Below are 57,671 nucleotides of genomic sequence, written 5' to 3'. Positions count from 1 at the left end.
GTGTGGCTACTGAAAATGAAAGAATAGATCTGGACTTTTATAATAATAATGAATATGGTGCTAATTTAAGTTTAACATTCCCTCAATTCCTCTTACCTCTTGGTGAAGATAGAAAAACCAGGATGGGAAAACTTAACCCAACCACCAAGGTTCTTACCGGTTATAATTTTGTATCAACTCCGGAATACCAAAGGGAGAATGTGAACTCATATATCTCATACCAGTGGTTTAAAAATCAGAAAAACTATTATAACCTCACGCCATTAGAAGTATACTTGATTGATTCAGAAATTAAAGATGCTTTATTCCTTGAAAGACTTAAAGAGTTGGAAGCACAAGGAAACAGTTTAATACGAAGCTTTGATCCTTCATTTGTAAGTGCAACATATTTCACTTTTACAAAAAACATTAATCAATATGGTCAAGGAAGTGATAATAATTCTGCCTATTTCCGGATATTATTAGAACATGGAGGATTAATCCCTGAATTTAATAGCCGCCTTACATTTTTTAAATATGACAAATTATCATTTGACTTTAGACGCTTAAGAGTTTTTGATGAACGCACTCAATTAGCTTACAAAATAAAAGCAGGAGTAGCAGTTCCTTATGGTTCAGGTAATGATATTCTGGCACCGTTACCCTATGAAAAATACTTTTTTACTGGGGGAAGTAACTCGATTAGGGCATGGAGATCTAAAAGATTAGGTCCTGGGGATTATCAACCCCTATTTTTTGTGAATGATTCTGATTCACTTGTATATGACGACAGATTTGAACAACCAGGCGAAATTTTATTAGAAGCTAGTATCGAATTCAGACAAAACTTAGCTGGTTTTATAGATATAGCCTTTTTTATTGATGCAGGTAACGTTTGGAGACTAAAGGATGTCAATTTAAATCCTGAAGGTGGAGCAAATACATCCAATGGAAAATTTGAATTTAGAAACTTCTATAAAGAAATAGCTGTTGGTAGCGGAGCAGGATTGAGATTGGATTTCAGCTATATAGTAGTAAGATTTGATGTTGGTGTCAAAATACATGACCCCGGTAGAGCTCAAGGAAAACGATTTATCTGGGATCCAGGGTTTAATGATTATCCATACAATACAAGAGCAGCTGACCCTTATGTATTAAATATTGGAGTTGGATACCCCTTTTAAATCGAAAAATCAGGAATGCTAAAACAAATCTGAGTTCCCTCTTTCTCTTTTGAGCATACATCTATTCTTCCTTCCTGAGCTTCAACAAAATCTTTGCACAAATTTAAGCCTAACCCTGTTCCAGCTTCTTGAAATGTACCCTCATTAGTAAAGGTGTTTTCTTTACTAAACAATTTATCAATCGTCTCCTGATTCATTCCTATTCCATTATCCTTGACACAAAGCCAAAGCACACCGCTTTTAACATTCGCCATCACATTGATTTCTCCACCTTCATTAGTAAACTTCACAGAATTGTTTAAAAGATTTCGTAAAACTGTCTTCAACATGTTTTTGTCATACCTGACAGTTATTCGTTCATCGATGTTATTGACAAAAGTTATGTTCTTAAATTTAAGATCCATATCAAGTAATTGAGCACAGCTATCTGTCATCAATCTTAGATTCACTGATTCAGGTTTGGGTATTATTCCATTCATTTGACTTTTCGCCCACTGTAACAAATTCTCAAGGAACGACTGAATTTTAACCACATCCCGGCTTAGATTTCCGGCAAGCATTTTTAATTCGTCAGCACTTAAGTTTCCACTAGCTAATAACCTCAACACTGATCCGAATGAATTTAACGGCCCCCTTAGATCATGGCTTATTATCGAGAATAATTTATCTTTTACAGAATTCAATTGTAACAACTCATCCCTGTGCTTGCTAATCTGCTCCTTCTGGAAATTAATATCAGATGTTCGTTGCCCTACCATTTGTTCAAGAACCCTGTTACGCCTTTTTAAAACATTTACTCTACCTCTCTGAATAAACAAAATCAATAGAATAATAACAGCAACTACAATTATAAAAAACCAGCCTTTTTTATAAAAATATTCATCTTTTTGAATTTCAAATTGAGCTACATTACTACTTTGAATACCATCAGCATTTAAAGCTCGCACCTTAAACTTGTACTCTCCTTCAGGAATATCATTATAAAAAGCAGAGCGATTGTTTTCTCCCAATATCCAGTCTTCATCATAACCCTCAAGCATGTATTCATACATAACTTTATCTGGCTGGCTCAAACTAATACCAGTAAATTTAACTTCAAGCCTATGCCTACCTGGATTAATTTTAATTGTATTAGCATAATCAATATTCTCCCCATCAAGAATAACTTCTTCAATATGAATTGCAGGAGGAGCAAGATTTTGCTGTATCTGAGCAGGATAAATTATGGAGATACCTCTGGAAGTAGACACCCATGCTCCACCATTATTATCTGCTAAACCAATTGAAAGCGAAGCTATTTCATTAGATAGCATACCATCACTTTTTGAAAATAACTTTGCAGAGGGTAATGAAGTAATATTTCCATGAATATAATTAATGAGCTCTTTTTCATTAATTTTTAATAATCCATTATTAGTGGTAAACCACAAGTCACCCTTTTTACCTTTAATTATCTGAAAAATAGTCTGCTTTAAAATCCCTCCATTTTCATTAATAAAAACAGGTTTATTATTCTGAATTTTAAATAGTCCAAGTATTGAACCAAATATTAATGTTCCGTCTGATAATTCAGTGGCACGAAATACTATATTTCCATCATTGAAATTATCATTTTGAATTTTAGATATGGTTTTGTTTTCAATTTTATACAAACCATTTCCATTGGTACTAACCCAGACAATACCTTTATTATCTCTGTATAAATTCAATATCCATGAATCAGCAAGGTCTGAATCAGATGAAAGTAAACTAACATCACCACTGTTAAAATCATATGTATATAGTCCTTCGACAGTTCCAACAAGAAGTGAGTTATTATCATACGGTATTAAATCTCTAATTTTATCTGATTTAAAGCCATTTTCACTATTTATTATTTTAGTTACTTTGCCATTTTCGATATGGATCAATCCACTATATGACGCAAGCCATATTGAATTATCATTTTCCAGATATAAATCTCTAACGTCAATCCCAATTGTATTTTCAATCAAAGAAATCTCACCTGAATTAAATACAGCAACGCCATTTTCCGTTGCTATATAAATATTTTTATTACCACTAATTATTGCGTGAATACTATTTGATGGTAAACCCTGATACTTCGTTATATTGATAAAATTCCCCTTTTTAAATCTTACTAATCCCTGATCGTTAGTTCCAAACCAAAAATTACCCTCAAAATCCTCAATAATTGATTCAATTACACCGGTATTTAAGCCAATATTTTCTGCCACTATGTAGCTTGATTCCCCATCATAAATAATTACACCAGAATCTGTCCCTAAAAAGATTTTACCTTCCTTATCCTGAAAAATATTTGTGATTTCAACATTTGGTGTCCCATTAAGAGTGTAATTTTCTAATTTGCTATTTTTCAACGCAAACAAGCCTTCTGTCCCTCCGAATAATATAGTTCCATCAGAAATACCATAAACAGTATTCCATTCAACTTCTGGCATGAACTTTCCTAATAAATTGAGAGATTGATCAAAATGGAAAATACCATTTGCTTGAGAAGTGATATAAATATTATTCCCAATTATATATATATCAGTAACAGTAATCTTTGCAATCTCTGGATGGTCTGCATTTTTATATGATTTTGAATCTTTATCAAATACTAATACTCCTTCCCTTGTACCTAGTAATAATTCTTTACCTTTATCAGCAATTGCAGTAATTACACCATTTGAAACATTTTCAGGAAGATAGGAGGTGAATTTTTCATTTTTATAATGAAGTAATCCCTGACCGTTTGTACCAATCCATAAACTACTATCCTGAATAGAATGATAAAGCGAAAGAAAGCCAGAAGATTTGATCTCAGATGTGTTTGAAAAATTAAAAGTTTCGATATCATAACCATCAAACTTACATAGCCCATTATAAGTAGCAAACCATAAAAACCCTTCATGATCCTGAATAATATCTCGAATTGAATTATTAGGCAGTCCATTATCAGAAGTCCATTGGTCATATTGATAATTGAGCAATGAAAAATAAGATGGTAATTCGCTCCCTTTATTTTCCTGAGAAAAAATAGGCTGGATTGAAAAAATCAGCAGAAAAAAAATCTGCCCCAACTGTCTAAAATTCATAATTATCATTCGAGGTTAATATCACAAATATATAACCTAATTCTTTTAATTAAAATTTTTATTACAAATGTACAATAAAAAAAGACTGTCCATTCGGACAGTCTTTAAGTTATTAGTAACGATACTTTTATATTATCTTAAAAATAACATTTCTCTATATTTCACTAATGGCCAATCTTCGTCATCAACCAATAATTCAAGTTTATCAACGTGATATCTGATTGATTCGAAAAATTTAACTTTAACATCATCGCAATAAGCTATAGCCTTCTCTTCAAGATCTTCAATCTTGTTGATTCTTCTTCTTTCATCAATCATTTCTTTAACACTCGCATTTATTGATGCTATGTGTTCTGAAATTTTCTTGATGTTAGCCACAACCTCAGAGTTATCAATTCCCAATCCTTTTAATCCGTTTGCGTTAGAGATTAATTTGTTTTGGTAATTCACAGCTGTAGGAATAATGTGATTTAATGCAAGGTCACCAATCATTCTTGACTCAATTTGAATCTTCATGATATAATTTTCAAGCATAATCTCATGGCGTGCATCTAATTCAATCTCGTTACATACATTGTGCTTAGAAAATAAAGCTTTTGATTCCTTAGTAACATATGCATGTAAAGCACGTGGAGTATCCTTAATATTTGGAAGACCTCTTTTTTCTGCTTCTTCAACCCACTCTTCTGAATAACCATCACCTTCAAATCTAACCTTCTTAGACTCTTTAATATAATCTCTAAGGATATTGATAATAGCTAATCGCTTTTCAGTTCCTTTAGCAACTTCAGCATCTACCGCATCAGCAAATTGAGTAAGTTGCTCTGCAACTGCAATGTTAAGAGCAGTCATTGGTTGAGCAGTATTCGCTTCTGAACCAACAGCTCTAAACTCGAATTTATTACCTGTGAAAGCAAAAGGAGATGTTCTGTTTCTATCAGTATTATCTAAAATGATCTCAGGAATTTTATCTATTCCTAATTTCATATACATATTATCACCTTTTTTCAGCTTAATATTTCCATTTTCTTCAAGTTCATTAAGAACTGCAGTTAATTCGCTACCAACGAAAACAGAAACAATTGCCGGAGGAGCCTCATTAGCACCTAATCTGTGGTCATTACCTGCAGAGGCAATACTAGCTCTAAGTAATTTAGAATACTCATCAACTGCTTTAATTGTACACACAAAGAAAGTAAGGAATTGAAGGTTTTCGCGAGCACTGCTGCTAGGCTGGAATAAGTTTACTCCTGTATTGGTAATTAATGACCAGTTATTGTGTTTTCCACTACCATTTAATCCTTTGAATGGCTTTTCATGGAAAAGTATTTTTAATTTATGCTTCTCAGAAACTTTCCCCATTACATCCATCAACAACTGATTATGATCTGTCGCAATGTTGATTTCTTCAAATACAGGAGCTACTTCAAACTGGCTTGGAGCAACTTCGTTGTGTCGAGTAGTAACAGGAATACCAAGTTTTAAACATTCAAATTCAAAATCCTTCATGAAGTTTCTAACTCTCGAAGGAATTGATCCAAAATAGTGATCATCAAGCTGTTGACCACGAGCAGGCGAATGTCCAAATACTGTTCTTCCACCCATTACAAGATCCGGACGAGCATGATAAAGCGCTTCATCAATTGCAAAATATTCTTGCTCAACACCTAGTACAGGTGTAACAGATGAAACATTTCTATCAAACAATCTACATACTTTAGTAGCTGCTTCATCAACTGCCTTCATCGCCTTCAATAAAGGAGCCTTATTATCTAATGCCTCTCCAGTATATGAAACGAATATTGTTGGAATACAAAGAGTTTCATCAATTATAAACATTGGTGAACTAGGATCCCAGGCAGTATATCCTCTTGCTTCAAAAGTAGATCTAATACCACCATTTGGGAATGAACTTGCATCTGGTTCTTGCTGTACAAGTTTTGATCCCTTAAATTTTTCTATCTGGTCTAATGGATCAAAAAAGCCATCATGCTTTTCAGCAGTTGATCCGGTTAATGGCTGAAACCAGTGAGTATAGTGAGTAGCGCCTTTGGCTAATGCCCAGGTTTTAACTGCTGCAGCAACTGCATCAGCAGACTCCTCATCAATTTTCTTTCCTTTAGAAATTGCTTCTTTAACTTTTTTGTAAGCATCTGGAGAAAGCGTAGCCTGCATTTGCTTTAGTCCAAAAGTATTCTCTCCAAAAAATGCTGAGGCTGGTCGGTCCGGTTTGTTAGGTGTAATAGTCTCTCTTGTATTTAGTTGTTCAAGAGCTTTTTGTCTTAATGTAGCCATAAAATTATTTAAATTATCCAGTTAGATTTCCAAAAATAAGCAAACTTTAAATATTTGATTCGAAAATAAACCTATTTTTAATTTAAAATCAAAAAAATATTGAAGATCAGGTCATTTTTTCACCCATTCTACTATTTTTTTCAAAAAAAGAGCCAAAATCTGAGTAAAAAACCAACCCAACAAGCTAAATCACCTATAAAATTTAGGATTTATGAAAAAACATTGACTTTTAATCACATAAGCATAATACCTTCTAAAGATATCCTATAACAAATAGTATCATTTTAGTAATTTTGCGCCATGGTTAAAAAAGTTGCATTCTATACATTGGGTTGTAAACTGAATTTTTCAGAAACCTCAACTATTTCAAGACAATTTGAAGAGAAAGGTTTCAAGAAAGTTTCGTTTACAGATACTCCTGATATTTTCATTATCAATACGTGTTCTGTAACTGATAATGCTGATAAAAAATGTAGAAAGATTGTTAGAGAAGCAAGAGGGATTTCTCCAGATGCATACATTGCTATAATTGGATGTTATGCACAGTTAAAACCAAAAGAAATTTCTGAGATTAAAGGTGTAGATGCTGTACTCGGAGCTGCTGAGAAATTCAGGTTAATTGAATTACTCGATGGATTCATCAAAGAAAAAGAAACCAGAGTATTAGCATCTGAGGTCTCGGAGGCTAATGAATTTGTACATTCGCATTCAATAAATGACAGAACCCGTACATTCTTAAAAATTCAGGATGGTTGTAACTACTTATGCTCATTTTGTACTATACCATTGGCAAGAGGTAAATCAAGAAGCGACACCATTGAGAATATACTTTCAAAAGCTAATGAAATTGCTTCTACAGACGTAAAAGAAGTTGTATTAACCGGTGTTAATACCGGTGATTATGGAATTGTTGATGGTAAAAGAAAGTATCGCTTTTTTGACCTAGTTAAAGAGTTGGACAACATTGAAGGTATTGATAGATTCAGAATATCATCTATTGAACCAAACCTTCTTAGCAATGAAATAATTAAGTTCGCTTCGGAAAGTAATCGTTTTGTCCCTCACTTCCATATTCCTTTACAATCTGGCTCTAATAAAATTCTTAAACTGATGCGTAGGCGTTATTTAAGAGAATTATATGCGGAAAGAGTGGCTAAAATTAAATCTTTAATGCCTGATGCATGCATCGGAGTTGACGTAATCGTTGGATTTCCTGGAGAAACAGATGAAGACTTTAAAGAAACATACGATTTCCTAAATAATCTTGATGTATCTTATTTACATGTTTTCACTTATTCAGAAAGAGCAAATACTGATGCAGCTGTGCACGAAGAGGTGGTGCCGATGAAAATCAGAAATAAGAGATCAAAAATGTTAAGAATACTTTCTGAGAAGAAAAAAAGACATTTTTACGAATCTCAACTTGGAAAAGAGTTTACTGTATTGTTTGAAGATGATATTTCTGAAGACGGAATGATGCATGGTTTCACAGAAAACTATGTTAGGGTTTCAGCAAAATATGATCCGATTTTAATAAACGAACTCAAAAAGGTAAGGCTAGATAAAATTGAAGAAGACGGAAGAGTTTCCGTTACAGAAATAGAAAATGAAGTGTTGGCCCATTAAGGTCAACACTTTTTATTTATATCAATGAATTAAGATCGTTTATTCCTACTGTAGAATTGACAGTAAAGCCTTCACCATATTTGACCCCTATACGATGTCCCATCTCTTTGGCTCTGGATTGAATGAACTCAATAAATCCAGGTTTTGAGATAAAAGTTTCCGGTTCACTATCATCCTCTTTCTCTGTACCGGTAAAAAACTGAGTTTTAAAAGCTTTTATTGATTCAATTTTAGTTTCCCAAAATTCACTTATATCGACGATAAAATCAGGCTCAATAAAATCATTTTGTATGAAATGATACACTTTTTTTGGTCTCCATGCCTCCTGAAGTTTACCATCTTCATCAAATGTCTCAATTTTTATCAATCCAGAAAGAAATGCAGAATCTTTAACTAATGTAGCAGCCTTACCATGATCAGGATGTCTGTCACGAATTGCATTAGTTAAAATAATTTCAGGTTGATACTTACGAATTGCCGCAATAACCTTCCTTTGATATTCTGCAGAGTTATTAAAAAACCCATCTGGCAGATCAAGACATTGACGCATGTCAAGATCTAAAATAGCAGAAGAGGCTGCTGCCTCTTCTGCTCTGGTTTTATCTGTTCCTCTTGTCCCTAACTCACCACGTGTAAGATCTAACACACCGATTGTTTGTCCAAGAGATTTTTGTCTTAATAAAGTTCCGGCACAAGACAACTCTACATCGTCAGGATGAGCTGCAATTGCCAGGATATCAATTTTCATAAAGATATATTATGATTTAGCTACTTCTTCTTCTTCCATTTCTTTAGCTGCCAAAAATCTTTCAGCATCAAGCGCAGCCATACAACCTGAACCTGCCGCTGTAACAGCCTGTCTGTAAATAGAATCCTGAGCATCACCACTTGCAAAAACACCTTCAACATTAGTTAAAGAAGATTTCCCAAGAGTTTTGATGTATCCAGTCTCATCCATATCTATCTGTCCTTTGAAGATCTCTGTATTTGGCTTATGACCAATAGCAACGAAGAATCCCTGAGCATCTATATCATACTCCTCTCCTGTTACATTATTCTTTACTCTAACTCCTGTTACCTGATCTTCACCCAGTACTTCAACAGTTTCGGTATTCCATAATACCTCTATATTTTCGGCATTTTCAACACGCTTCTGCATGATTGTACTAGCTCTCATTTCATCTCTTCTAACAAGCATATAAACCTTGTTAACAAGTTTTGATAAATAAGTTGCTTCTTCAGCAGCAGTATCACCAGCTCCAACAACAATAACATCCTGTCCTCTAAAGAAGAAACCATCACAAACTGCACAAGCTGAAACACCTTTACTATTTAACCTTTGCTCTGACTCTAAACCTAACCATTTAGCCGCAGCTCCAGTAGATATAATCACTGCCTTTGCAGTAATTTCATGCTTGTCATCTACGATAAGTTTATGAGGGTAACCTGAAAAATCAACCTTTGTAACCATTCCATAACGAATATCGGCTCCAAAACGCTCAGCTTGTTTTTGAAAATCAATCATCATCTGAGGTCCATTGATACCTTCAGGATAACCAGGATAGTTTTCAACATCATTAGTAATAGTCAACTGGCCACCAGGCTGACCCCCTTGGTACAACACAGGCTTCAACCCTGCTCTAGATGCATATAATGCCGCTGTATATCCTGCCGGCCCTGAACCAATAATTACTAGATCAATATTTTCTGTAGTCATTATAAATAAATAGTTATTTCACTGTTGTTAAAACAAACTTTTATATCCTTAACGAAAAAGTTGCGGTAAAGTTAAAAAAAAAAGGTCTCATATCGAGACCTTTTTTAACAATGTAAAGTTTTATATCATATTATCCTAAATAAGTCTTTAATGCGCGACTTCTACTTGTATGTCTAAGTCTTCTGATCGCTTTTTCTTTAATCTGTCTTACTCTTTCTCTGGTAAGATTAAACCTTTCACCTATCTCCTCTAATGTTAATGCATGCTCTCCATTCAAACCAAAGTACAACATGATAACATCTGCTTCTCGTGCTGTTAAAGTTGACAATGCTCTTAAGACTTCTCTTCTCAATGAATCACTCATCAATTCAAGATCAGGCTTATCTTCTCCGTCATTTTCAAGAACGTCTAACAGACTATTTTCTTCACCTTGACTAAATGGTGCATCCATTGATACATGACGCCCACTTATCTTCATTGTATCTACTACTTCACTAGCAGTTATTTCCAAAACTTCAGCCAATTCTTCTGGAGATGGCTCCCTTTCATATTTTTGTTCTAATTCAGAAAATGTTTTTGAAATCTTGTTTAAAGAACCAACTCTGTTTAACGGAAGGCGGACAATTCTTGATTGTTCTGCCAGAGCCTGTAATATTGATTGTCTAATCCACCATACAGCATATGAAATAAATTTGAATCCTCTTGTTTCGTCAAATCTTTGTGCTGCTTTGATCAAGCCCAGATTACCTTCGTTGATCAAATCACCCAGTGTTAATCCCTGATTCTGATATTGCTTTGCAACAGAAACAACAAACCTTAGGTTTGCCTTCGTCAATTTCTCTAATGCCAACTGATCACCCTGCTTAATTCGGACTGCCAATTCAACTTCCTCTTCGGGTGTTAACAGATCCACCTTACCTATCTCTTGTAAATATTTATCAAGAGACTGGCTTTCTCTGTTAGTGATTTGCTTACTAATTTTAAGTTGTCTCATTCGTTGTTTTTTATGATCCCACCTTAAATATAATCCTGAGAAGTTAATTCTACCAACAATTAATTAGCAATATTTCAAGTTATACAAAAATTAATTAGGAGAAGTCATCATTACCACAGAATAATATTCGGATAACATTAAACTAACGCCAACATCATTGTGACTACAGACAAACAATTATTTTTCTTGGATAAACACTAATTATATACCGATTAAGAGAAATATTTAAATGAACTCTAATTAAAGTGCAAATTTATCAATTCCTAAATCTAGTACACAACAGAGGTTGTCAAATTATGACCAATCGAAATATTTTTGAATAATTTGAAGATTTGTCAAAATCAATAAAAAACAAAAAAAAGAGGGTTAAAATTAACCCTCTTTTAATATTCTATTATAAATTTTCTTATTCTTCTTTATTTTGTGGCCTTTCCTTTCTAGGAGGTCTTGGCAATAAAGCTTTTCTAGACAATTTAAACTTACCTGTTTTCTTGTCAACATCAAGTAACTTAACCTGAAGTTCCTCACCTATTTCAAGAACACCGTCCATTGTCTCTACTCTTTCCCATTTAATTTCAGAAATATGTAAAAGACCTTCTTTTCCTGGCATGAATTCTATAAATGCACCAAATGGCATAATTGATTTAACCGTACCAGTATATGTTTCTCCAACTTCAGGAATAGCAACAATTGCTTTTACTCTATCAGCCGCAATTTTCATTTTATCCTGATCATTAGCGAAGATATTAACTAAACCATGATCATCTTTCTCTTCAACGATAATAGTTGCACCAGACTGCTTTTGAATTTCTTGAATGATTTTACCTCCAGGCCCTATTACAGCACCAATCTGATCCAAACCAATCTTAATTGTTTCAAATCTAGGAGCATGCGCTTTATAATCATCTCTAGGCTCAGAAATTGTTTTAAGCATTTCACCTAAAATATGTAATCTTCCTCGCTTAGACTGCTCTAAAGCTTCTTTTAAAACCTCATGAGATAAGCCATCAATTTTTATATCCATTTGACAAGCCGTAATCCCTTTTTCAGTTCCGGTAACTTTAAAGTCCATATCTCCAAGATGATCTTCATCTCCAAGGATATCACTTAAAACTCTGTATTTACCTGTTTTAGGATCACTAACCATTCCCATTGCAATACCTGAAACAGGACCAGAAATAGGAATACCAGCATCCATCATAGCCATCGCACCAGCACAAACTGTTGCCATTGATGATGATCCATTTGACTCTAATATATCTGATACTATTCTAATCGTGTAAGGATTTTTATCGTGCGATGGAATAACTTGCTTAAGAGCTCTTAATGCAAGGTTCCCGTGCCCTACCTCTCTTCTACCAGGCCCTCTGTTTGGTCTTACTTCACCAGTTGAAAAACCAGGAAAGTTGTAGTGAAGTAAAAATTTGTTTGTTCCACTAAACACAGCTCCGTCAATCATCTGCTCATCAAGCTTAGTACCTAATGTACATGTAGTCAATGATTGGGTTTCACCCCTTGTGAATACAGCAGAACCATGAGCAGATGGAAGGTAATCCACTTCAGACCAAATCGGACGAATTTCATCAAATTTTCTTCCATCAAGTCTTTTACCTTCATCCAGCATCAGATTTCTACAAGCTTCTTTTTGGATATCCTTGTAATACATTCCGATCATTACTTCATCGTACTCGCTATCTTCACCAAGGCTATCAAGAAACTCTTGCTTTATACTTTTAAAAAGATCAGATCTCACATCTTTATTGGCATGTTGCTGTTTTGCAACTTCATATACCTTAGGATAAAGCTCCTGATTCATTTTCTCTCTTAATGCTTCATCATGAACTTCATGACTATATGTTCTCTTCTCAGTTGAACCTACTTCCTTTTCAAGTTCCTTTTGGATATCACACTGAACTCTAATAGCGTCGTGAGCAACCTTTAATGCCTCAAGCATTTCGTCTTCCTGAACTTCCTTCATTTCGCCTTCAACCATCATGATGTTTTCATTGGTTGCAGCAACAATCAGGTTTATATCACTTTCTTCAATTTCAGAAATAGGAGCATTTATTTTCCACTCACCATTTCTTCGACTCACTCTTACCTCTGATATAGGGCCTCCAAAAGGAATATCAGAAACCGCAAGTGCTGAAGATGCTGCCAAAGCTGCTAATGCATCCGGAGATACTTCTTCATCACTTGATATCAACTGAATCATTACTTGAGTGTCAGCATGGTAATCATCTGGAAAAAGAGGACGTAATGCCCTGTCAACTAACCTACTGATTAACACTTCGTGATCAGAAAGTTTACCTTCTCTTTTAAGAAAACCTCCAGGTATCTTTCCTGCTGCAGCAAATTTCTCTTGATAATCAACACTCAAAGGCAGGAAGTCTACCCCTTCTTTCGCTTCTTTACTAGATACTACAGTAGCCAATAACATGGTGTCACCCATACGAACGACAACAGATCCATCGGCCTGCTTGGCTAATCGCCCGGTTTCAATAGTAATTTCTCTTCCATCCGGAAGTTGGATGGTTTTTATAATCGCTTTAGGAATCATAAAGAATTAAAAATAATATTCTACAATTTTATTTGATGGAGTTCAGACTTCAGACGGGGCAATATAATAAAAAAAGAGGGAATCATATCAGACTCCCTCTCTTTTGTTCTTTATTTTCTTAAGTTAAGTTCCTTAAGAATAGCTCTATATCTCTCGATTTCGATATCTTGTAAGTAATTTAAAAGTCTTCTTCTTTTACCTACTAACCTTAAAAGACCAAGTCTAGTTGAGTGGTCCTTTTTGTTACTTTTCAGGTGGTTAGTCAAATGATTGATTCTGAATGTGAATAACGCAATTTGCGACTCAGCAGAACCTGTATCTTCTTTTGACTTTAACCGACCATGATTTTCAAAGATTTCTTGTTTCTTCTCTTTAGTTAAATACATGACTAGTTAAATTTTAAATGAGGTGCAAAATTATAGCATTAAGGTAATGTTACCAAGCTTTCACTTATTTTTAATAAACTTTTTCTTTAGACGTTTTATAGTTACCGCATAATAATCTGCATCAAACAATCTAGCATCAATACGAGCTTGTTGTAAAAAGTATATACCTAGCGGAAATAATATGATATTTGCCATCCAGGCTCCAAGGGCAGGGTTTATTAACTCTTCCTTACCCCATTTTTCACCAAAAATACTTAGCACATAATAAATTATGAAAAAGATTACAGAAACAATTGTAGGAAAACCTAAACCACCCTTCTTAATAATTGAACCCAAAGGCGCGCCAATTAAAAACATAATCACACAAGCAAAACTCATAGCGAATTTTTTATGATATTCCACTATAAATGCACGTAGCTCACCTTCTTTATCTTTAATGCTTTCGCTTTTTGATTCGATTTTACCCTTATTTTGTCTCGCTCGTGTTAAAGCTCTTCTATAAACCTGCTTCTTGGTAGAACTTACCGAAACTCTTTCCTTAAATCGTTTAAGATTCCTAGTTGTCTGATCATCTAAATCACTAATAGATTCCTCAATCATCTCTGCAGATTCAATCTCGCTGAGGCTATCTATCGTATTAAGTTCTTCCAATGAATCGATAGATTTTGAACTTACCGAATCCTTTAAGTTAATTTGAGAAAACCTATCTTCATTCCGTAGACGATCACGCTTATTCTTTATACTTTTTTCTCTTAAATCTTCACTCCTTACCCTTCTTATTGAATCGAGTTGTTCTTTTGTTAGCGGATTTATATTTTTCCCTACAGATATTGGATCTGAAACAATCCCTCCCCTTTTACCAGTATTATCATTTTTCTTTGAAGTATTTATTTTCACAGAATCATTTTTTCCTTCTAAAGAATCTTCTCTTGACTCTGATAAATCTTTTGATTCTTTCCTGGCATATCTTTCTGCTAGTGAATCTTCGATTTTTGTTGATCGTGCAATCTGAATAGAGTCAGCCCTTTTTCTTTTTAAATCTCTTATTGAATCATAATATTCTACTTGCTCTTTAAGATCTTGAGGTACTAATTCTTGCTTTACTCCATGATGAAGAAAGAATGATTTAGAATATTGATAAATACTATACTGAGTCTGACTAATATCCATTTGTATCGAATCGATATCTCCAACCAGCTGCTCTCGATTCCGCATTATCCTGTTTCTGGCAAACAACTCCTTATCAGTCCTTTGATCCAAGCCATCTATCATTGAAGACAAATCAAAAATATAATAGGTCTTCTCAAATTCAGTTTTAATAAAATCTGCGGGCTCATTTCGCCTTCTTTTTAAAACCGATTTATTAGACTCTCCATCTGCATACCTTGCCCCGTTAAACATTTCAAGTTTTAAATAACGGCCTTCATTAATGGAAATCATTCTTCCGGAATCAGCAACAGTCAAATTAGTATTCCCATTATTTTTAGAATGATCATAAATCATTAAGCCTTTTAAAAGCTCAGTCTCCTCATCCTTATCATTTATTTTAATACTGTAGTTTGGTATGCCATTATAAAAAACACCAGCCTTCAATTCCATTGAAGGTTTCTTTTGCTTTACATCCCATAACAAACTATAAGCATTTAATGCAGCACGTGGCACCAAATAATAGTTGCTATAATATGCCGCTATGGACAAAAAGATTGAAAATATAAATATTGGAAGTAAAGCTCTTACCAAAGAAATACCGGCACCTTTTATTGCAGTTAATTCAAAATGCTGTCCTAAATTACCAAATGTCATTATAGACGATAGCAAAATAGCCAAAGGCATTGCCATTGGAGTGGTTACATAAGCAAAATTCAAGAAAAGCTCAGCATAAACCTCTAACCCAAGATCTTTACCTATAATCTCATCCATGTATCGCAGTAGATGCTGTATCAATAAGATAAACACCACGATGCCCAAGGTGAGAATAAACGGCCCTATAAAAGCTTTAAAAATAAGCTTATCGATTTTTTTCATTAAGGAAGCATTTTTTCCAAAGTATGTCGCAAAAATAATGCCTTGATCCCCGGAATAAAAATATTTTATGAGTTGGATTTTTAACCGCCAACAATTTCTTTTAAGGAGCTAACCATTTGCTCCCACATTTCAAAAAGCTCTTCATCATCAAAATTACTGCTATGATCAGTAACAACTAAAAAAGTGGCTTCAGTTAATTCGTTTACTTCAAGTTTAAATTCTATATAGGAAGGCTCTTCATCTTCATCAATAAACTCATACTTAACATATACGTTAGACCGTTGCCCCGCCACCTTTGCTTTTATTTCTGAGTCATCCCAGAAAAAAAGAAAATTCTTATCTCCATCAAGCGTTACATCATCAGCAAACCATTGAGCAAGCCCTCCTGCTGTATTTAGGTATGGATAAAGCATTTTTGGCGATGCATTTATCTCAAAATCAGCGGTAAAAGTATTTTTTATCATTCATTTTAGCTTTGTTAATGTTCAAGATAGGATAAAAAAGATAAAACCAAAAAAAAATAAGTTTGAAAAATGCTTGGAGTTATAAAAATATCATCATTATATTTGCAGCCCATTTGGCGAGATAGCTCAGTTGGTTAGAGCGTCGGATTCATAACCCGGAGGTCGGGGGTTCAAATCCCCCTCTCGCTACTTTTTCTACTCTAACCACCCTATTTTTAGCCTTATTTTACACATTATGCATGCAATCGATCAGATAACTCCAGGGAATATTTTAGCATTAATTATTGGCGCTATAATAGTAGTTAGTATAATGTGGCTTTTATTTGGTAAGAAAAAAAGATAAGTATCGTTTTGAATAAGCTTTTTGTAATAATATACTGGTTGTTAATTCTAACATGTCTCTTCACATTGATGTATAGTTTCAAAATTGAAGAGAATCAATTACAGTATGTAGGAATGGCATTAGTAAGTTGGATTATTGCATTTTTGATAAACCGATTTGTAATACGGTCCAACAAAAATGAAGGAGATGAAGAAAACTAAAAAAAGCACTGTATAAACAGTGCTTTTTTTTATTTCTCTAGAATAGACTTCAAGTCAGCCGGTGAGTAATTAATAGATTTGATTGTCTTATTGTCAGACTTTCGAAAGACAAGATATTTGCCATCAACTTTCTTGAAATAGCAATCTTCATTCTTTTTCTCTTTATAATAATCTACGGTCTTTTGAGCCTCTTCTTCAGTCTCACATGCTTTACTCATGTTAGACCTCTGCACTTCATCAAATAATGCTTTAAACTTCTCCCCTAGGCCAAATTCAAGCACAGCTCCGGACAACACATACTGGATATCACAGAGTGCATCTGCAATTTCTACGATATCCTTATCTTTAATCGCTTCTTGTAGTTCTTTTAATTCCTCTGCTAACAAAGCAACACGCAGGTCACAGCGACTTTCAGCAGGGATCACAGGGTTTTCTTCAATCGGATGTTGAAAAGTCTTATGAAATTCAGCTACCTGATTTAAAGAATCTAATTTTTCCATAATCATAAAAATAAAAAGCCCTCAAATGAGGGCTTTAATAATAGAAATATTTTTTATTTATTTCAACTTATCAACGATAGCTTTGAAAGCTTCCGGATGATTCATTGCAAGATCTGCAAGAACTTTTCTATCTAATTCGATATTAGATTTTTTCAAATTACCCATGAAACGGCTGTAAGACATTCCGTGAGCTCTTGTTCCGGCGTTGATACGAGCGATCCAAAGTTTTCTGAAATCTCTTTTCTTAGCTTTACGATCCCTGTAAGCATACTGCCATCCTTTCTCGATAGCATTTTTTGCTACTGTCCAAACATTTTTTCTGCGACCAAAATAACCTTTAGCCGACTTTAGCATCTTCTTTCTTCTTGCTCTTGATGCTACGTGATTTACTGATCTAGGCATAATTTTTTGCTTTTTGAACGTTGGTGTCCGCCTTTGCGAAACTTAACTAACCAAAATTCGGGTTTAACAATTTAACCAATTATTAAATTAAATATTTAATAATTCACGTACTCTAGGTACGTCTGACTCGTGTACTAAAGCCATTTTAGTAAGGTTACGCTTCTGCTTGGTACCTTTTTTTGTAAGGATGTGGCTTTTGAAAGCATGCTTTCTTTTGATTTTACCACTACCAGTCAGTTTAAACCTTTTCTTAGCTCCAGATGTAGTTTTTACTTTAGGCATTTTACTACTTGTTTATTAATTGATTATTATTTCTTCTTTTGAGCTTTAGGAGAAACGAAAAGTGTCATTCTTTTACCCTCGAGCTTAGGCATTTGTTCTACCTTACCATACTCTTCCAAAGCTTGTGCAAATTTAAGAAGTAATACTTCGCCACGTTCTTTAAATACGATGGTCCTACCTACGAAGTGAACATATGCCTTAACTTTTGCCCCTTCTTTAAGGAAGTTCATAGCATGGTTCAGTTTGAATTTAAAGTCATGCTCATCAGTGTTCGGACCAAATCTTATCTCTTTGATCACTGTTTTCTGAGCTTTAGCTTTAATCTCCTTTTGTTTCTTCTTTTGCTCGTATTTGAACTTAGAGTAATCAATGATCTTACAAACAGGTGGATCTGCTTTTGGTGAAATCTCAACTAAGTCTAAGCCTTGCTCTTCAGCCATTTTTAAAGCTTCATCAAGTGCATAAACATCAACGTCTACGTTTTCACCTACCACACGTACCTGTCGTGCTCTGATTTTTTGATTTACTCTGTAAGGCTCTTCAACTCGTCCTCTGAAGGGCCTTTTTCCTCTTTTGGCGATATTAACCTCCTTCTTTTAAATTTAAAAATACAATTCAGGGTGCAAATATCTCAATAATTTATTTGAGTTAAAAGCAATCACCATAATAAATATATCAAGAATTCAATAATTCCTTACTTTTAACCTCATTAATGTGGTTAATAAACTCTTCAACTGTCATTGATCCAAGATCTCCCTCACCATGTTTCCTTACTGAAACCTTTCCTTCCTCTTGTTCCTTTTCTCCTGCGATGATCATATAAGGTATTTTCTTAACTTCAGCATCGCGAATTTTTCTACCGATTTTCTCATCTCGATGATCTATAAACCCATGAATATCAGTCGCTTGTAGTTGCCTATAAATTTCCTGCCCATAATCAGCAAACTTCTCACTAATAGGAAGTACGGCAATTTGTTCAGGAGCTAACCATAGTGGAAAGTTTCCTCCACAATGCTCAATTAACACAGCCACAAATCTTTCTAACGATCCAAAAGGAGCTCTATGAATCATTACTGGTCGGTGTCGTTGATTATCAGACCCAACGTATTCTAACTCGAAACGCTCAGGAAGGTTATAATCTACTTGTATAGTTCCTAACTGCCAGCTTCTTCCTAATGCATCCTTAACCATAAAATCAAGCTTAGGACCATAGAAGGCTGCCTCCCCATACTCAACTATTGTTTTTAGTCCCTTTTCATCTGCAGCTTCCTGAATTTCTCGTTCAGCTCGATCCCAAACTTCATCACCACCAATGTATTTAGTTTTGTTTTCCGGATCTCTTAACGACACCTGGGCAGTAAAGTCTTCAAAGCCCAATGCATTAAACACATATAGAACTAGATCAATAACCTTTATAAACTCCTCTTTTACCTGATCAGGCCTACAGAATATGTGAGCATCATCTTGAGTAAAACCTCTTACCCTTGTTAATCCATGTAACTCACCACTTTGCTCATATCTGTAGACAGTACCAAATTCAGCGTACCTTACTGGTAAATCTTTGTAAGATCTGGGTTTTGACTTATATATTTCACAATGATGCGGGCAGTTCATTGGCTTAAGCATAAACTCCTCACCCTCATTAGGTGTTGCAATTGGCTTGAATGAATCCTCACCATACTTTTCATAGTGTCCACTGGTAATATAAAGTTGTTTATTACCAATATGAGGCGTTACAACCGGGTCATACCCTGCTTTAACCTGAGCCTTCTTAAGAAATTCAGTTAATCTATCCCTTAATACTGCTCCTTTAGGTAACCATAGAGGAAGCCCCATTCCTACCTTCTCACTAAAAGTAAAAAGTTCAAGTTCCTTCCCTAACTTTCTATGATCTCTTTTTTTAGCTTCTTCAAGTCTCTCTAAATGCTCCTTCAATTCCTTTTGTTTAGGAAATGACACTCCGTAAATCCTTGTTAATTGCTTATTTTTTTCATCACCTCTCCAATAAGCTCCAGCAACATTCAACAACTTCACAGCTTTAACGAAACCTGTGTTTGGAATATGTGGTCCACGACATAAGTCTGTAAAATTACCCTGAGTATAGAAAGTGATAGAACCATCTTCTAACCCATCAATCAATTCCAGCTTATATTCGTCACCCTTTTCCTGATAGTATTTAATTGCATCAGCTTTACTGATATCTTTCCTTTCAAAAGTATTTTTCTCTCTTGCTAATTCAAGAAATTTATTCTCTACTTTTTCAAGATCCTGCTCACCAAATTCACGATCGCCAAAGTCTATATCATAATAGAAACCATTTTCAATTGGAGGTCCAATACCCAATTTGATGCCCGGATAGAGTGCTTCAAGAGCTTCTGCTAATAAATGAGCAGATGAATGCCAAAATGCATATTTTCCACCTTCATCATTCCACGTCAGTAGTTGTACATCAGCATCGGTTTCAATTGATCTGCCTGCATCCCACAGTTCTCCATTGACTTTAGCAGCCAGTACATTTCTTGCAAGGCCTTCACTAATGCTTAATGCAACATCCATACTGCTGGATCCTTTTGGAAACTCTTTAACAGTTCCATCAGGTAAAGTGATTTTTATCTGCTCAGTATTGCTCATTTTATATTAATTCAAATCTATATTTTTTGGTTGTAATGGCAATGAAGAAATACTATCATTTCTTAATTGCCGTTGTTTCCAGCGCAAATATAAAGCAATTTTTTCTTCAATTGCTTCCTTACCCGCTTGTGCTTCTTCATTATCCGGAAATCTTTCCAAAATCTGATTATATGTTTCAAGAGATTCTTTTGATTTCCCCAACACACTCAATGCATTAGCTTTTGATAATGATGCATCAAGCCAGACCTCATTTCTTTCAGGAACCTTATTGTAATACTGGAGTGCACTATAATATTTGCCTGTATTGACTAACCGATCTCCTGCCAGCTTATTTAATTCAGAAAAATATTTATATCTTCCTTCCAGACTATCTACTTCTTGAAAGAAATATTTTTCGTCACCGTTTGCCAATCTAGTTCTTAGATATAAATACCTTAATTCCGGATTACTTTCTAATGAAGAAGATGGAAACTGATCAAAATATTTTAACGCTTTCTTTGTATCACCTTGATCAAGGCTGATTCTAATCAATTTCATTGGGCCTGAGATTAAATTTTCATCAAGCTCAATCGATTTGTTAAACTCTGATATAGCCCTATTTGTATCTCCTTCTACAAGCGCGATTTCTCCACTTAACATATAAAATCTAGCATTCTCCGGCTGAAGCTTCTTAGCATCATCTATGCTTGATCGTGCCAAAGAAGGTTTCTCAAGACCTAGATAATTCTTAGCCATAACTGATTTAAGCTCAGGAGATAAAGGCAAAGAACTTTCGGCCTTCAAAGCAAAGAATAAAGACCGTGTTATAAACCCTTTCTCAAAAAGGATATCTGATTTGAGGAGAAAATAACTACCTTGGGTACTATCAAGGGCAATTGCTTTATCTATTTGTTGAAGTGCTTCGGTATAGTCACCATTTTCATGTAGTACTTCTGCTTTTAAGAAATAGTTCTCAGCATTATTTGGATTCAAGGCAATTCTTTCTTCCAGAATCTTGACTTTCTCTGACATTTCAGGAAATACATTCTCATCAACCCCCACAAGTCTTTCGCTACTATATTCACGTTGACAGGCTGATCCAATAATTATAACTATTGGAAGAATGATATTTATGAATTTTACTTTCCTGATGATCATTAGACCCAATGACTGTTATCACTACAGAATGAATTGAAAGCTTACTTTCACTCCAAATTTATCTACATTTGGATTATATAAATAATTCAATCGATGGTAAAAATCGACGCGAATAAATTTAAATATATTTTCAACTCCATATCCTATTTCTGCATATGGCTTATTCTTTGCAAACGTCCCGAACGTACTTACTGGTTCACCTGAAGGGGTGAATTCAGCCATTATATCAAAATTATCTTGCTCCAATGTACCATAAACCAAATTGGCATTAAATAATAATCTCCATTTTAGTTTTTTAAGTAACGGCACTCTATTTAGGATTAAGCCTTCAAAAGAATGCGAATATCTTAAAGATACAAACTGATCACTAACAAACTCGAAATTATTCATCAGGTTAAATGCTGCTGTACTATAGAAGAAGCTTTCATTACCCAAGTGAGTTTCTAGTAGTGGATAAGGTAATGCATTAAATATCTTACCTGTAGTAAGCTTATATTTTGAAGTTCCTAAACTTCCTAATCTTAGATTTTGTGAAATATCAAACCTTAATTTATGATATTCAAAATCACCTCCAAGAAAATTCGGTATTCCATAGGAATATGTAAGCACAAAGGTAGGCCATTTATAAGAACCAAGACTAATCCTTCTGTTCCCATCATAAACAAACCTTTCATCCTTAGCAAATTTAGTGGTTACTTCAATTTCATTTGTTGTCCACTCTTGCTTTATCACTCCCGGTTCTTCAGAATATATATCGTAATAAGCAAAATTGAACTGAGGGTCAAAATGTTTGTACCTTAAGGCTATTTGATGCTCAAAACTTTTCGATACCTGTCTGCTAAATTTAAAATTTCCATAAGTATTATAATATGGCCTTCTTAAAAATCCCAGTTTATTAAATGTATAAAAGACGGGGTTTGAGGAAATCTCATCCTTATCCAATCCTGTAACCTCCACATCATGCCCATACTCTCCTTCAAGAACAGTCCATTTTTGCCTGTCAAATATATATTTCACATTGGCATTGTATTTAAATCTTTCGTCTTTAAATCCATATGCCAGATAACCACCTAACACCCATTTCTCACTAAAATTAACATTAGTCCTAAGTCCTGCCCTAACTCTGAATCCTTCAAGATCATTCGCTCCTAACAGTACCGCATAAGGTCCGATATCAACTTTACCAACCTGGTAATATCCTGAAATGGCAGTCTCTACAACATCAATATAAGTTTTGACAATTGGGATATTTTTAATTGTATCAATCATTGAGTAAACATTGAGCTCAGCATCCGAAAGAGGCTCATGTCTATTGGTATCCCAAAATGAATCATCAAAATTCTTGTAATCAGGCTGTAATTCTATAGCCTGATCATAAAATTTCGATTCTCGTGGATTATTAACTGTCCAATTCTGATTTGAAATATAAAATTTTATTAACATTCCGGCAGAACCACTAGTCAACTCATCAACATCTATTGTTACTCTTGTTTTCTTTGGTAACCAAGCATCTTGTTGAGAAGGTAATAGTTCCTGTTGAATCTTTATTTTTTCAATAAAATTCAGGTTTGCAGATTTCCCAATTGTTGCATTAATCTGCTTAAGTGCATATGAATCCTTTGTAATCCACATAGTTCCTGAAAAAGCCACATCCTGAGCTCTTTTAGGTTCAAAATCAATTTGATAACAATAATATGAATCAACCATCATACTATCGATCAAATAGAAATCATAATAACTCTTCCATGAATTTGCCAAAGGAGAAACCACCTCTTTATCTACAATGGTCATCCATGAGTCATAGAAATTATATTCTTGGAAAGAAGTTCCGATAAATTGCGAGGTAAAACTTCCATCGGTCACTCCCACGCCTGTGATCTTAGTTTTCTTGATAACCTCCTTCTTAATTAATGGGTTATTCTTAACATAAAAATCACTCAATGATTCAGAAATAAATACTGGCAAAATTGGCTTACCATCTTCTCCGGCTATCCTGTCAAGACTATCAAGAACACTTGCAATCTCTTGCATCACCTTTTTCTCACGAAGCTTTTCAGATATTTTATTTACATCTACTTCAATTTTAGAATATGATTCGTATTCGTATGCCGATAGGTTTCTTTTATCATTTTTATCCTTATTTTCCATCACTTTCCTCATAATAGGAAATGAAGGGTCTTCACCTGCCTGTACAACTACTTCATCAAGTGAAACAACATCGGGCGTTAATTGAAAATTTAACGTAGTCCCTTCAGATGGGATAGCTTTTGTTCTTCCTATATAACCAATATAGCTTGCACTGATACTATCAGCTCTTGAATTTGCCTTCAGCTTATAGTATCCGTCAAAGTCAGTTGTTGTTCCAAGCGTTGTTCCGGATATTACAATATTTGCAAACGGAACAGGATCACCATTCTCCGCATCAATCACCCTTCCACTGATAGTGATCTGAGCAAATAAACCCTGGTTACTCCCAACCATAAGAATCAGGACAACTAAAAAATAGAATAATTTGGATTTATTTAATTTCATCAAACAAGATTAGCAATAAAAAATCTTACTTTCTAATAATAATTTGCTGTCTTTCACCTAGATGCTCAGGTTGAGTATTTAATATGTAAAGATCAGCAAACATTGCTGTACGAGCCAAAATCTCTCTTGCTCGCACGAAAAAACTTTCATTCAAAGGTACTTCTTCAGCAGCAAAAGCCTGGGCATTAAGTCCAATTTTTTTACCTATTTGAAGTGCACGATATGCGTGAAACTCTTGAGTTACAATCACAACTTCGTTTAATCCAAATATTTCCTTAGATCTTACAACCGAATCGAGTGTTCGAAAACCAGCAAAATCAAATGTTATAGATTCATGAGGAACTCCTTTTTCGATTAAAGCCTGGTACATAAATCTTGGTTCATTATATGATTTATATTTGTTATCCCCACTTACTAATAAATGATCAACTTTTCCACTATGATAAAGTTCTGCTGCAGCATCAATTCTTTTACTAAAAAATGGATTTTCACCTCCTTTTACTAAAAATCTACTTGTACCAAGAACTAACCCTACCTCTGCATGATCCAATTCATCTATTGAGGACTTAATGTTATCCTGGTTACTAATTATGACTATCAGGTTTGTTATCCCGATTATCAGAACTAGTGATATCAACACCCATAGAATTATCTTTGATATTTTTTTTGCAACAGATTTCAAGCTCATGATCCAAAAAAACCTTTTTCCAACAGGTCTGCTCTTTTATATGATATTTTATACCAATTATATCTCAATTCTTCTTTCTCTATTTCACTTAATTCAATGTTCTTATTAGCATTCTTTAATTTTTGAATACAATCATATAAAATCAAAGCTGCGCTAACAGATAAATTATAACTTTCAGTAAACCCATACATTGGAATTTTCAAGCAAACATCTGATAACTCCAATGCTTTTTGACTTAATCCATGTCTTTCATGACCAATAATGAATGCTGTTTTTTCATCAGGGGAAAAATCAGGTAAATCTACTGCTCCTGAATGTGGAGAGGTAGCACAAATTTTATACCCATCTTTCTTCAAATGTGCTATACAATCATCAATATTGTTACTTTCCGGATGATTATATCTATGAATATCTATCCATTTTGTCGCACCTCTTACAATATTTCGGTTAACAGAAAACTTATTTCCCTGCTCAACAATATGTACATCCTGCAAGCCAAAACATTCACAGGTTCTTAATACAGCACTGGCATTTTGGGTTTGATAAATATCCTCAAGTACAAGAGTCAAGTAACGAGTACGAGAGGAAAGAACCTGCTCTATCAGCTCTTTCCTCTCGTCAGTTACAAAGTTTGCCAGATAATCTATAAATTCAGATCTGGTTTTATTATTTCTCATTAAAACAATCCTAGTTGTTCTTTATCATCAAGATTTAAATCAACTGAATCTCCTGATGTGTATACATCATTATCAGTATCATTGTCTTCTTTATTTGATGAATCGTCAGAACTATCTTCTTGCTCTTTCTTTTCTTCTTTTACTTCTACCGGCGTTATATCAGTAACATCCTTTAAAGTCTGATAAGGAAATTTATTCCCTATTGCTTTCCATCCTTTGATATCAATAAGTTCCTCAATGTTCAACTCATCTTCTTCCTTAGAATTTCCTTCCTGATATTTCACCTTTATAACAGGTTTCAAAGCGGTAGAAACAAACCATAATTTTGAACCTTTACCTTCACTTATGAACGGAAATTTCTTATCCATAGTACTTGTTTCAACTAAGAAACGTTTCACATAGATAGATTTTGACCCCGAATCATAATAAACAGCACTTACAGGTTTATCTTGATTGAACTTGGTAATCAACCTAACTTTATTTGCCTCATACCTGTTTGTGAGTTCAAAATTGGTCAATTCGTATTCACCAGATTCGTAAATAACAAGGATTTTGTCTTCACCATTAAAGTTCCCAAGATGATTTCCTTGCCCATTACTATTTAGCCTTCCTATGACATCATCATACCAAATATCAAGTCCTCCAAGAGTTGACACACCTGCTTCTTTAAATTGAATCTTTCGCACAGGATATTTTGTCAAGATATTTCCTCCGGCACTTCTACCTTTTATATCTATCTCTGCAAAATCAAAATCAAATACTTTAATTCTTGCTTTACATCCCGAGGTTAGATAAACAGTGATTTTTTCAGCTTCACCATTTGGGTTAGCAGTAAAATAAAGAACCTTGCTATTAGCCTGTCCTTTTGTCAAGTCATATTCTCTGTCTCTGGTAATTGCTAAAACCTGGAACCTCTTGATCATCGATCTACCAGATTTACCATCAAGATAGATCATATTATAGACCATTCGTTCATCATTCTTTTGGAAAACACCTACATAAATAATGTCCTTACCAACGAATGTTTTATCAGCAATTTTAGTTACAAGCATTTTACCATCTCTTCTGAAAACGATGATATCATCAATATCAGAACAATCACTGATAAACTCATCTTTCTTTAAAGAGGTACCAATAAAGCCGTCTTTTAAATTGGCATATAACTTAACGTTGTTAGCGGCAACCACATTGGCTTGAATGGTTTCAAAGGTAGTTATCTCTGTTTTACGCTCTTTACCCTTTGAGTACTTTTCTTTAATTCTTTTGAAATAAGCTATGGTATAATCAATGATATTGGCCAGGTCATATTCTACCTGTTCCAATTCTTCATTGTATTTTCTCATCAGCTCATCAGCCTTAAAGGTATCAAATTTTGAAATTCTCTTAATTTTAATCTCTGTAAGGCGAATTATATCATCCTGAGTAATTTCTCTATAAAATTCAGGCTTATATGGATCTAAGCCTCTATCAATTGTCTCAAGAACAGATTCCCAGGTTTCACATTCTTCAATATCCCTGTAGATTCTGTTTTCAATGAATATTTTCTCTAATGATGAAAAAAGTAGCTTTTCTTTTAGTTCCCCCCTTCTTATCTCAAGTTCTTCACGTAAAAGTTCAACTGTCTGGTCTGTATTTAACTTAAGAATTTCAGATACACCAAGAAAGTGTGGTTTATCCTCAATAATTACACAGGCATTAGGCGAAATACTTGTTTCACAATCTGTAAAAGCATAAAGAGCATCGATTGTAACATTTGGTGACTGCCCTGATGCCAGTGAAATCAGAATTTCCACATCTCTGGCAGTATTATCAGTTACCTGCTTTATCTTGATTTTTCCTTTATCATTAGCCTTCAGGATACTATCAATCAATGAACTTGTTGTAGTTCCGAAAGGGATATCCCTAATTGCGATAGTCTTCTTGTCAACTTCCTCAATTTTAGCTCTTACCTTGACCCTTCCTCCTCTGACACCATCATTGTATTCAGAAAAATCTGCTAAACCTCCAGTTGGGAAATCTGGAAATATCGATACCGACTTACCTTGAAGTACTTTAATAGAAGCATCTATCAGTTCGATAAAGTTATGTGGTAGTATTTTTGTACTTAAACCTACAGCAATACCTTCCACACCTTGAGCAAGAAGTAAAGGGAATTTAACAGGTAGATTTACAGGTTCCTTCTTTCGTCCATCATAACTTAACTGCCAGTCAGTGGTCTGAGGATTGAAAACTACATCTAACGCAAATTTTGAAAGTCTCGCTTCAATATATCTTGGTGCTGCAGCCGAATCTCCTGTTCTAATATCACCCCAGTTACCCTGAGTTTCTATTAGCAAATCCTTTTGCCCCATATTAATGATAGCATCACCAATGGAGGCATCACCATGAGGGTGATACTGCATAGTCTGACCAATAACATTTGCTACCTTATTGAATCGACCATCATCCATCTCCTTCATTGAGTGCATGATTCGACGCTGTACAGGCTTCAATCCATCGCCAATGGCTGGAACAGCCCTTTCAAGGATCACATATGAAGCGTAATCCAAAAACCAGTTCTCATACATCCCCCCAATGGGAATCACTTCATGAATTTCTTCTTCTTCGTTGTTTGGATTATTTTGGTTATTATCTTCTACCATCTGCAAATTATGCTTTTTCAGTTACACTTTCTTCTGTCTCCAATATAGTTGACTTGCCTTCTTCAACTATATCTTTTTCCACGCGAAGTTTATCGATAATAAATTCCTGTCTTTCCGGTGTATTCGACCCCATATAAAATTGCAGGAGTTTATTGATACTGGTTTCTTTATTAATAATTATCGGACTCAATCTGATATCATCACCGATAAATCCACCAAATTCTTCAGGAGAAATCTCTCCAAGTCCTTTAAATCGTGTTATTTCCGGCTTATTACCCAGTTTAGCTATTGCTGCTCTTCTTTCTTCGTCTGAATAACAATAGATGGTTTCTTTTTTATTTCGAACCCTGAATAATGGAGTTTCAAGGATATATACGTGACCATTTCTTACCAGGTCAGGGAAAAACTGAAGGAAGAAAGTAAGAAGCAATAAACGAATATGCATTCCATCTACGTCAGCATCAGTGGCAATAATTACTTTTCGATATCTCAATCCTTCCAGACCATCTTCAATATTTAAAGCATGTTGAAGCAGGTTTAACTCTTCATTTTCATAAACAATCTTCTTTGTTTTTCCGAAGCAGTTTAAAGGCTTACCTCTTAATGAAAATACAGCCTGAGTCTGTACGTCTCTTGATTTAGTAATTGAACCGGATGCAGAATCCCCCTCGGTAATGAAAATCATTGTTTCATCCTGACGTTTTCCGTTCTTATCGTTAAAATGGTTTCTGCAATCCCTTAATTTTTTATTGTGAAGATTAGCTTTCTTTGCTCGATCATTTGCAAGCTTTTTAATTCCAGCTATATCTTTTCGCTCTCTTTCAGATTGTTGAATTCTCTTTTGAAGAGCCTCTGCTGTATCCGGATGCTTATGAAGATAGTCATCAAAAACCCTTTTCACATAGTCATTGATAAAGGTTCTCATGGTAGGTCCATCCGGGCTCACATGAGTTGAGCCTAATTTTGTCTTCGTTTGAGATTCAAAGACCGGCTCCTGAACCCGCACAGCTACGGCTGCAGCAATTGACTGCCTAACATCAACAGCCTCATAATTTTTATTATAAAACTCACGAATAGTTTTTACAATTGCAGACCTGAATTCCGCAAGGTGTGTTCCTCCCTGAGTAGTATACTGACCATTCACGAAAGAATAGTATTCTTCACCATACTGATTTCCGTGAGTCATGGCAATTTCGATATCCTCACCCTTCAAATGAATAATTGGATATCTGTTTGTCTCTTCGTCAGTCTTTTTCTCCAGAAGATCATATAAACCTTTTTCTGAATGGTATTTTGTGCCATTAAAATTGATTGTAAGGCCTGCGTTCAGGTAACAATAATTCCAGATCTGGTTTTCAAGAAATTCAGGAATAAATTTATAATTCTTAAATATTGTATTATCGGGCGTAAATCGAATAAAAGTACCATTGCGCTCTGAAGTTTTTTCAATAGGCAATTCATCAATCAGGTACCCCTTTTCAAAATTGGCTTCTTTTTTTTCTCCATCGCGGTAAGAAATAACCTTAAATGAGGATGATAAAGCATTCACAGCTTTTGTACCCACGCCATTAAGTCCTACAGATTTTTGGAAAGCTCCTGAATCATATTTTCCTCCGGTATTGATTTTTGACACACAATCAACAACCTTACCCAAAGGAATTCCCCTACCGTAATCACGAACCTCAACATTGTGATCCGTAATTTTTATACTGATGGTCTTACCATTCCCCATCATGTGTTCGTCAATTGAGTTATCTACAATCTCCTTAACCAACACATAAATTCCGTCATCAAATGAAGATCCATCACCCAATTTACCAATATACATACCTGGCCTTAACCTGATATGCTCATTTGGCTCTAGTGACTTGATACTATCCTCATTATAAACTACTTCACCATTCGAATTTGCCATTATTGCTCGATTTCAGTTCTTATTCAATCCATAAATATATAAAAGGAAGTGGAATTTTCAGCAGGATAATTGAATTTAAAAATCTCCTCCCAACCTAAATAACAACACTTAAATCCTCGATAATTAATTGTATTACAAAAAGATAAATCTTCTTATTAATCGTACTTTCTAACCAAAGTATATACCATTAATATCAACGATATGACTATAAAAGGGAATCCAAGGTATAACATTGATACCGGGTTAAAACCTTCATCCATTGATGGGTTATTTACAAAACCGACAAATGCAACGAATGAAACTAACAAAATATTAACTCCGATTCCACATAAATAAATAGAGCTTAAGAAGTTAGATCTTTTTTTCTCGCTATTATTTAAGAACGATGATTTTGGTTCCATATTCTTAATAAACTGGGATGATGCCAGAAAAAGACCACTTGAAACAATAAAAAGACCAAATACTGAATAAAAAAATTCATTTTTAGTTAGAAAAAATTTATTCATATCTTCATAAACACCTATTTCGACCATGCCCTCTAACCCTGCGTAGGTATAAAAAAAGGTTCCGAAGAAACCAATAATCGAAAAGATCCAGATTAGACGCAAAACTTTATCCATGCTAAGTTTTTTTTTGGCAAAGTTACAAATATCTTCAATTAGTGTACTACCCTGAATGTCGGAATTCTAATAATTACTTTCAGAGTTTATTTCTTTATGATTTTTTAAATCCTGATATTGTTTTTTTCATTAAATTAGTAGTTGAATAACCCAAATAAAATCATGGAATTAACCCCGGTTGTCATTGCGATACCTATTTATTTTTTGTTAATCGGTATAGAATTAGTCATTCAGCATGTTCGTAAGATTAAATTATACCGTGTTGGAGATGCTCTTACAAATATTAGTTGTGGGATCACCCAACAAACGACCAACTTGTTTTTTAAGATTGGTGTACTTTTTATCTATCACTTCATTTATGAGCAATTAAGAATATTTACGATTGAACCGACATGGTATTCTATGATAATTTTATTTGTGGCAGCTGATTTCTGCTATTACTGGTCACATAGAATGAGCCATGAAATCAATTTATTCTGGGGAGGTCATGTTGTCCATCATCAAAGTGAAGATTATAACTTATCAGTTGCATTACGTCAAGGGACTTTTCAGATTCTCTTTACTGCTCCATTTTACTGGCCATTGGCATTATTAGGTTTTGATGTAGTTACATTTACATTGATGTCGGGGCTAGTAACTGTATATCAATTCTGGATCCATACAGAAACTATTGATAAAATGGGATGGTTTGAAAAAATCTTCAATACACCAAGTCACCACAGGGTACATCATGGTAGAAATCCAAAGTATATTGATAAAAATCATGCAGGTGTATTTATTATCTGGGATAAAATGTTTGGTACATTTCAAGAGGAAGAAGAACGACCGGTTTATGGAGTAACGGTACCTACAAACTCATGGAATCCTGTGTGGGTGAACCTTAAGCATTTTAAGGAAATGGCAATAAACATGAAGGACATGAAGATGATTGACAAAGTCAGATTCGCCTTTAAAAAACCAGGATGGATGCCATCTTACCTTGGAGGAATGAAAGAGATCCCTGATGTAGATAAGGCAACCTATGTAAAATACGACACTCCTGCTCCTGCTTCGGTTAATTATTATGCTATTTTTCAATATTTAATAGCATTGGTAATAACTGCCTTATTTCTATTTAAGGAAGGGCAATTTGTTGTTTGGCAAAAAGTTGTCATCAGTACATATATAATATGGAGTGTTGTCCATACAGGTATAATTTTAGAAAAGAAAAAGTGGTTTTACGTTCTTGAACCTATAAGAATTATTAGTGGTGTAGTACTCGGATTTTTGTTTGTAACAGGCTCAAACTTAATGTCAATCGAATTTATTATTATAATATCAGTTGCTTTGATTAGTTTTGTATGGCTATACAAAATAAGTAAGATACCTTATGAAAATACGATTCTCAAAGAATCCACTACCTAATATTTTAGCGACTTTATCTATTATTATTGTACTGTTTTCAAGCTGTGGAAATAGTGTGGACATTCCCAATTTCGATGAGGAATTATGGATCAATGATCAAAATGGTTGCACAGGTGACCGATTGGAAATGATTGATGAAGTTAAGTTAAATAAAGATTTACTTATTGGATTATCTACTAATGAATTAAGAAAAGTATTAGGCAGACCCGATAATATTATACTGTATACTAGAAATCAAAAGTACTATCATTATTATCTTACTCCTGGAAAACAATGTCAGGATGCAACTAATAATTCAGAAGAAGGTCAGAAATTAATCATTAAGATGAGTGCTCTTGATAAAGTAAGCAACCTTGAGTTTCCATTAGATTAAGAAATTTCCAATTTAGCAGCCTCCATTGTCAACCCGGGTCCAAAGGCAGCAGCAAAGGCTTGCCCCTTGACTCCTTGTTCAATAATTCTTTTTAATACATAAAAAATAGTTACAGAACTCATATTGCCATTATTCCTTAAAACTTCGTATGAAAATTTGAGTTTTTCTTTTTCTATTTTAAAGGCACTTTCAAAAGCTTCCAGTATTCTTTTTCCTCCAGGATGTATTGCAAAAATCATATCATCATAATGATCAAAAACCTCACTGAACTTCTCCAATTGATTGCCCAGTAACTTTGGAACATAAGTCGATAACTTCATATTAAATCCTTCGTTTCCAATTTCCCAGGCCATATCATCCATGCTATCAGGAATAGTCTGTGTTTCGAAGCCTAAAATTTTGACTGCATTATTTGACTCAGGCTTTTGTCCTTCAACAGTTATTAAAGCAGCACCATCAGCAAACAGACTATTAGATAGTAAATCATCGTGGGTTGTTGAATTCTGAAAATGAAGACTACACATTTCAACATCCACTATTAGCACTCTGGCATTCGGAAGTCCTTTGCATATATCTGCCGCCATCCTGAGAGCGGAAATACCTGCATAGCATCCCATAAAGTTTATAGATTGTCTAAATATTGATGAATCCAGGCCAAGGTGATATTGAATATCATAATCCAGACCAGGAGCATACATTCCAGTACAACTAACAGTAATCAGATGAGTAAATTTCTTGTCGGAATATTTTTCGTTGAACACTTTTTTTATGCCAGGAATCAACCAGGAAATTATAGCCGATCGATACATTTCCATTCTCTTTCTGGTCGATGGAAAAATAATCCTGTCACCCTCATCAGCAAAAAAATCAATAGAACGACCTTCTATATAGTCTTGTACAACGCTATTTCGAGTATTGATCCCTGTAGCTCTATATAAAACGTTAAATGCTCTCTGTGAACTTTCATCAAGATTCAGTGCTTTACCAAGCATCTCCTGAAGATGAGACTGTTCTATTCTATATGGTGCGTTTAGAAGTTCGATTCCGGTTATATACATAATCTTAATATACTAAAAAGCCCGATATTGTTTTATCGGGCTTCAAATTTTATTTATAATGTGACTTATAAAACTTCAGGCACATCTGCAATTGTATCATCTGCTACTGGTTCATCTTCATCCTTAACAAACACTACCAGGACAGCTGCCAGGACAAAAGAAAAGCCAGCTATTATTAAAGCATAAATTGCTTGTTCACCAAAAACATTTTTAATCAGCGGACCACCAAAAATCCCATTTACTATTTGTGGAATAACAATAAAGAAATTGAATATCCCCATAAAAACTCCCATTTTACCAGAAGGAATAGAGCCAGCCAAAATTGCATAAGGCATAGCTAAAATACTAGCCCAAGCCATCCCTATACCGATCATGGAAATAATCAAATAATCTTCATTAGTTATAAAATAAATTGAGAAAAAGCCTATTGCTCCACAGATTAATGAAATAGCGTGAGCCATTTTTCTGGAAGTCACCTTTGCTAACCAAGGCAAAAAGAAAAATGCATAAATAGCTGAAACGAAGTTATAAACTCCAAAAATAACTCCTACCCAATCTCCGGCATTATTGTACATCTCGGATTTGGTATCAGAAATAGGTAACCCGTATATGTGCTGGGCTACAGCAGGAGTTGTAAAAACCCACATACTAAATAACCCAAACCATGAAAAGAATTGAACTAATCCCAATCTCCACATGTTATTCGGTATGTTGGCAAAATCTTTGAAAATTTGAAAGAAACCCAAATTCTCACCTTCATCAGGAGCCTTACCATGATATGATTCATATTCTTCAGGGTCATATTCTTTAGTTCCCGAGATTGTAATCAATACTGAGGTAATCAAAACTGCAGACCCAATAAAAAATGAGTAAACAACGTTCATTGGAATTTCATTTTCTCCAACAGGTGCATCAACTCTAAACCAGTTTTTCAACATATATGGCAACCAAGACCCTATAACTGCTCCGATACCAATTAAAGTTGTCTGGACACTAAAACCTAAAGTTCTTTGATCTGATGGAAGCATATCAGCAACCAAAGCCCTGAATGGCTCCATAGCAATATTAAATGAAGCATCCATGATCATTAAAAACCCTGCGCCCACAAACATTGCTGGTAAAAATGCAGCAAACATTCCTGCATTGGGCATTAGAATCAATGCTATTGAGGCTAATATCGCTCCGGATAAGAAATAAGGTTTTCTTCTCCCTAATTTATTCCATGTTCTGTCTGAATAATGACCTACTATTGGCTGTACTATCAAACCAGTCAGTGGTGCTGCCAACCAAAACCATGACAAATGTTCTACATCTGCACCAAATGTCTGAAGTATTCGACTAGCATTTGCATTTTGAAGGGCAAATCCAAATTGTATTCCTAAAAACCCAAAGCTAAGCATCCAGATATCCAGAAAGCTTAGTTTAGGCATTTTCTTCGTTCCTGTACTCATCTTTTAGTTCTTATTATCAACAACAATAAAATATGCCCATGAATCAAGTGTAGCCTCATTTGTTAATTCAAATTCAGATCCACTCATGTAATCTGTGTGCGTTCCGACCAAATTATCCGGAACTTTTATTTCCTGAGAAGACTCAGATAAATTCAATATAACAGTTACAGTATTTCCATCTTTTGTTCTTTGAAAAGCAATTACGTTTTCATTATCAAAATCTAAAAATTCCGCGACTCCTCCAAACTCACCATTAAATAATGCCGGATTGTCCTTTTTAAGTTTAAGCAGTTTTGTATAAAATTCCTCGTATTTAAGATCTGACCAATCAATGGTATCTTTCACAAAGAACTCAAGTCTCTTATTCAGACCAGCTTCCTGGCCGCTGTAAATTAATGGCATACCTTGTACAGTACTCATCAGGACAGCATAAGTTTTAACTCCATCTCCATATCTTTCAAAGACTGTTCCGTTCCAGCTATTTTCATCATGGTTAGATGTGAAATTCATTCTGAAAGCCTTATCACCATAATTTTGTTGATCCTTATTTAAAAATTCAGCTATATCAGAAGCTTTATTTTCTCCTTTGGCAATACGATTAGACAAGGCATGAAAACCCCAGCCGTAAGTCATATGAAAAGCTGAATCATGCATTTCAGGAGTATCTGATTCAGCCAGCATAAAAATGTTTTTAACCTTTTGAAGACTATCTACAGCTGGATTCCAGAAATCCATTGGAACCTCATGTGCCACATCACATCTGAAACCATCAATATCTGTTTCGGTAATCCACCATGCCATCTCATCTCGCATTGCATTATGTAATTCCTTGTTATCATAATTCAAATCAGCGACATCTGTCCAGTCTGTACCCATCGGAGGAATAAGATTTCCTTCTTCATCACGATTATAGAAATCAGGATTTTCTTTTGTCCAGTGATGATCGAATGCCGTATGATTAGCCACCCAATCCAAAATCACAATCATATCTAATTCATGTGCCTTCTGAACAAGGTTTTTAAAATCATCAATCGTACCAAAATTTTCATTAACTGCAGTATAATCGCGGATAGAATAGTAACTACCCAAAGACCCTTCTTCAGGACCTTTTCGGTTTTCAATTCCAATTGGTTGAACCGGCATAAGCCAAAGAATATCGACACCCATTTTCCTCAAACGCTCCATATGTGGAATAAAAGCATTGAAAGTACCTTCTGGAGTGTATTGCCTGATATTCACTTCATAAATACTGTAATCCTTAGCTGCTTCCGGATATTTAATTTCAACGGTTTCAACAGCCTGTTCAGTATTTTCTTCTTTGGTAGTTTGCCCACAAGAAATCACTCCCAGAGTGGACAAAATAAAAAATACCACAGCAGCAATTCTGCTTTGTTTTCTCATGTCTATTTTAGGTTATAATTTAGGTTTTAAGTTATTATTTGAATATTTAAAGCTTCTACCATTTTATTTCAATTTGAGCATTATCATTATCGAGTTCTATATAACTTAAGTTATCTGCATGTAAACCATCATCTTCATTGTTATAGAAAGGATCAAAGTTTGAAACCATACCAATAAATCGATATTGTTCTATCACTCCTGTTTGCATTTCAGATCCATTCACCATTACTTTTTCAGGTTTATCACCATGAATAATCACCTGGAGCTTTGAAAATGAACTTTGTCTTTCACCTGTAACTTTTGTCAATAATAATGATTTTGTATTATCATCAAAAATCATGTCTCTCTGATAAAAATCTCCGGATTGATAATTATAAGAAATATCATCATCCTCAAAATGCGTTTGAATGTGTTTACTATCCTGACTTCCAGTATAAACATGAATTCTTAAAACACCATCATGCTTTTCCTGTGTATTATTAACCAATGATTGCTCAGTGATAATAGACCCTCCTCTTGCAAAAACAGGATATTTCTCCAACTCATATTCAAGAATTTCAACTGCATTGCCATTATGCACCTTGTCATTATATAGGTCATACCATTTTCCTTCAGGAAAAAATACTTTAACATAATTAGAATCTGATCTCATCGGAGCAATCAATAATGACTGACCAAAAAGATATTCATTTTCAAATGCTCCATCATAAACCCAGTCATCATTTGGCCAATAATATGCCAGTGATCTAACAAGCGGCATTCCTGATTGATTAGCCTCTTTAAATAATGAATAGATATACGGCATTAGTTTATACCTCAACTCGATGAAATTTCTCGATATGTCTTCAATTTGTTCACCAAATGACCATGGCTCGGCATCAGTGGAATTTATCATGGTATGCCCCCTAAAAAATGGAGTAAATGCTGACTGTGCAATCCATCTTGCAAATAGTCTTCCTGTGGTTTCGCCAACAAACCCACCAGCATCATTACCTGAAAAGGCCATTCCGCAGATCCCCATACCCGCTAGCATCCTGGCTCCCAATAGCATATGATCATCAGTAGATACATTATCACCTGTCCAGACTGCTGCATATCGTTGAATTCCGGCATATGCTGACCTGGTTAATACAAATGGCCGTATGTTATCCGTATTTTTTAAAATTCCTTCAGCTGTAGACCTGGCCATTTGCATTCCATATACATTTCTGGCTTTTTTATGACTAGTTTTATCTCCATCGTAGTCATTTTCAATCAGGTCAGGAGTAGATTGTCCCCATGAGGCAATTTCATTCATATCATTCCAGATTCCGGTGATACCCATTGAAGTAAAATACCCTATCTTTTCCTTCCACCAGTCTCTTGCATCGGGATTAGTAAAGTCAGGAAAATTACTCCAGCCCGGCCAGACCTGAGCTGCAAAATCCTCACCATCCGGATATTTCATAAAATAACCCTTAGACTTCCCTTCTTCATAAGCATCATAACCTTTCTCTATCTTAATCCCCGGATCAACGATTACAACAGTTTTGAACCCGTCTTTCCCAAGATCATCTATTAACTTTTTAGGCTCCGGAAATCTCTCTTTATGAAAGGTGAAAACTTTATAATCTTCCATGTAATGGATATCAAAATAAAGCACATCAGCAGGGATTTTTTTCTCTCTGAATGTTCTGGCCAGATTTCTTATTTCATGTTCCGGATAATAGCTATATCTACATTGCTGATAACCTAAAGCCCACTTAGGAGGCATGGTCTGCGTACCAGTTAATCGACAATAAGCTTTAGTTATATCAGAAAGAGAATCACCTACTATATAATAAATATCTAAAGCGCCATCTTCGACAGTTATTGATGTGAACCTGTCATTACTGGCACCGAAATTAAATGAAGACTTATAAGTAGAATCTAAAAACACACCATAAATACCCTTATTATGGATACCTACATAAAATGGAGTAGTACAATACATGGGATCAGAATCTGGGGAGTATGCGAATTGATCTGTGTTCCAGTTAACGTATGCTCTTCCTTTTTTATTTAGTGGACCGGTTTTCTCTCCAAGACCTAAGAATTTTTCTCCTTCAACTTGCTTTTTATATATTGTCAATTCATTTCCAATAGCCCGAACGCCTAAGGAATCATCCTGATTTAATAATTGACCATTATTGTTATAAAGTGATTGCTGAAATGCATCCTTGTCAATCTCTAATTTGCCATTTTCAGTAATGATAGAAAGTTTGCCTTCTTCATCATTAATTTGGTAATCAAAATCTTTATTTCCAGTATTTACTACAGCATATGAAAAGTCACGCTCTTCTTCAACAAATGCCCTTACCCTGAAAATATTATTCTCAACTATAGTAATTTCGGCATGACCATATTCAAGGTTTAGAATTGCAGAATTTTCATTAACTACAACCTTTTTAACAGATCCAAAAGGACGACTTAATCGAGACATAATGATCAATATTTTTGTTGTGTTCTTGCATTAAGATAACCTAAAAAAACACCATTAGACAGAATAAACAAACAAAAAATTGATTTTAAAAAGACATAAAAAAACGATTTAAACTCTCAAAATATCAATTCTGAAGGTTTAAATCGTTTGAAATGATTAAAATTCTATTTTTATTTTTTTGCTGTAGAATCTCTTGAAATCACATTTGTTTTCAAAACAATTTTTTCTTTTTCCACAACTTCATCTTTTCCTGCTTCGAGTGCTTTAAACATTAACCTTGCAGCTTCTGCTCCCATTTCATAGCCAGGCTGTGAAATAGAAGATAATGCCGGCTCAACCAGTGAGGCCAATTGCCAGTCACTAAAACCTATTACCCCGATATCATCGGGTACTTTTAGTCCGGCATCCTTTATTGCTTTAAGAGCACCGATAGCAGCCGGATCATTTGCGGCAAAAATCGCATCCGGCTTATCTCGAAACTGAAGCAAGGATTTAGATTTTTCATATCCTTCGTCAATAGTACCACTTGGACATTCAATCACATAATCTCTTCTATAATTCAGACCATTATCTTGCAAAGCCTGTTTATACCCGGCATATCTGCTTTGAGACAATGTTAAATTCAAAGGTCCTGCAAGGTGTGCTATTTTCTTATATCCTTGTTTTGCGAGGTGCTCAGTAGCCTGGTAGCCGCCTTGGTAATCATCAATAACAACAGAACTAACGTCAAAATCATCTGATTTTCTATCGAAAAATACCATTGGAGTTCCTCCATCTATTACTTTTCGCAGGTGATCATATGATTTAGTTTCTCTACTTAAAGATACCAAAAGACCATCTACCCTACTGGCTAAAAGTGCATTTACACTTTTCTCCTCACGCTCCTGCAACTCATTGGTTTGACAAACCATAACGTTATACCCTTTATCGTAGGCTATATCTTCAATCCCACTAATAACATTTGAAAAGAAATAGTGGACAATTTGTGGCACTACAACACCAATAGTATTTGTTTTCCTGCTTCTTAAACTAAGAGCAATTGCATTCGGTTGATAGTTATATTTTCTGGCAAGTTCAGATACTGCTTTCTTAGTATCTTTTGATATATCAGGATGATCCTTCAATGCCCGTGAAACAGTTGAAGGTGATATATTCAATTCTCTGGCAATATCCTTAATAGTAACTTGGTGTGAATTTCCCATTTGTTAAATTTTATACTTGAATATACCTCTTTTTAATCAAAAATTAATTTGAAAGATGTCGAAGTAAAGTTTACTCTCGAAAAATTAACCAAAAAATTAAAAAAATTATATTCTCGATTAATTGAAATTTAATTCTACCTTAAGATAATATCTTTCTTTGAAATTCCTGCTAAAGCAACTCAAAAGATTTTTGCTCCCAAAATTGCAATCGTTTGAAACAATAGCTAAGGAAATCAACAAATGAAACTCCAATAAATAAATGTGTTAATCACTTCTTTTACTTAAATTATAAATACTTATTCGATAATAAGCGGTTATTATAGATGTTTATTATAACACATGATTATTGTTAAAGTACAATTTTTTAACCAAACCCAGATAAACATATAATATGAAGAATCTTTACTCTCTATTATTAATTTTATTGATTCCGTTTTCATCCTTTTCACAGGACAAAACTGATATTCAACCTACGATTTCGCCTGCCAGTTTTTCTCTGAATACTGAGATAACTATAACTTATGATGTTACAGGTACAAATCTGGCAAGTTTAAGTTCAGCGTATCTCTGGATGTGGCTACCTGATCACGAAAGTGTTTCATTTAGTTTCAATGTTAACCCTGCGAATTCTAACACCACAGCAACTGATCCTGCCAAATTCACAAAAAATGTGGATGGAAATACCACTACATTTAGCCTGACTTTGACTCCTGCTGATTATATGTCATCAGTTCCTGAAGGTAAAGTTAAATTAGGAATGCTTTTAAAGGGCAATGACTGGGCAAACGGACAATCTGTAGATAATGTTGTAGAAACAGGTTATTCGTTAAGTATAATAAACCCGAATTCAGCCTTTGTAATAGTTTCACAAGGTGAGGCAGTTACATTTTCTGGATCAGTGAATGAAAGCTCAACAATTCAATTTTTAGTTGATGGTTCTGTTTCAAACACAACATCTTCTAGTGGTGATTTTTCATTTAATTATACATTCAATGACACCAATGTAAACACAGTTTCAGTTACTGCTAATAATGGCCAGGAGACTTTAACTAAAACCTGGGATGTAATATTTGCTAATACACAACCAGATCCAAGACCTGCTGGAATTGTCCCTGGCATTAATTATCATGATGGAGACGATACTAAAGTAACTCTTTGTCTTTTTGCTCCTGGAAAAGAGAATGTTTTTGTATATGGTGAGTGGAGTAATTGGGAAATTTCAGGTTCCACAATTATGAATAAGGATGGAGATTATTTCTGGTATGAAGTAACAGGATTAACACCTGGACAGGAATATGCTTTCCAATATCTAGTAGATGGTGCTATCTACATTGCAGATCCATTTGCTGATAAAATACTTGATACTGATGATCAATATATTCCTGCGCAGACATACCCTGACTTAAAGTCGATTCCTGCAAATGTAATTCACAGCGAATGGTATTTCAATAGATTTTCAGTACTTCAAACTGCCCAGCAAGAATACATCTGGCTGAATGATGGTTATCAAAAACCAGACAAGGAAGATTTGATAGTATACGAAGTGCTTATCAGGGATTTCTTCGAAGGTGATGAAAATAAAAATTATCAGAATTTGATTGATACCCTAAGCTATTTTAAATCAATGGGTGTCAATGCAATTGAGCTTATGCCAATTATGGAATTTGCTGGTAATAACAGCTGGGGATATAATCCTACATTCTTTTTTGCACCTGATAAATTCTATGGCACCAAAAACAAACTTAAAGAATTTATCGATACCGCTCATGGTATGGGTATTGCAGTAATTCTTGATATGGTATTAAACCATGCGGATGTTCCAAATCCTTATGTTTCGATGTGGTTTGATTTTGAAAGTTTAACAGTAAAACCTGACAATCCATATTTCAATGTTTCTGCTACTCACCCATTTAGTGTCTTTTATGATTTTAATCATGAATCAGACTTAACTAAAGATTTTATAGATTCTGTTAATACTTACTGGGTTCAGGAGTATCATTTCGATGGATACAGATTTGATTTAAGTAAAGGTTTTACACAAAAGCAGAACTCAGATGTAGGTGCCTGGAGTTCTTATGACGATAGTAGAGTTGCTATCCTTAAAAGAATGGCAGATGTTATTTGGGCACAGGATCCATCTACTTATATCATACTTGAGCATTTTGCAGCCAATAATGAAGAAATAGAGCTTTCTAATTATGGAATGATGCTTTGGGGTAACAGCCATGGTCCGTTTAAAGAAATGATATTAGGATTTCATGATAACAACAAATCGGATATTTCAGGAAGTGTAGCTCAATTCAGAGGCTGGAGTAACAACCACCTGGTATCATATATGGAAAGCCATGATGAAGAAAGACAAATGGTAGAGGCAGCTGAGTTTGGCAATAGCTCCGGATCATATAACATTAAAAATGAAGCAATAGCACTAGAACGCATAAAAGCAGCATCTCCATATATATTCTTACCTCCGGGACCAAAAATGTTCTGGCAGTTTGGAGAACTTGGGTATGATGTAAGTATTGAGTTTGATGGTCGTACATCTCCAAAACCAGTTTTATGGAATTATTATGATGAACAAAACAGAAAAGAAGTTTATAACACCTTTAGTAGAGTTATTCAGCTAAAAAATATAATCAATGCTGAAAATTTTGAATCAAGTAATTTTTCTGCCCTTTGGTCTTCAGATGCTATAAAATCATTCAAATACACTTCAAACACACTAAATGTAGTAGTATTTGGAAATTTTGGAGTTACGAATGGAACTGCAGTAGTAACTCTTCCTTCTACTGGTGAATGGTATTCAGTTCTTACAGATGAAACAATTAATTTTGATAATGCTAACTTAAGAATTAATCTTAAACCAGGTGAATTTTTCGTTCTTACTGATAATACAGAATTACCTATAGAAAGTACCGGGCCAACTGGTGCTCCTTCAATCTTAAATACTATTCTTTCGGTCGAAGATGATTTAAACAAACAATCACTTTTTATTTATCCTAATCCAACAAATGGAGTCATAAATGTTTCGGGGATCGACAAAACAGATGTTAAATCGATCAATATCACTAATAACTTAGGACAAATCCTTAAAATTATTGATATTAGCAACGACAATGTGCCCCCTACTATTGACATGTCTGAATTTACACCAGGAGTCTATCTGGTTCAATTCGTTGGAAAAGAAATGACAAAGACCCAAAGAATTATAAAAAATTAAATATTAAAAAATTTATGACTGAAGTGAAGAAAACTTTAAGAAGTGGTGTTCTTTGGGGAGATGAAGTAAAAGAACTATTTGCCCATGCAAATGAAAATAATTACGCTCTCCCTGCAGTAAATGTTATTGGAACAGATAGTATCAACGCTGTTTTGGAAACTGCCAGAGACATCAACAGCCCGGTTATAATCCAATTCTCAAATGGTGGTGCTGCCTTTTTTGCAGGTAAAGGGCTTAGCAATGAAAACCAACAAGCTGCAATCGCTGGTGCTATAAGTGGTGCACAACATGTACACACTATGGCAAAGCATTACGACGTATCGGTTATTTTACATACTGACCATGCTGCAAAGAACCTTTTACCATGGATTGATGGCCTGCTTGATGCCGGAGAGGAGTTTTACAAACAGCATGGCCAGCCATTGTTCAGCAGCCACATGATCGATCTTTCTGAAGAACCAATCGAAGAAAATATTGAAATCAGTAAGAAATACCTTGAAAGAATGAGTAAGATAGGTATGACTCTTGAAATTGAACTTGGAGTTACTGGTGGCGAAGAAGATGGAGTCGATAATACAAATGTTGATAGCTCTAAACTTTATACTCAGCCAGAAGAAGTTGCCTATGCTTATGAAGAGCTAATGAAAATAAGTCCAAACTTTACAGTAGCAGCTGCATTTGGTAATGTTCATGGTGTTTACAAGCCTGGAAACGTAGAGTTAACGCCTGTAATCCTTAAAGACTCACAAGATTACATACAAAAGAAATTTGGAACAGGTCCAAATCCTGTTGATTTCGTATTTCATGGTGGATCAGGATCAGAACCAGAAAAAATCACTGAGGCTATTGAATATGGTGCAATAAAAATGAATATTGACACAGACCTTCAATGGGCATTCTGGGATGGTATCAGAGGTTATTATGAAGCTAACAGGGGCTATCTTCAGGCCCAAATTGGTAATCCGGATGGAGATGATAAACCAAATAAAAAATATTATGACCCTAGAGTCTGGTTACGAAAAGGTGAAGAAGCACTTAAGAAAAGATTAGTAGTTGCATTTGAAAATCTAAATGCTAATAATAGAAACTTTTAATACACGGAGGCTCATTTTTTTTTGAGCCTCTTTCTTTTATCATGAAAAACTCATTTTTACTCATTGGAATAACAATCCTTTTTTGCATTCCAAATTTAGCCCAGCCCAAGATTGATAAAGCAGAGCCTCTTCATTGGTACATTGGTATGGAAGACCCAACTTTCCAACTTATGCTTTATGGACCTGATATATCCTTATCAGAAATAGAAATAAAAGATCACAAGGTTTCAATAGTTGATAAAAAAACTACTGAAAATCCCAATTACCTCTTTTTGTATTTAAAAATTGATCCTACCAGAAAAGAAGGGCCTTTAAACATTGATTTTTTAAAAGATGGAAAGAAATTAAGATTTGAATATCAATTACATAAAAAGAAAAAACATAAGGATTTAAAAGAGATCAATTCCGGGGATGTTCTTTATTTAATAATGCCTGATAGATTTGCTGATGGAGATCCTTCAAGCAATTCAGTAGACGGATATCTTGAAAAGGCAAACAGGCAAAACCCGGGAGGAAAACACGGTGGCGATATACAAGGGATAATCAATAACCTCGATTATATAGATAACCTCGGGGTAACCACGATCTGGTTAAACCCTGTTCAGGAAAATAATATGCCTTCTTATTCCTATCATGGATACTCGATCACAGACTATTATCATATTGACATAAGACTGGGTTCTAACGAACTTTATAAAGATTTTGTTAGTAAGACTCATGATCGGGAAATGAAGGTTGTCATGGATTTAATCTTTAATCATATTGGCTCAAATCATTACTGGGTGAAGGACTTACCATCAGAAGATTGGATCCATCAATGGGATGAATATACTCAAACCAATTATACCGGAGCTGTAGTATCAGATCCATACGCATCTGAATATGACCATAAAAGAATGGTTGATGGATGGTTTGTTGAAACTATGCCTGATTTAAACCAAAAAAATCAACTATTAGCTGACTATTTGATACAAGCAAGTCTTTGGTGGATTGAGTATTCCGGAATCGATGGTATTAGAATGGATACATACCCCTACCCTGACAAGGATATGATGGCAAGATGGGTTCAACGAGTTAAATCAGAATACCCTGGATTTTATATTGTTGGAGAAACCTGGTTAAATCATGCCTCATTAGAATCCTACTGGGCAGGTAAAAAAGATTCTGAGGATGAAGAATACAATTCATACTTGCCCAGCATATCTGATTTCCCGGTATGCATTGCAATTCAAAATGCTTTTAAACCTGAAGGCAGCGTTTATAACCTATATGAAGTTTTGGCTAAAGATTTCCTATTTGATAATCCATTCATGAATAAAATCTTTGCAGACAATCATGATATGGATAGAATTTTACACACACTAAATAATGATTATTCAAAATTCAAATTAGCAATGGTTACACTCATGACAACAAGAGGTATTCCTCAGCTACTTTACGGTACAGAGGTTGTAATGAATGGATATGGTGATCATGGTGTATTAAGAGCAGATTTTCCTGGTGGATGGGAAGGAGATAGTGTTAATGTGTTTACAGGAGTAAATGTTTCTAAACTCCAATCTGAAAGTCTTGAGTTTATGAAAACCCTGATGAATTGGAGAAAAGATTCAGAAGCTATTGCCAAAGGAACATTGAAACATTATATACCTGAAAATGAAGTTTATGTGTATGAAAGAAAATATAATGATAAAAAGGTAATTGTTATAATCAATAATAATTCAACAAATATCACCTTAAATCTAAATAGATATAGAGAATCAATAAAGCAAGGTGAAGTTGCAACAAACATCCTTACAGGTGACAAAATCACCATAGGTGAAAGCATGATATTAAGTCCAACTCAAGCTATTATACTTGATTTCAATTAGTTAAAAGACTTATATCAAACGTTGTAGTAATAAAATATGTGATTTTAGGTATTTGATTATTGGCAAAAATTCGCTATATTATTTATCTACACCAAATGTTACTGCCATGCAATTTCACCCTAATGAACTAATGCTTATCTACGATTCGGCGACGAATAATGGCAAGCAGACCAAGGCATACGCATATTCAGTATCAAACCACGTGAATGATATTGATTATAACCGTACAAAAGTTAGCAAGCTGATGTGGAAGGAAATAATTAACATGTTAAATATTCCTCCAAAGAGATTACTGAACAAAGCACTACCTAAATATCAGGAGAAAGTAAGAGGCCATGCCTATACAATGGATGGCTGGTTAAATGTGCTTTACAACAATCCGGATCTGATCAAAGCGCCAATAGTGATCAGAAACAAGAAGGCTGTATTGTGTGAAAAACCTTCAGACATCTTTAAATTGGCATAAAAAAAGTCGATCACAAAAAGCTTTTATCCAATGTTCTTTCTGAAGAGCATTGGATTTTTTAATTTCAGGGCCAAAACTCAATAAACATAATTAATAATGAAGAATATAGCAGTTATAGGTTCAGGCACTATGGGAAATGGTATAGCACATGTATTTGCTCAGTGTGATTACAGTGTTCACCTTATTGACATCAATGAACAAGCATTAGAAAAAGCCAAAGCAACTATAGGTAAAAACCTTGACAGGCAAATTAATAAAGAGCTTATTGATGAAGCGAAGAAAAATTCTACCCTTTCTAACATCACATTTACTACTGACATGAAGGCAGGAGTAAGTAAAGCCGACCTTGTTGTTGAAGCTGCTACTGAAAATGAAAAAATAAAGCTTGATATCTTCAGGGAACTAGATAAACTATGTCCAGAAAACTGTATTCTATCAACTAATACATCGTCAATCAGTATTACAAAAATTGGCTCAGTAACTAACCGACCAGATAAAGTTATTGGTATGCACTTCATGAACCCAGTTCCGGTTATGAAACTTATCGAGGTTATCAGAGGTTATGCAACTACTGATGAAATCACTGAAACTATAATGAACCTTTCTAAAAATATTGGAAAGATACCTGTAGAAGTTAATGATTATCCTGGATTTGTAGCTAACAGAATATTAATGCCGATGATCAATGAAGCAATTTATTCATTATTTGAAGGAGTTGCAGGTGTTGAAGAAATAGATACTGTTATGAAATTAGGAATGGCACATCCAATGGGACCTTTACAATTAGCTGATTTTATTGGTCTTGATGTATGCTTATCAATCTTAAGAGTTCTTCAAGATGGCTTTGGAAATCCGAAATATGCACCATGTCCTTTATTAGTTAACATGGTTCAGGCAGGTAAATTAGGAGTTAAATCAGGTGAAGGATTTTATTCTTACGGGCATGGCACTAAAGATTTAATTGTTTCGAATAACTTTAAGAAATAACATAAAAAAAGGAGCCAAAAGGCTCCTTTTCTTTATTTATTATAAGGTCGTTTATTTACAATATTTATCAACAGAATTCTGAGCAACTTCCACACCCATCGATACTGCCTTTTTCAAATCACTACATCCACTAGATTTTTTATTAGCTCCAATATTTGCTAATCCTCTAAAATAGTAGGCGTCAGACATATCAGGTTTAATTCTTAATGCTTTTGACAAATCATCAATTGCTTGCTTAAAATTACTCATCTGAAAATTTACTTTACCTCTCAATGCCAGCACATTCGGGTTTTCAGGACTAATTTTCATAGACTCAGTTAGAATAATTTCAGCAGAAGAATAATCTCCATTCTTATAAAACAACGAAGCAAGTCCTAATCGGCTATTCATGTGGCGATCGTCAATTTTTAATACTTGCTGATAATCAGCTATAGCTTCTTCAGTCATACCTAATTCTTCATAACTTCTCCCCCTATTGTATAATACAATTTCATTACTAGGGTAAGTTTCAAGATATTCAGAATAAGATTTTATTGCTTCTTGATACTTTCCGCTTTTATACAATTTATCTCCTTGTTCAGAAAGATCCCCTCCGCAAGAGAATAAAAAAATTGTAACCATTACCGCCAAATACAGACGTACATTTAACATAGATCTCTTTTTTTAATTAAAAACAAATAAAAAGCAATTGAGGGCAAATACTTTATAACTTAACGAATTGCAAAGTTAAATAAATAATCATTGATTAAACACAAATCAGGAATATTGATGTTTTTATCCCTTAAACCAAAAATGAACCTTATATTTGCCAAAAATTTTAAAACTTATAATTAAATGAAGCCAGATTTTATAGAAGAACTACGTTGGAGAGGAATGGTGCATGACATGACACCTGGAACTGAAGAACAGCTTAAAAATGAAATAACTTCTGGTTATATAGGATTTGATCCTACAGCTAAATCTCTTCACATTGGTAACCTGGCAACAATCATGTTACTAGTACATTTTCAGCGTGCCGGCCACAAACCTATTGCTTTAGTAGGAGGTGCTACAGGAATGATTGGGGACCCATCATTTAAGGCTGCAGAAAGAAAATTGCTTGATGAAGAAACTCTAAGAGAAAATCAGGAAGGTATCAAAAAACAGCTAGAGCAGTTTCTGGATTTTGATTGTGGAGAAAACTCTGCGGAGATTTTGAACAACTACGATTGGTTCAAAAACTTTGGTTTCCTTGAATTCCTAAGAGATAATGGAAAGCACATCTCTGTAAATTATATGCTTGCAAAAGATAGTGTCAAGAAAAGACTGGAAACAGGTATTTCATTTACAGAATTCACATATCAGTTACTTCAAGGGTATGATTTCTACCATTTATATGCCAACCATAATGTGAAAATTCAAATGGGTGGATCGGATCAGTGGGGAAATATTACTACTGGAACGGAATATATCCGTCGTAAGGCTCAGGGCGATGCTTTTGCTCTAACTGCACCATTAGTAACCAAGTCTGATGGAACAAAATTCGGTAAATCTGAAGGAGGAAACGTATGGCTTGATGCAGAAATGACTTCTCCTTATCAATTCTACCAATTCTGGTTGAATTGCTCTGATGAAGATAGTAAAAAACTTATCAGGGTATTTACTCTTAAAACAAAGGATGAAATTGAAGCCCTTGAGAAGGAACATGAGGAAGCTCCACATCTGAGAGTTCTTCAAAATGCTTTAGCAGAAGACATAACAAGGATGGTTCATGGTGAAGATGATCTTGAAACTGCAAAAAAAGCAACTAACATTCTTTTTGGAAAAAGTTCAAAGTCTGATCTTGAAGCATTAAATGAAAGGACTTTACTTCAAGTTTTTGAGGCAGTTCCTCAAAAAGAAATATCAGCTCCGGAAAGTATGACAGTAACAGATTTCCTAGGAGATCATATTGGAGACTTAATTTTCAAAAGTAAAGGTGAAGCCAGAAGAATGATAAAGGAAGGTGGCATCTCAATAAATAAGGAAAAAATTACTGATGGAAATGCAGATTTCGATTTCAATCCATTAGAAAACAAATATTTCTTAATTCAAAAAGGAAAGAAAAATTACTATTTGGTAAAAATAGTTTAACTAATAAAATTCTTGACCTTATTAGGCACCATGACATTAAACTTGGTGCCTTTTTTTATAACCGAGTCTACAAATATCTGACCGTTCATTTTTTCAACAGTTTCCTTAACAATATAGAGACCAATTCCTGAGCCATAAGATGTATCATGGGCTCTAAAGAACATCTCAAATATTTTATCTATATACTTACTGTCAATACCAATTCCATTATCTTCTACTTCAAACACCCCATAGTTTTTATCAATGGATACATTAATATTCACGTAAGATAACTCCTTACTCACATCTGCATATTTAAAGGCATTTGATATTAAATTTGATAAAACTATTGACAACCTTTTGCTATCACAATATAGGTCTTCATGATTATCAGATATTATAAGATTTACTTTTATATTCTTGTTCTTGCTGCTATATATTAAATTATCGAGGATCTCTTTAAAGAATGAATCAATTTCAACTTTTGTTATGCTCTCTGGCATTTCTTTATTTCTGGAAAAATCAATTATATCTTTGATAAACCCATCTTGCTTATTGATACTCTTTTTCATCAGATCAAAATACTGCTCAAGATTGTCATAATCTTTTTCGGCAATATTTATCAATCCTAAAAGTGAAGTCAATGGAGCTCTCAAATCATGACTGGCACTATAAACGAACTTATCAAGCTGAGAATTAATCTTATTTAATTCTTCATTTTTCTTTTTAAGATTCAGTTGAGCAATTTTTCTCTCAGTAATATCCCTTATTGCGCCATTTAAATAAACCTGACCATCCTCACCTACTATTTTACTAACACTGATTAGTCCCCAAAACCCCGAGCCGTCATTTCTAACAAATGGAACTTCTCTATTCTTGACTGAACCATTAGCGAGAACTTCCTTAAGGATATTAGCTCTGTCAGCAACATTTCTATACAAGTCTTCAGGATTAATTCCCATCAATTCCTCTTCATTCTTAAACCCAAAGAGGTTATAAAATGCTTTATTAAAATAAATTATTTTATCATTTATAGTTGACCTATAAATTGCATCATGGATATTTTCGTTTACAGATTTAAGTAATTCCTGATTTGCCCGAGCTTTCTCCTCAGCCTCTTTTCTTAAACTTATATCCACTATTGCACCATCAATAACCCATTCACCGGAATGATTTTTATTGACCGTACAATTCAACAAGCCCCACCATTTTTTTCCGTCTTTTCTTAAAAATCTTGCTTCTGCTCCTTTTATAAACCCTTTATTCCTGGCTTGAAGAAGTATCGATTTTCTCCTCTTATTATCAAGATATAAATTATTAAGTTCGCTGTCTGTAGTCTCAAGAGCTTCTTCAAGTGAATTAAAACCAAACAACTCGACAAATGCCTTATTTGCATATACTAAACCTTTACCTCTAATACACCTATAAATAGCTTCCTTAAGATTTGCATTTACAGATTCAAGTAATGATTCTTGCTCTCTACTTTTCTGATAGGTCATCAAGTAGTCTGTAATATCTTCTAACATATATATATGTAATCTGACCCTATCATCAGATCCATATACATGTGATCGTTTATTTAATAAAAATATCTCTTCATTATTCGCATTAAGAACTGTAGTTATTTTATTACTACCTTTTTTTCTTAGAATATCATCAACATCAAAATTGAAACTTGCTTCATTAAATATTGAGTCTATATTTCTTCCTACCAGCTCCGGCTCAGAAAAGCCGACCATCTGTTCAAAAGTTCGATTAACTCCAACTATATGATTTTGAGTACTTGTAACCAAAATACCGCACTCTACATTATTGAAAAGAACTCTAAGCTTTTCCCTACTATCTTTAAGGGCATATTCTGCTTTAAGTTGCTTTGTTATATCCCGAAGCAAAATTGTGAAATACCCTCTATTATCTAGGTAATGGTAGTGAATGGAAACCTCTACGGATACTTGTCTCTTTGCAGTGTTTAATGTGCATCTTTTGACATAATTACCACCTGCATTTGATAACTCCTTTATTGTAGTTACCCAAACCTGATAACTCCCGGAATTTGAAGGGTATATATCTGGCAATATTTCTGTTACCTTTCTTGATATCAATTCCTCCTGGGTCATCCCTGTGAGATTCATCGTAGCAGAATTTATATCAATAATATTAAGTGTCTCCTGATCTACAACAATTATTGACTCACCAAATTGACGCATCATTTGAAAATATTGTAAACTTCTCAAATGACTCTGGGTTAGATCATCAAAATCAACAATCAAAAATTCATTATTGTTGACTCGGTAGGCACCCATAGTTCTAAGATTGCCCCATCGAACTTCTCCATTTGCGCCTAAACACAGTTTTCCATTAAACACGGTGTTACCTTTTTGTAATAGAAATTGTGCTTTAGTACCAATTATTTCAGATACTTTTTTACCAATAAGATCTTCTCTTGAGTAGTTAAATAATTCACAAAAATTATCTGATAATGAATGTATCACACCAGACTCTTTTGAGACTATTAATCTATTAGAACGAATACATGGGTTTAATTCGGGAATTACTGAATTCGGAACATCCCCTTTACCAAGAATTAATGCATAAATTAAATCTGCATCATCCTTTGAGTTTACTAACTGACAAAATAAAAATTCCGAGGACTTTAAAGGATAAAGACCTCCTGACTCAATATTAGATAAATCAATACTTTCAAAAATTCCGGAAATATTCTCAATTGATCCACCGGAAATTTTATTGGAGTTAAACGAAACTATAGCTTTATCTCTTTTAGACAATAAAGCCAATGGTTTATCAGCTGCCTCCAACAAAAAATAGATTCTCTCTTTCAAAAGAGAATAATTTGAGTCAGTCTTCATTCAGGGCATTTAGTTTATCAAGCTATCAATATAAAATTAAAAATCATTAAAATCAATTATAAGTTTAATGCTAATTTTTAATAACTCTAAGTGTACCCAATGATTGACCTTCATTCACTAATTGAAGGTTATATATTCCTGTAGGAAGACCTATCAGATCAATTTCAATTTCCTTATTTCCTTTTAATATAATATCCTCTCGTATTACTGACCCTTTACTATCATACAATATTAATTCAATATCCTTTTTAGTAGGTTCTTCCAATAAAAGAGTAGTATGTTCTTTAGCCGGGTTTGGATATAGTAATACTTTAGTATTTTCAAAATCATCTTCAATACCTGTCAATAACGAATTTTCATATCCAAAGTCAGGAGCTTTCACGAATTGAGATTGAAGTACCTCTCCATTACTATTCTGAATAAATACAATTACTCCCAGTTGTGAAGGGTCATAAGCTGTAATTTCCCAATCAAATCTTAGAGAACGTCTTTCTCCTTGAGCCCAGTTAAATCTATACAATGTACCAGCAGCACTTGGCATAAATTGCTTAACTAGATTAGGAATTATATCTCCATTACTAAGCATTACTTCGTTCTCGACAACAACAGTTTGAACAAATAGATCCTCTGCTGCCCTATCATAGATACTAGTTATATCTACATCAAATGTTAGAATATATCTTTCATTTGGTACAGGAAAATCAATATCTACATTAAAATCAGGATCAATCAAACTTCTTGTTAAAACATCATCAACAATCCAATCTGATGAAAGCCCATTATAGATATTTCCATCAATTACTGTAGTTGGAGTTTGTGAAATTGAATAGTAAAGTCCCCTTGCTCCCTGATCTCCTCTATTTGCGTCATATAAACTATCAGCAAAAGGAATGTCCATAAAATAATGCATTAACAACACCTCATCACCTACATTTTGAAGACGATCGATACTTTCCACTGTACCTGTTAATACAGAAGGATCAAGATTGGAGAATTGCTCAACCAAAACATTTCTGCTTCTTTCAAATATCTTGAAATTGTCAAATGCAAATCCATCAAATTGAGAACCTAATGGAGGGTTTGGACCTGTTGAGAAGGCAACTCTTAGCCTTACAGAAGGCTGTCCAATTAACTCATCAAGATAAATTCTACCTGTTTTCCAATCTGTTTCAGAAGTATTCCATCCATAACTATTAAAGCCATCCTGATTACCTGGTCTTGAAGTTACTTTATTACTAGAGTACCAGTTAATGCCTTCATTAGTTTGACCCAACACTTCCCAAGTCTCACCGCCATTAAGTGAATACTGTATCACTGCACCATCTTCACTAAACAGATCTGAGAAATAGTCAAGACTTAGCATTGGACGAGAAGTATTACTGAAATCAAAGCACGGACAGTTAACCCAGCTATCTTCTGAAACTGATGGAGAACCTGAAGCATTGGTCACCCATGCCTGTCCATCTATCGAGTTTATTGTTCCTGCAGAAGGATTCCCCACTTCCCAGCTTAAGTTTTCACCTTGAGCAACCCAACCTTCAAGTCCGCTATTAAATGTTGCTAAATAAGGGTTTACAGGATCATTGGTCAACACCACTCTTGGAAGAATGAATATCTCTTCTTGCTTGGTTTCAATACAGCCTTCAGTTGTTTCCACAGTAAGAGAAGTCATATAATTTCCTTGTGCAGGATATGTATATGTTGCATTCTTATTTACTGACTGTGTTCCATCTCCAAATTCCCATAGCCATCCAACAATTTCAGTATCTGGTAAAGATACATTAGGTGTAAAAATTGATTGATCTCCATTACAAACTCTTGAAACAAGGAAGTCAATTTGTGGAACTGCACCTACCTTTACGGTTTTTGTACCAGTGTCTGTACATCCTCTGGCTGTAGTTGCAGTTAGTGTCACATCATATGATCCTGCAAATGAATATTGATGATCAGGATCCTGACGATTATCATTCATTGAAGCATCTCCAAACTCCCAATTCCATGAAACCAACCCTTCACTAAATGGTGAAGCTTCTATAGTTGATTTATCTTCAAAGGCTACTGGGTCACTTACACATTGCTCTGAAACTGAAAAATCAATAATAGGTGCTCCAAACACGAAAAGATCTTTTGTCAGTTTATTCGTTGCACTACTTTCATTTGTATAAGTATATGTTACCTGATGAATTCCAGTACCAGCTGCGGCCGGATCAAAATAGAACTCTCCATTTATTTCAATAACATTTGCCCCAGTAAAGAACCCCACTGTATTAGGCGGTGTGTTGGCATCATAAACGGCCTGATCTGGTGTAGGAACCCCAACTAATAATTGAAGTCCTTCATTTGAACAAACGACCGGATTTCCTGAAGCATCAACTGTACTATCCCCTACAAAGAAGTTTATTGGAGTTAATGCATTTATAAATACTGTTTGTGTGGTACTATTCGTACATCCATTAATATCAGTAAATGTATATGTGATATCATTATCACCAAGACTTGCATTGGTCCCGGTATTTGGGTTAGGATCAAAGAAATTCGTACCAAAATTTATTCCGTTAAAGAAGAAGTTACCTCCCGAATTAAATGGTGTTAATTCTACAGGCGGATCATTTTCAGCTAATTCTGTTGGTAACCCTGTAAATCCTGCATTTGGAAGGTCATTTATAACGATAAACACCTGATCTGACACCACCGGACAAGGTCCTGCAGGGTCATTGGTAGTCAAAGTTAATACTACTTGTCGAGCATCAATTTCAGCTTGAGTTGGAGTATAGGTAATAGCTTCAGAAAATAAATTAGAAGGAGAAAATCCTCCAGTTCCACTTGGTGAAGACCAATAAGCCTCAGAAGTTGAACCACCAATACTTCCAGCCAGAGTAACTTCACCATCTCGACATATCTGAATATCATCTCCGGCATAAACCTGAGGAGCTTCATCTACTGTAATAGTAACTTGTGCCATCATACTCAAACACCCTCTACTATCCGTTACTACTAACTGATAATTGTTGATACCAACATCAGGAATAATATTTGTAGGGTTTGCTAAGGCTGAGCTGAATCCATTTGGTCCATTCCAGTTGTAATTATAAGACCCTGATCCACCTGATGCGGATGGGGCTCCACCTAAAGTAACTGAACTCCCTTCACAAATAACCTGGTCAGCTCCAGCATCTGCAATCAATTCAGGGTTAACAGTTACAAAAGCTGAGATTGGGTTACCAGCACAACCATTTGCCCATGGAGTGATCTGATATTGAACTACCGCACCATTGCTTCCTGAATTAATCAATGTTTGTTGAATAACACTTCCACTACCATTTGAAGCACCTGAAATGGATGCATCAGCAGTAGCAGTCCAAGTGTAGGTGGTACCTGCAACATTATTAGGATTTGACAGTGTAATATTTGTAGACGTACCATTACAAATGGACTCTGCTGAAGGTAATGCTGAAACTGTTGGTATTGGTTTTACTGTAACAGTTATATCATAAGGGTTTCCAGGACAACCATTAATACTTGGTGTAACTGTATAAACTACTGTTCCGGAAATATTAGAGCTATTATTTAATGTCTGGGAAATAACTGTTCCCGATCCATTAGATGCTCCAGAAATATTTGCATCTGAAACCACTGTCCAAGTAAAGATGGTTCCAGATATTGAGTTTGCTTCGTTTAATTGAATATTTGTTGTCTGATTCCCACAAATATCAATGGTATTTGATGCTACTGATACTTGAACTTCAGGATTTACTTTTACAACATACTCTCTTGATAGCCCGGTGCAACCATTAAATTCTGGTGTAATCGTATATATGATTTCACCAATTGCAGTCCCGGTATTTAAAGGGGTATCGTTAATTGGTCCACTTCCATTTGCTGTAACAGTGGCAGGATCTATCGAACCAACTATAGTTGAAGTCCAATTAAATACTGTTCCTGAAACTGTTGACGTTGGAGTAAAATTCAATTGGTCTCCAGTACAAATTTCGTCAGAAAGATCTGATATAGGATTCGAAATATTCAATTGAGGACTAACAACAACTGATACTGTTTGAGTTGAAGGATTAGCACATCCACTAGCTGAAACTGCAAATGTATATTCAACAGTAACTGATGAAGTAGTAGTATTTGCCAAACTTTCAACAAGGTTTGAACCAGATGTAAATGATTGTCCTGCTACATAATTACCTGTTAATCCATTATAGTTTACGGATTGAAGTGTTATCGTTGCTCCCGAAACTCCACTATTTAATCTGAGATTTATAGTTTCTCCACTACAAACAGCTGGAGTATTATTTGTAATTGTTAGATCCGGTGTTGGTGATACTGTTACACTTTCTGTAATTGTAGCTCCGGTACATCCATTTCCACTTACTGTAAATACATAATCTATTGTTATTGGAGTCAACCCAGGGTTAGTTAAGGTTTCAGCTATTGCATCTCCATAACTTAAAGTTCCTCCTGCTCCATATCCGCCACCTGTTAATCCATTATAATTAACTGCTGCCAGACTTATTGTCGCTCCACTAGTAGTACCTGAAAGTTGTATATCCGTAGTCTCTCCGCTACATATTGATGAGCTATTATTGGTAACCACTAAAGAAGGTATCGGACTAACTACAACTGATACTGTTTGAGTTGAAGGGTTAGCACATCCACTTGCTGAAACTGCAAATGTATATTCAACAGTAACTGATGAAGTAGTAGTATTTGCCAAACTTTCAACAAGATTTGAACCAGATGTAAATGATTGTCCTGCTACATAATTACCTGTTAATCCATTATAGTTTACGGATTGAAGTGTTATCGTTGCTCCCGAAACTCC

The 57,671-nt window shown here is 34.7% G+C and carries 39 protein-coding genes and 1 tRNA gene (1 of these 40 running past the window's edge); 11 read left to right on the top strand and 29 right to left on the bottom strand.

Translation table 11 applies throughout. From position 1 onward, the window contains the following. Window positions 1-1,163: the final stretch of a translocation and assembly module lipoprotein TamL gene (gene tamL / locus HH304_RS18755; RefSeq protein WP_169684823.1), read on the top strand. The gene continues 1,291 nt to the left of window position 1, outside the view; the window shows 1,163 of its 2,454 coding nt (coding positions 1,292-2,454); the start codon falls outside the window, past its left edge; it ends in the stop codon at window positions 1,161-1,163. Here the strand turns inward: tamL and HH304_RS18750 are convergent. Together HH304_RS18750 and HH304_RS18745 are read right to left on the bottom strand one after the other, a co-directional pair. Continuing rightward, entirely contained in the window at window positions 1,160-4,264 is a 3,105-nt protein-coding gene (locus HH304_RS18750; protein WP_169684822.1) for a sensor histidine kinase, read from the bottom strand. The genes tamL and HH304_RS18750 overlap by 4 nt on opposite strands. Before the next feature lie 132 nt (window positions 4,265-4,396). Then, window positions 4,397-6,559, bottom strand: coding sequence for a glutamine synthetase III family protein (locus HH304_RS18745; RefSeq protein ID WP_169684821.1), 2,163 nt, complete (start codon window positions 6,557-6,559; stop codon window positions 4,397-4,399). Window positions 6,560-6,859: 300 nt separating this feature from the next. On the opposite strand from HH304_RS18745, the gene mtaB reads away from it, so the two are divergent. Continuing rightward, window positions 6,860-8,185 carry a tRNA (N(6)-L-threonylcarbamoyladenosine(37)-C(2))-methylthiotransferase MtaB gene (gene mtaB / locus HH304_RS18740; RefSeq protein WP_169684820.1) on the top strand — a complete coding sequence of 442 codons (1,326 nt, stop codon included), beginning with the start codon at window positions 6,860-6,862 and terminating at the stop codon, window positions 8,183-8,185. Between the two features lie 16 nt (window positions 8,186-8,201). Here the strand turns inward: mtaB and bshB1 are convergent, their stop codons facing one another. The 7 genes from bshB1 to HH304_RS18705 form a co-directional block, all read right to left on the bottom strand. Continuing rightward, window positions 8,202-8,933 carry a bacillithiol biosynthesis deacetylase BshB1 gene (bshB1, locus tag HH304_RS18735; protein WP_169684819.1) on the bottom strand — a complete coding sequence of 244 codons (732 nt, stop codon included), beginning with the start codon at window positions 8,931-8,933 and terminating at the stop codon, window positions 8,202-8,204. Window positions 8,934-8,942: 9 nt separating this feature from the next. Further along, window positions 8,943-9,902, bottom strand: coding sequence for a thioredoxin-disulfide reductase (gene trxB, locus HH304_RS18730; protein WP_169684818.1), 960 nt, complete (start codon window positions 9,900-9,902; stop codon window positions 8,943-8,945). A 130-nt stretch (window positions 9,903-10,032) separates the two neighbouring features. Then, window positions 10,033-10,896 carry a sigma-70 family RNA polymerase sigma factor gene (locus tag HH304_RS18725; RefSeq protein WP_169684817.1) on the bottom strand — a complete coding sequence of 288 codons (864 nt, stop codon included), beginning with the start codon at window positions 10,894-10,896 and terminating at the stop codon, window positions 10,033-10,035. Between the two features lie 406 nt (window positions 10,897-11,302). Beyond that, window positions 11,303-13,456, bottom strand: coding sequence for a polyribonucleotide nucleotidyltransferase (gene pnp, locus HH304_RS18720; protein ID WP_169684816.1), 2,154 nt, complete (start codon window positions 13,454-13,456; stop codon window positions 11,303-11,305). Between the two features lie 110 nt (window positions 13,457-13,566). Beyond that, complete coding sequence (gene rpsO / locus HH304_RS18715) at window positions 13,567-13,842, bottom strand: 30S ribosomal protein S15 (protein WP_169684815.1); 276 nt, start codon at window positions 13,840-13,842, stop codon at window positions 13,567-13,569. A gap of 60 nt (window positions 13,843-13,902) precedes the next feature. Continuing rightward, entirely contained in the window at window positions 13,903-15,867 is a 1,965-nt protein-coding gene (locus tag HH304_RS18710; protein ID WP_169684814.1) for an LptF/LptG family permease, read from the bottom strand. 80 nt (window positions 15,868-15,947) lie between these two features. Beyond that, window positions 15,948-16,331 (bottom strand): START-like domain-containing protein, encoded by a 384-nt coding sequence (locus HH304_RS18705; RefSeq protein ID WP_169684813.1) that lies wholly within the window; start codon window positions 16,329-16,331, stop codon window positions 15,948-15,950. 115 nt (window positions 16,332-16,446) lie between these two features. Between HH304_RS18705 and HH304_RS18700 the strand changes: the two genes are divergently transcribed. Further along, window positions 16,447-16,520 (top strand) — tRNA-Met (locus HH304_RS18700). Window positions 16,521-16,903: 383 nt separating this feature from the next. Here HH304_RS18700 and HH304_RS18695 read toward each other — a convergent pair. The 12 genes from HH304_RS18695 to HH304_RS18640 form a co-directional block, all read right to left on the bottom strand. Then, window positions 16,904-17,374 carry a pyrophosphohydrolase domain-containing protein gene (locus HH304_RS18695; protein ID WP_169684812.1) on the bottom strand — a complete coding sequence of 157 codons (471 nt, stop codon included), beginning with the start codon at window positions 17,372-17,374 and terminating at the stop codon, window positions 16,904-16,906. Window positions 17,375-17,431: 57 nt separating this feature from the next. Continuing rightward, window positions 17,432-17,776: a 50S ribosomal protein L20 gene (gene rplT / locus HH304_RS18690; protein ID WP_169684811.1), complete on the bottom strand. Its 345-nt coding sequence runs from the start codon at window positions 17,774-17,776 to the stop codon at window positions 17,432-17,434. A gap of 87 nt (window positions 17,777-17,863) precedes the next feature. Beyond that, the gene (gene rpmI / locus HH304_RS18685) at window positions 17,864-18,058 is read right to left on the bottom strand and encodes a 50S ribosomal protein L35 (protein ID WP_169684810.1); all 195 of its coding nucleotides are present in this window, start codon (window positions 18,056-18,058) and stop codon (window positions 17,864-17,866) included. A gap of 26 nt (window positions 18,059-18,084) precedes the next feature. Beyond that, window positions 18,085-18,639 carry a translation initiation factor IF-3 gene (gene infC / locus HH304_RS18680; protein ID WP_169684888.1) on the bottom strand — a complete coding sequence of 185 codons (555 nt, stop codon included), beginning with the start codon at window positions 18,637-18,639 and terminating at the stop codon, window positions 18,085-18,087. Window positions 18,640-18,733: 94 nt separating this feature from the next. Then, window positions 18,734-20,689, bottom strand: a complete 1,956-nt coding sequence (gene thrS, locus HH304_RS18675; protein ID WP_169684809.1) for a threonine--tRNA ligase — start codon at window positions 20,687-20,689, stop codon at window positions 18,734-18,736. Between the two features lie 6 nt (window positions 20,690-20,695). Further along, the gene (locus HH304_RS18670) at window positions 20,696-21,826 is read right to left on the bottom strand and encodes a tetratricopeptide repeat protein (RefSeq protein WP_169684808.1); all 1,131 of its coding nucleotides are present in this window, start codon (window positions 21,824-21,826) and stop codon (window positions 20,696-20,698) included. A gap of 21 nt (window positions 21,827-21,847) precedes the next feature. Next, window positions 21,848-24,358, bottom strand: coding sequence for a DUF5686 and carboxypeptidase-like regulatory domain-containing protein (locus HH304_RS18665; RefSeq protein WP_169684807.1), 2,511 nt, complete (start codon window positions 24,356-24,358; stop codon window positions 21,848-21,850). Between the two features lie 25 nt (window positions 24,359-24,383). After that, entirely contained in the window at window positions 24,384-25,046 is a 663-nt protein-coding gene (locus HH304_RS18660) for a SanA/YdcF family protein (protein WP_169684806.1), read from the bottom strand. Beyond that, complete coding sequence (locus tag HH304_RS18655; RefSeq protein WP_169684805.1) at window positions 25,043-25,723, bottom strand: TrmH family RNA methyltransferase; 681 nt, start codon at window positions 25,721-25,723, stop codon at window positions 25,043-25,045. The genes HH304_RS18660 and HH304_RS18655 overlap by 4 nt, the downstream gene beginning before the upstream one ends. Continuing rightward, window positions 25,723-28,365, bottom strand: a complete 2,643-nt coding sequence (locus HH304_RS18650) for a DNA gyrase/topoisomerase IV subunit A (protein ID WP_169684804.1) — start codon at window positions 28,363-28,365, stop codon at window positions 25,723-25,725. Before HH304_RS18650 ends, HH304_RS18655 begins: the two co-directional genes overlap by 1 nt. A gap of 7 nt (window positions 28,366-28,372) precedes the next feature. Further along, window positions 28,373-30,280 (bottom strand): DNA topoisomerase IV subunit B, encoded by a 1,908-nt coding sequence (locus HH304_RS18645; protein WP_169684803.1) that lies wholly within the window; start codon window positions 30,278-30,280, stop codon window positions 28,373-28,375. Between the two features lie 155 nt (window positions 30,281-30,435). Continuing rightward, window positions 30,436-30,900 carry a hypothetical protein gene (locus HH304_RS18640; RefSeq protein ID WP_169684802.1) on the bottom strand — a complete coding sequence of 155 codons (465 nt, stop codon included), beginning with the start codon at window positions 30,898-30,900 and terminating at the stop codon, window positions 30,436-30,438. Window positions 30,901-31,062: 162 nt separating this feature from the next. On the opposite strand from HH304_RS18640, the gene HH304_RS18635 reads away from it, so the two are divergent. Both HH304_RS18635 and HH304_RS18630 read left to right on the top strand, forming a co-directional pair. Beyond that, window positions 31,063-32,304, top strand: coding sequence for a sterol desaturase family protein (locus HH304_RS18635; protein ID WP_169684801.1), 1,242 nt, complete (start codon window positions 31,063-31,065; stop codon window positions 32,302-32,304). Then, window positions 32,270-32,677, top strand: coding sequence for a hypothetical protein (locus HH304_RS18630; protein WP_169684800.1), 408 nt, complete (start codon window positions 32,270-32,272; stop codon window positions 32,675-32,677). The genes HH304_RS18635 and HH304_RS18630 overlap by 35 nt, the downstream gene beginning before the upstream one ends. Here the strand turns inward: HH304_RS18630 and HH304_RS18625 are convergent. The 5 genes from HH304_RS18625 to HH304_RS18605 all read right to left on the bottom strand — a co-directional run bounded on the left by HH304_RS18625 (window position 32,674) and on the right by HH304_RS18605 (window position 40,250). Beyond that, window positions 32,674-33,735 (bottom strand): type III polyketide synthase, encoded by a 1,062-nt coding sequence (locus HH304_RS18625; RefSeq protein ID WP_169684799.1) that lies wholly within the window; start codon window positions 33,733-33,735, stop codon window positions 32,674-32,676. The genes HH304_RS18630 and HH304_RS18625 overlap by 4 nt on opposite strands. 65 nt (window positions 33,736-33,800) lie before the next feature. Beyond that, window positions 33,801-35,186, bottom strand: coding sequence for an MFS transporter (locus HH304_RS18620; protein ID WP_169684798.1), 1,386 nt, complete (start codon window positions 35,184-35,186; stop codon window positions 33,801-33,803). Between the two features lie 3 nt (window positions 35,187-35,189). Next, on the bottom strand, window positions 35,190-36,587 hold the full coding sequence (locus HH304_RS18615) for an alpha-amylase family glycosyl hydrolase (protein WP_169684797.1): 1,398 nt from the start codon (window positions 36,585-36,587) through the stop codon (window positions 35,190-35,192). Window positions 36,588-36,642: 55 nt separating this feature from the next. Then, entirely contained in the window at window positions 36,643-39,048 is a 2,406-nt protein-coding gene (locus HH304_RS18610) for a glycoside hydrolase family 31 protein (protein WP_169684796.1), read from the bottom strand. 170 nt (window positions 39,049-39,218) lie between these two features. Continuing rightward, entirely contained in the window at window positions 39,219-40,250 is a 1,032-nt protein-coding gene (locus HH304_RS18605; RefSeq protein ID WP_169684795.1) for a LacI family DNA-binding transcriptional regulator, read from the bottom strand. 391 nt (window positions 40,251-40,641) lie between these two features. Here HH304_RS18605 and HH304_RS18600 point away from each other — a divergent pair, with 391 nt between their 5' ends. From HH304_RS18600 to HH304_RS18580, 5 genes are all read left to right on the top strand, one after another. Then, complete coding sequence (locus HH304_RS18600; RefSeq protein ID WP_169684794.1) at window positions 40,642-43,470, top strand: alpha-amylase family glycosyl hydrolase; 2,829 nt, start codon at window positions 40,642-40,644, stop codon at window positions 43,468-43,470. Window positions 43,471-43,484: 14 nt separating this feature from the next. After that, window positions 43,485-44,564 carry a class II fructose-bisphosphate aldolase gene (gene fbaA, locus HH304_RS18595; protein WP_169684793.1) on the top strand — a complete coding sequence of 360 codons (1,080 nt, stop codon included), beginning with the start codon at window positions 43,485-43,487 and terminating at the stop codon, window positions 44,562-44,564. 41 nt (window positions 44,565-44,605) lie between these two features. Beyond that, window positions 44,606-46,432, top strand: a complete 1,827-nt coding sequence (locus HH304_RS18590) for a glycoside hydrolase family 13 protein (RefSeq protein WP_169684792.1) — start codon at window positions 44,606-44,608, stop codon at window positions 46,430-46,432. 106 nt (window positions 46,433-46,538) lie between these two features. After that, on the top strand, window positions 46,539-46,898 hold the full coding sequence (locus HH304_RS18585; RefSeq protein WP_169684791.1) for an arsenate reductase family protein: 360 nt from the start codon (window positions 46,539-46,541) through the stop codon (window positions 46,896-46,898). Between the two features lie 96 nt (window positions 46,899-46,994). Beyond that, window positions 46,995-47,885: a 3-hydroxyacyl-CoA dehydrogenase family protein gene (locus tag HH304_RS18580; RefSeq protein ID WP_169684790.1), complete on the top strand. Its 891-nt coding sequence runs from the start codon at window positions 46,995-46,997 to the stop codon at window positions 47,883-47,885. Between the two features lie 51 nt (window positions 47,886-47,936). On the opposite strand, the gene HH304_RS18575 is transcribed toward HH304_RS18580, so the two are convergent. Continuing rightward, a complete protein-coding gene (locus HH304_RS18575; protein ID WP_169684789.1) occupies window positions 47,937-48,536 on the bottom strand; it encodes a tetratricopeptide repeat protein in 600 nt (199 codons plus the stop codon). Between the two features lie 183 nt (window positions 48,537-48,719). On the opposite strand from HH304_RS18575, the gene tyrS reads away from it, so the two are divergent. Beyond that, window positions 48,720-49,997, top strand: a complete 1,278-nt coding sequence (gene tyrS, locus HH304_RS18570) for a tyrosine--tRNA ligase (RefSeq protein WP_169684788.1) — start codon at window positions 48,720-48,722, stop codon at window positions 49,995-49,997. On the opposite strand, the gene HH304_RS18565 is transcribed toward tyrS, so the two are convergent. Beyond that, on the bottom strand, window positions 49,994-52,843 hold the full coding sequence (locus tag HH304_RS18565) for a PAS domain S-box protein (RefSeq protein WP_169684787.1): 2,850 nt from the start codon (window positions 52,841-52,843) through the stop codon (window positions 49,994-49,996). The two genes, tyrS and HH304_RS18565, sit on opposite strands and share 4 nt — an antisense overlap. A 70-nt stretch (window positions 52,844-52,913) precedes the next feature. Next, the coding region (locus tag HH304_RS18560) for a PKD-like domain-containing protein (protein ID WP_169684786.1) at window positions 52,914-57,671 on the bottom strand (4,758 nt) is incomplete at its 5' end.

The sequence above is a fragment of the Marinigracilibium pacificum genome (genome assembly GCF_012926615.1).
Taxonomy (GTDB): domain Bacteria; phylum Bacteroidota; class Bacteroidia; order Cytophagales; family Cyclobacteriaceae; genus Mangrovivirga; species Mangrovivirga pacifica.
Note: the sequence above shows the minus strand (reverse complement) of the source record. Positions and strands in the feature narration are given on the sequence as shown.

Excerpts from the sequence above, each read along its gene's own strand:
- HH304_RS18750 (WP_169684822.1), bottom strand. The coding sequence starts at position 4,264 with ATGAATTTTAGACAGTTGGGGCAGATTTTTTTTCTGCTGATTTTTTCA.
- HH304_RS18745 (WP_169684821.1), bottom strand. The coding sequence starts at position 6,559 with ATGGCTACATTAAGACAAAAAGCTCTTGAACAACTAAATACAAGAGAG.
- mtaB (WP_169684820.1), top strand. The coding sequence starts at position 6,860 with ATGGTTAAAAAAGTTGCATTCTATACATTGGGTTGTAAACTGAATTTT.
- bshB1 (WP_169684819.1), bottom strand. The coding sequence starts at position 8,933 with ATGAAAATTGATATCCTGGCAATTGCAGCTCATCCTGACGATGTAGAG.
- trxB (WP_169684818.1), bottom strand. The coding sequence starts at position 9,902 with ATGACTACAGAAAATATTGATCTAGTAATTATTGGTTCAGGGCCGGCA.
- HH304_RS18725 (WP_169684817.1), bottom strand. The coding sequence starts at position 10,896 with ATGAGACAACTTAAAATTAGTAAGCAAATCACTAACAGAGAAAGCCAG.
- pnp (WP_169684816.1), bottom strand. The coding sequence starts at position 13,456 with ATGATTCCTAAAGCGATTATAAAAACCATCCAACTTCCGGATGGAAGA.
- rpsO (WP_169684815.1), bottom strand. The coding sequence starts at position 13,842 with ATGTATTTAACTAAAGAGAAGAAACAAGAAATCTTTGAAAATCATGGT.
- HH304_RS18710 (WP_169684814.1), bottom strand. The coding sequence starts at position 15,867 with ATGAAAAAAATCGATAAGCTTATTTTTAAAGCTTTTATAGGGCCGTTT.
- HH304_RS18705 (WP_169684813.1), bottom strand. The coding sequence starts at position 16,331 with ATGATAAAAAATACTTTTACCGCTGATTTTGAGATAAATGCATCGCCA.
- HH304_RS18695 (WP_169684812.1), bottom strand. The coding sequence starts at position 17,374 with ATGGAAAAATTAGATTCTTTAAATCAGGTAGCTGAATTTCATAAGACT.
- rplT (WP_169684811.1), bottom strand. The coding sequence starts at position 17,776 with ATGCCTAGATCAGTAAATCACGTAGCATCAAGAGCAAGAAGAAAGAAG.
- rpmI (WP_169684810.1), bottom strand. The coding sequence starts at position 18,058 with ATGCCTAAAGTAAAAACTACATCTGGAGCTAAGAAAAGGTTTAAACTG.
- thrS (WP_169684809.1), bottom strand. The coding sequence starts at position 20,689 with ATGAGCAATACTGAGCAGATAAAAATCACTTTACCTGATGGAACTGTT.
- HH304_RS18670 (WP_169684808.1), bottom strand. The coding sequence starts at position 21,826 with ATGATCATCAGGAAAGTAAAATTCATAAATATCATTCTTCCAATAGTT.
- HH304_RS18665 (WP_169684807.1), bottom strand. The coding sequence starts at position 24,358 with ATGAAATTAAATAAATCCAAATTATTCTATTTTTTAGTTGTCCTGATT.
- HH304_RS18660 (WP_169684806.1), bottom strand. The coding sequence starts at position 25,046 with ATGAGCTTGAAATCTGTTGCAAAAAAAATATCAAAGATAATTCTATGG.
- HH304_RS18655 (WP_169684805.1), bottom strand. The coding sequence starts at position 25,723 with ATGAGAAATAATAAAACCAGATCTGAATTTATAGATTATCTGGCAAAC.
- HH304_RS18650 (WP_169684804.1), bottom strand. The coding sequence starts at position 28,365 with ATGGTAGAAGATAATAACCAAAATAATCCAAACAACGAAGAAGAAGAA.
- HH304_RS18645 (WP_169684803.1), bottom strand. The coding sequence starts at position 30,280 with ATGGCAAATTCGAATGGTGAAGTAGTTTATAATGAGGATAGTATCAAG.
- HH304_RS18640 (WP_169684802.1), bottom strand. The coding sequence starts at position 30,900 with ATGGATAAAGTTTTGCGTCTAATCTGGATCTTTTCGATTATTGGTTTC.
- HH304_RS18635 (WP_169684801.1), top strand. The coding sequence starts at position 31,063 with ATGGAATTAACCCCGGTTGTCATTGCGATACCTATTTATTTTTTGTTA.
- HH304_RS18630 (WP_169684800.1), top strand. The coding sequence starts at position 32,270 with ATGAAAATACGATTCTCAAAGAATCCACTACCTAATATTTTAGCGACT.
- HH304_RS18625 (WP_169684799.1), bottom strand. The coding sequence starts at position 33,735 with ATGTATATAACCGGAATCGAACTTCTAAACGCACCATATAGAATAGAA.
- HH304_RS18620 (WP_169684798.1), bottom strand. The coding sequence starts at position 35,186 with ATGAGTACAGGAACGAAGAAAATGCCTAAACTAAGCTTTCTGGATATC.
- HH304_RS18615 (WP_169684797.1), bottom strand. The coding sequence starts at position 36,587 with ATGAGAAAACAAAGCAGAATTGCTGCTGTGGTATTTTTTATTTTGTCC.
- HH304_RS18610 (WP_169684796.1), bottom strand. The coding sequence starts at position 39,048 with ATGTCTCGATTAAGTCGTCCTTTTGGATCTGTTAAAAAGGTTGTAGTT.
- HH304_RS18605 (WP_169684795.1), bottom strand. The coding sequence starts at position 40,250 with ATGGGAAATTCACACCAAGTTACTATTAAGGATATTGCCAGAGAATTG.
- HH304_RS18600 (WP_169684794.1), top strand. The coding sequence starts at position 40,642 with ATGAAGAATCTTTACTCTCTATTATTAATTTTATTGATTCCGTTTTCA.
- fbaA (WP_169684793.1), top strand. The coding sequence starts at position 43,485 with ATGACTGAAGTGAAGAAAACTTTAAGAAGTGGTGTTCTTTGGGGAGAT.
- HH304_RS18590 (WP_169684792.1), top strand. The coding sequence starts at position 44,606 with ATGAAAAACTCATTTTTACTCATTGGAATAACAATCCTTTTTTGCATT.
- HH304_RS18585 (WP_169684791.1), top strand. The coding sequence starts at position 46,539 with ATGCAATTTCACCCTAATGAACTAATGCTTATCTACGATTCGGCGACG.
- HH304_RS18580 (WP_169684790.1), top strand. The coding sequence starts at position 46,995 with ATGAAGAATATAGCAGTTATAGGTTCAGGCACTATGGGAAATGGTATA.
- HH304_RS18575 (WP_169684789.1), bottom strand. The coding sequence starts at position 48,536 with ATGTTAAATGTACGTCTGTATTTGGCGGTAATGGTTACAATTTTTTTA.
- tyrS (WP_169684788.1), top strand. The coding sequence starts at position 48,720 with ATGAAGCCAGATTTTATAGAAGAACTACGTTGGAGAGGAATGGTGCAT.
- HH304_RS18565 (WP_169684787.1), bottom strand. The coding sequence starts at position 52,843 with ATGAAGACTGACTCAAATTATTCTCTTTTGAAAGAGAGAATCTATTTT.